Here is a 57,671-nt window from a genome sequence, read left to right on the forward strand (position 1 = left end):
GGAAAACGGCATACAGGTTTTTCTCGAGTCTTACAGCTACCGTACTGACAGTAAATTACAGTCCATCAGCACTAGCCTGACTGCCGGGGGACAGAGCAAAAGCTATCAGCACCAATATGGCTATGACGGTTTTGGCCGCCTGAATCGTGTCACCTATCCTAATGGTATTGACGCTTACTATCATTTCAATGGGCAGGGTTACCTCGAGAGCTTGAGCGATAATGCCGCAGGCAGTAATCCGTTGAAACGCTTCAATAATGTCAATGCCCGCGGTCAGGTAGAGATGGAGACTTATGGCAATGGCCTCGTAACCGATCGCACTTACAATGCGATGACAGGGCGATTGAATACGATCAAGACAGGTGGTGGAATTGTCCAGAACAATGTATACGCCTGGCGAAGTAACGGTACCCTGGAAAGTCGACTCACTAACAGCGCCTCGGGAGTACTGCAGAAGCGGGAGGAGTTTGGTTACGACAGCCTTAACCGACTCACCAGCGCCAGCCTGACCGCGGGCGGTACCCGGACGCTGAGTACCAGGTACGATGACCTGGGTAATGTCCGGGAGAAAACTTCCAGCCGTAGCGGTGATACCAATGTGACAGGGTACGAGTATGGGGAATTTGGCAACGCCGGTCCCAACGCCGTGAGTGGTGCTGCCATCAATGGCGTAGCCCACAGTCTGCATTATGACTTGAACGGGGCCATTACCCGCTACGATGCGGCGAGTGGTGAGGATAAATGGATCTCTTGGGATGCTCGCCAGTTACCCACTGAGGTTGTGGTTGGCGACAGCCAGTCGACCCTTTCGCCTACTGCCAGGGATCGCTTCCAGTACGGCCCCAATGGTCAGCGCTTTTATCGCGAATCCAGCTGGATGGAAGGCGGTGAGCTCAAGACAGAGAAGGCCTTTATAGTCGGGAACTACGAAGAGATCATCCCCCTATATGACGACAGCATCGATAGTATCCAGAAGTCGAGTTTCGATAGTAATGTGGTGCACGTGGCCTTGGTGACCGATATTGGAACCAGTGGTGAATACCAATACTTACACCGAGATCACCTGGGTTCTATTGAAAAGGTGACTGACCAGGCCGGTTCTGCTTATATTGAACTCAGCAAGAGCTTTGATCCCGATGGTAAAAGGCGTGCTGCTGACTGGTCGGGAGAGCTGAGCCAGCAGGAACTGACCGAGCTGCTGCAGTCTCAGGGATTGACCACTCGCAGGGGATTCACTGGTCATGAGCACCTCGATAGAACCGGGCTGATCCATATGAACGGGCGTATCTACGACCCGGCTTTGGGCAGATTCCTGAGCCCGGATCCTATAGTTCAGGAGCCGACCTACAGCCAGAGCTGGAATCGCTACAGTTATGTGTTTAACAGCCCAATGAGCCTTACCGATCCTTCGGGTTACAATGCAAATGACGTAAAGGATGAAACCATGCCGATAGACTGCGGCAGCTGTGAGCACGTCGAGGTGACCGGCAGTCGATTGCCGGGTGGCGGACTCGGACCCTTGAGTGGCCCCATGGGAGGCACCCCAGGCGGTTCCGGGGGCGGTTACGGCCCGCATCCCTTGAATGTCAATGGGTACCATGGACGGGTTGAGATAGGCGGAAACACGTACGATGTGTATGCTCAGCAGCTGGCAATGTCTCCATTCCAGCAGTTAATGGCTGATATTTCCGCGGGTTTAGCGACTCTTGTGCCGACAAGTGCTTTTGCTTCTACCGGTGGCTTTACAGGGTTAGGGCCGCTATATGGTGGAGGTCCCACCGGAAGTTCAGGAGGCGGAGGCACTGCAACCGCCAAGTCACAATCCGGGTCTGGTTCTACCAGCGTCCTAGACGTAGTTGCTGGGACAAATTATTTTGTCGGTGCTGGAGCACTAGCTGTTGAGTACACTCCTGGCACTATTCGAATGACTAAGGCAGGTCAGTTAAGCCCTGGTTATTATGCATCTGGTTGGCGAGGTGGCAGTCCAGCGAGAATTCGAACTTATAGCCTCAAGTCGATTGGAAGCGGAATTGGTCGAGGTACGATAGTGGCAGGTTTGGCCATGGATGTAGCAAGTGTGTCGATTTATGCAATTGATCCAGGTAGCCCTTACGCAACACACCCCGCAAAGGGAGCGTTAAACATAGGTATGGGTGGGGTTTCTTTTTATAATCCTTTTGCTGGCTTACTTTACTTTGGCGTTGACATAATCTATCCGGGCGGGTGGCCAGCTGCAATGGCCCGGCATGATCGAATTACGACTGCGAATCAGGTCATTTTAGGGGATGACTGGAACCCATATCGAATGAACGGTGGTTTAAGGTAGCATGAAGATTACTTCAATATATTTTTATTACTATTGTTATCTCAGACGTTTTTTTAAGAATGGTCCCTCAGGCTGGCTTTATGAAAGCAAAGCTATAATTACGCTATGTTTTTTGGAGGCGATTATTCTTATCGGGTTGACAGCTTATCTTTTTGCATCCCTTGATATTGGCGTTAACTTTTCATTTCATCCGGCTTTAGTGATTGTTCCTTCATCTTTTGCTCTCTATGGTATTAACCATTGGATATTGCTCAGTGGTAATCGATGGAAGCGCTACGATGAAGCGTTAAATATGGCGACAAGAAAGTTCCAGGAAAGAGGTAGAGCTCTGGCTATTTTGGCAACTATCTCTTTTCCGGCCGCATTCATTTTTGTTTTATGGCAAGTAGGGAGAATGAAGGGGACGTGGTAAGAGTAAAATGAAATGACAAAAAATAGAGCATAAATAAAAACGGACGCCCACAGACTAGGGATGTCGAGTTCACGAGCTTTCCTCAAGGCGAGAGTGACGCCGGTTAGAGCGCTAACTGGGGAGGGAGGCTCGAATTATGGCTTTACGCACCAAAGCGGCCTCTTCTGGTGCAGGAAGGCTGCATAGGCATTACGGGTAGCGCTGTCTCAGGTGGGAAGGGCCTATGTCGCGGGCAGTGAAAGGAAACGATCGCATTCTCGAATGCCATGAACCCAGCGCTTTCCGAGTCGATTACAGGCGCTGCGAACAGCGTCTGCTTAGCTCAACAGGCTTTTAAAACAGCTCTCGAAGTGCCGGCTGTAGATTACCATGGTTTCCCGAACTCCTCCGAAGTGGGGGTTGTGATTATTGCAGTACTTTTATGCTGGGCGGTGAAACACTGCAAGCTTGTTGCCGTCCAGGTCCCTGAAGTACGCACCGAAATAAAGGCCGTCAAGTCTTGGTCCTGGTGCGCCCTCATCAGTGGCGCCCAACGATATCGCTTTTGCGTAGACCGCGCTGACCGTTTCATCACTTTCCGCTGAAAAGGCAACCATTGTGCCATTCCCGTTTGTTGCGGGTTCGCCGTCAAAAGGCTTTGATATTGCTAGCTTGGCTTCGTGATTTTTGAAAGAGAAAAAAATCACCCTGTCAGTTTTCATTACTTTCGCGCCGCCCAGCAGGGGAAGCAACTGATCGTAAAACGCTTCTGCTTTTTCGAGGTTGTTTGTCCCGAGGGTGGTATGGGAGATCATGGATCTGCTCCGGTAGTTTTGATGTCACATTGACAGGGAGGGGCAAGTGCATAACGGCCCTGGAAGAAGCGAGTCAAAACAGCGTTAATGCCCGGATCGCGAAAGGGGCTTGGCCCAAGTGGGCAACTCAAGCTGCCGGCTTTTGCCCCAGGATTCGCGCCGGCAGCATCAGTACTGCTCGCAGGAAGGCAAATATTGCCTCGAAGGTGATGCCGACGAGGCGGAACGGCAATGACAGTAGCCAGATGAATGGCCATGCGACGAGTGCAAGCAGCGCCAGTGGCCAGCAGAGAATAAGAAGTAAGAGCCAGAGCAGGAAATTAAGCATTGTTCGTCCTTGGCGGCCGCATTGATGCAGCAAAATCGGCTGTTCTGAATTTTGGAAAAAACAGGACACCCAAAGGTTACAGGCATCGCAAGAGTAACCCGGGTCACAGGGACGTTATGACACGAAACCCGGTTTGCTCAATAGTTTCCCGGTAACCAATCGGTTCACCTGGAAACAATCAATGGGTCATTTTTTCTTAATGGTAAACCAATAACCCGGAATCCGGAACACCGCTCCTAAGGCTTGGCCCGGGGCGGTGACGACAGGGCTTTCAGGTTTTCCAGTACTTTTTCGGCCCTGGCGATATTGGTCAGCAATTCCGCATTGTCCGGGTCCAGGGCCCTGGCTTCGCGCCAGGTTTCCACGGCACGCTCGATCTTGCCCTCACTGTACAGGTCATTGCCCCGTTTGATCGCGGTTTTGACCCGGGCGTTCAGCTGCGCCTGGAGTTGTGATTGCAGGGACGGCAGTTGCGGTTCCTGCGGCGACTGTTGCTGCAGTTTGTTAAGGCGCTGCTGTGCACCCGGCAGGTCACCGGCTTCCAGGGCCTGCTGTAATTCCGCGACCAGGGCTTTGTTGTCCCTTTCCGGGGGGCGCCTGGTCGGTTGGCGTCTCGCCTGGCGCAGCTGGCGGTTGGCCCGGGCCAGGTCCTGGTCGATGTTTTCCCGCTGCGCCTTATCCTGCAGGAGGTCATGGCCGTACAGGCGCCGTGCCACCTTCAAGCCACGCTGGGCCTGGGTATAGTCCTCTCGCTGCAGGGCCAGTTGCGCATGCTCCTGTAGAGCCTGGGCCGACCCGCGGCACTGGCGGAGAAAGTTCTTCTGTTCCAGCCAGGTCATCACACCGGGGCCATTGAGCTGCCGCAGGCGCTCATAGGCCTCGGCGTCTTTCAGCAACTGTTCGCCACGGTGGATGGCCAGCTCCATCCGCAGGCGTTGCTCGTGCAGCTGGCGTCGCTCTGCAAATTCTTGCCGTGCGCTGACCAGTGCCTGGCTGCCTGGCAGTACCTCTGTAGCTGCCTGCAATACCTTCCCGGCGCCATGCCAGTTGTCCTGTTTCTCCAGGTGGCTCGCGGCGCGGATTGCGTTGCGCTCGAACTGCTGCAGGCTGCTTTGCAAACGCCTGATTTTTTGCTGCTGGGCTGGCGTCGCCGTAACCAGCTCCTGCAGTTGGCCGAGTTCGGCGGACTGCTGTTGGGCCTGCTGCAGTGTGTCGGTTGGCAAACCTTCCTGCGCCTGCTGCTGTGGCGGCAGCAGGCTACAGGCCGGCAGCAGCGGCATTAGCAAGAACCAAACAAGCGCTAGGCGGCGATCAAGCATGGCTGGCTGCCTTCCGGTCCTGTTTACGGGGCCGGCTCTTCAGTATTTTCTGCAGGTTAGCCTGCAGAAGATGCTGGTCGTTGTGATGGATATCCTGCACGGAATAGATTCCCACCGGGGCCGACTTGCCGCGGATCGGGATTGTCCGCTCGGACCGGGCGATAATGCGTGGCTCAAGCATGGTGAACAGTTGTTCCCGGATAATGATTTGGTCCGCCCGGGCCTCGCTGCACAGGCGGGAGGCCAGGTTGACGGCGTCGCCGACCACGGTGTATTCCATCCGCTCGTCGGAGCCCAGGTTGCCGGCCAGCATGGCACCGGAGTTGATGCCGATGCGGAAATGCACTTCGGGCCGGCCATCGGCGCGGCGCTGCTCGTTTAATTGTACCGCCAGTTGCTGGATCAACACCGCACAGCTGATGGCGTTGAAGGTGTGGTCGGTATCTTCCTCCAGCACCCCGAACGCCAGCATCGCACAGTCGCCAATAAACTTGTCGACCACGCCACCATACATCGAGCAGGCCCGGGAGATATACGAGAAGTATTCGTTCAGCAGCTCGGAAACCTGGCAAGGCTCCAGCTTTTCGGACATGGCGGTAAAGCCGGTAATATCGGCAAACAGCACCGTTGCCTCGATCGGCCGGTCCACCAGCCGGATTTCGTCCAGGTTGGCCAGTACCTTGTCGGCAACGTTCTTCGACACATAGCGGGAGAAGACCTGCTCGACCTGCGATTTTCTCAGCAGTCCGGCCGCCATATTGTTGAAGCCCTCGAACAGGTAGCCGATTTCGTCATTGCGCTGCTGCTCGATCCGGGTTCCAAAGTCGCCGCGGTCGATGGCCCGGGTGGCCTCCATCAGGTGGTGGATCGGCAGCGACAGGCGCCGGCTCAGCCAGTAGGCCAGCAGGGACGCCAGCAGGGTCATGGCCAGGGTGGCATAGATGATGGCATCGCGGGCCCGGGCTGCGGCCTGGTCCATCTGCGATGCCGACAGGGTCACCACCACCGAGCCGACCCGGACGTCCAGGTAGTTGGCCGGGGCGATAAAGCTGATCAACCGCTCCGGGGAGCCGTCGGCCGTGTCCCGGAACCAGGGCCGGGCTATGACCCCGGCGGCTGCGAAAGGCCCGGCGGCCTCGAGAGGGGAGCCGGTCAGGTCCGGCTGGATGCCGCTGGCCGACAGCAGCTCGCCGTCGCGTGCGTAAATACCCGCCCCCAGGATCTTCTCGTCCAGGCCAAGATTGGCGGTCAGCATGCGCAGGTTCAGGTCGTTCTCCGACAGAATCGGTTCTCCGGCCAGTTTGGCCAGCTGCAGCGCCATGGTGTTGCCGAACTCATGCAGTTGTGTGCGGATCAGGCGGTTCTGGTTATCGCTGATAAACAGGCCCAGGCCAGTCATCCCCAGTACCAGCAGCAGGGTCATGACCAGTGCCAGTTTGAGCGCAATCGGGATACGGCGGGGTAACAACCGGGCAAAATGTGCCTGTAGACCGTTGGCGGTGTGCCGCAATATGCCTTTGGCCTTGGTAATCAACGGGAGGGCTCTCCTTCTATTTATAGTTAGCCGTCACCTGCACCCGGGTGGTGAGAATATGTGAACTATACCAGTTCTTGGACGGCAGTATGTCTCACTCAGCAAATTGACCGATCGGTCACATCGGCGGAGCGACAGAAACATATGCGGGTAATGGGGTACAGAATACAGGCAATAACAGGGGGAAAAATGGTTGTGGGGGAGATGGGGCTCTTTTGCAGAGGCTATTAACGGTTTTTAACCTGTCTAACATGACTTTGCTGTGCTAGTGTCCGATGCAGTCCCAGGGACGACCCTGGGATGATCGTTAATCAGTGGGGACGGCCCCGTAATCAAATGGTGCCGTATGAACTGGTTGATCCTTATCCTCGCTGGTTTACTGGAAGTGGCCTGGGCAACAGGGCTCAAATACACCGAGGGCTTCACCAGGCCAATATCTTCCCTGCCAACGGTGGCCGCCATGGCTGCCAGCATCTGCCTCCTCAGTATCGCGATGCGCTCGCTACCCCTGGGATCCGCCTATGCAGTCTGGGTTGGAATCGGCATGGTGGGGGCGGTTGTCGTGGGTGTTGTGGTATTTCATGAGTCACTATCGGTGATCAAGGTAGTCAGCCTGTGCTTTCTCGTCGCTGGTGTTATCGGCCTTAAGTGGTCAAGCGGAGCTTAGTCACCCAGGGTTCGGGGCGCTCCCAGCTCGCCCCGACTTGATAGCTGGTATCGAGGATAGATGCGAAGGTTGGCAAATCGACGGGAGATAATGCTTTTCCCGTCGTATTAGCTTCCACCAGAAGGAAGAAGAAATGCGCTTTTTCCAACCCGTGACGTCGGCATAATGAGACGTCTTCGGGGTAAGGTTTGCCTCGGGTTACCGTTCTCAATGCTTACGGGCTGGCCCGAATTTTTATTTCCACCCGCTTTCCCGTGCTGCTTTGCCGTTAACGTCCCCTGAATTGTTGGTCCAGGTATGAAAGTGGCATGCGCTGGATACAGGACTGGTACGCCAGTATGCGCCTCTTTTGTGCGCTGCTTCTCAGGGGACGTACGGTCACTTTTTTGCTGTTTACTCTGTTTCACTTTCGTGACTAGAATCTTTCACTCAGCCATTTGGGTGATCCTCCATGGCTGTGATGTCAAAAATAATAAGTTTTAAAAATAATAAATTTATCCCAATAAAAATCAGCGACAACACGCCAAATCATCATCAAACGCCGGCATACCGCTGTATGTCCAGGGTATCGTATTGCCTTAGTCAATTTCTCGATTCGCCGGCCAGCCTCAAAGGTATGTAGTTCTCCTTTCAATTGATCGTTGACGTGTTGCCAAATCAAGTTCACAGAGAGAATGAGGTTCGGCGCATGATAAAGAGACTTACCCCCGTTTACCTCGGGATCATTTCCCTGTTTTTCCTCCAGCTGCCCCTGGTTGCCAACGCATCCAATTTACCCGCGGACAGGTACACGCTGACGCTTTCCCATAGTGGCAAATGTGTCAATGTGCCCGGCGGCAGCACTTCCAGTAACATCCAGCTGGAGCAGGCCGGCTGCTCGGGCTCGGCGGTGCAGAATTTCGATATCAGTTCGGTGGGCGACGGTTATTACCGGCTCGTCAACGTAAACAGCGGTAAGGCCATGCGGGTGCAGTCCGGCTCGAAATCGGACGGCGCGGCTGTGGTGCAGTATAGCTGGTACGACTATGGCTCCCAGCACTTCCTGCCGCAAAGAAACGGCAGCGGCTATATCCTGCGCAACCGCAACTCGGGCAAGTGCGTCGAGCTCTCGGGTGCATCGCAGGGTGACGGGGCGCGGCTGGTGCAGATGTCCTGTACCGGCTCACCGCAGCAGACCTTTGCCATCGACCCCACCATCGACGGCGAGCGCACCCTGGCACCCGGCAGGTATACGGCCAGGGCAGTGCACTCGGGCCTGTGCCTGGATGTTCCCTCGTCCAGTACCGCCAATGGCAGGCAGCTTCAGCAGTGGAGCTGCAATGGCACCGCCGCACAGCAGTTCGACTTTGTTTACGCCGGTGGCGGGCAGTACGAGATCATCAACGTCAACAGCGGCAAGTGTGTCGACATCTACTGGGGCCAGAGCGGCAATGGCACTCCAGTGCAGCAATACAGCTGCAACCAGGGCAATAACCAGCGCTTCCTGGTCGAGGGCACCGGTGACGGCGAGTTTTTTATCAAAAGCATTCTGTCGGGCAACAAGCCGATCGATGTCTCCGATGTCTCAATGAATGCTGGCGCCGACATCCATCTCTGGGACGAGCATGGTGGTGATAACCAGAAGTGGACGCTGGAGCCAGTGGTCTACGCGGCCGCGGTGCAGGACGGCATCTACAATATTGTCGCCCGTCACAGTGGCAAATGCCTGGATGTACCCGGGTCCAGCACATCCACGGGCACCCAGTTGCAGCAGTACTCCTGTAACGGTACCAGTGCGCAGACCTTCGAGTTGGTTCACCAGGCCGACGGCTACTACAAGATCCAGAACACCAACAGTGGCCTTTCACTGTCGGTGCGGGATTTTGCCGGCGCCGCCGGCGCGGCCATCGAGCAGGGCGAGGGCTTTGGCAGTGACAACCAGCTTTTCCGCTTTGTGCCCTACGATTCCGGCTACGTAATACGGCCCAAGTCCAGCTACCAGTGCCTGGATGTGAACAACAGCCCGTTCAGTTCCGGTTACCAGGAACTGGAGCAATACACCTGCAACTACGACAACAACCAGGTCTTTGAGCTACAGCCTCTATCAACCCCAGCCAGTTATGCGGCAGCGCAGGTTGCCAACAATGAAACCGTTGTCCTTTTGCACGGCTTTGCCGGCTGGGGCCGCAATGAATTGTTCGGTTTCAAGTACTGGGGCGGTGGCTGGAAGGGCAAGCGGGACCTGCAGGAAGTCCTGAAGTCCCAGGGGCACGACACCGTGACCCTGGCAGTGGGGCCGCTCAGTTCCAACTGGGACCGGGCGGTAGAGGCCTACTACCAGCTGAAGGGCGGCTGTGTGAACTATGGGGCAACCCATGCCGCGACCCACGGGCACAGCCAGTTTGGCCGCTGTTTCAGCGGGCTGCTGCCGGACTGGGATGCCTCCAGCAAGATCCACATCATTGCCCACAGCCAGGGCGGCCAGACGGCCCGTGTACTGCTCAAGCTGCTGCGGGACGGCTCGCCGGAGGAGAACTACGAATCCGGCAGTGTGTTCGAGGGCGGCAGGAACTGGGTGCACAGCATCACCACGGTTTCCACGCCCCACAACGGCACCACACTCACCGAGTTCTTCAACCCGCTGGATATTACCGAGCAGCTGGTGACCTCCATTTACCGCGCGGCGGGGCTGGTCAGTGGCGAGAACGTGATCTACGACCTGAAGCTGGACCAGTGGGCGCTGACACGGCAGTCCGGGGAGAGCTGGGATGACTACTTCCTGCGCGTGAAGGACCACCGCCTGTGGGAGGACTCGCTGGATACGTCCCTCTATGACCTGAGTGCGGAGGGTGCGCCCTATATCTATGGTGGCGCCATCACTTACCCGGATGTGTACTACTTCTCTTTCTCGAACCAGTCCACCTTCAAGGGACTGTTCACGAAAAAGCAGTACCCTGTTGCTTCCACCTTCCTGCCGTTTATGCCGCAGTCCCTGTTTATGGGGCAGTACAAGAACAGCAACCTGGGCGTGGATGCCAGCTGGTTCGCCAATGACAGCGTGGTGAACACCAACAGCATGGTGGCGCCGATGGGTGCCCCTTACCAGGACTACAACGGCTTGCCCGTACCCGGCGTATGGCAGCATATGGGCAAAAAGTCCGGCTGGGACCACCTGGATGTAACCGGGATGTTCACCCTGAAGGATATCAATCCGATGTACCTGGACCATGTGGAGATCCTGAAGTCCCTGGATTGAGGCGTAAACTTTTCGTAAGGAAGTGAGAGAGAAGGGGACCCCGGTAGCTGCGGGTCCCGAGTCAGGGCCAGCCCGGATAGCGGGCTGGCTTTTTATTGCCGGTTTGTGCAGTAGAGGCCCCGGAATGGCCGTCGGCCAGCCTGGCTTACCCGGTACTGATTTCGTAGCAGGGAATATATTCCTTGCCGGGCAGCTTCATCCGTTGCTGCTTCGCGAAGGATGCCAGCAAGGTATCCATACTGCGCATAAGCTCGGGGTCGCCGCGTAACTGGAAGGGCCCATTTTCCTGCACATTGCAGATACCCTCGTTTTTGACATTGCCGGAGACGATGCCGGAGAAGGCCCGGCGCAGGTTGGCGGCCAGCAGGTAGGGGGCCTGGTTGGAATGCAGTTCCAGGTTATGCATGTTCTCGTGCGTGGGGATAAATGGCCGTTGGAACTCGGTGGATACCTTCAGTTGCCAGTTGAAGTAGTAGGCATCCCCGGATGCCTTGCGGTACTCCTTGACCTGCTGGATACCGGCCGCCATTTGCCGTGCAACTTCCGCCGGGTCGTCGATGATGATCTGGTAGCGTGACCTGGCTTCCTCGCCCAGGGTAGAGGCAATAAACTGGTCGATGCGGATAAAGTAGTCCGCGGCACTGGCCGGGCCGGTGAAAATGACCGGGAAGGGTTGCTCCCGGTTCTCCTCGTGCAGGAGGATCCCCATCAGGTAGAGGATTTCCTCCGCGGTACCGGCCCCACCGGGGAAAACGACAATGCCATGGCCGGTGCGTACGAAAGCCTCCAGCCGCTTCTCGATATCCGGCATTATCACCAGCTGGTTGACGATCGGGTTGGGTGCCTCTGCCGCAATAATCCCCGGCTCGGTAATGCCGAGGTACTGTCCGTGCCGGTCGCGCTGCTTGGCATGCCCGATGGTGGCCCCTTTCATCGGGCCCTTCATTGCGCCGGGTCCGCAGCCAGTGCAGATATCGAGGTAGCGCAGGGCCATCTCGTAACCCACCTGCTTGGTGTAGTCGTATTCCTCCGATGAAATGGAGTGCCCACCCCAGCAGACCACCAGCCTCGGGGAGCGAGACCGGTCAAAGGTGCCGGCATTGCGCAGGATATGAAACACCGCGTCGGTGATACCCTGGGCAGAAACCAGGTCATAGCGGGGATCGCCGGTAATTTCACTGTTGACATAGATAATGTCGCGGAGCACGGAAAACAGGTGTTCGCTGATCCCGCGAATCATCTTGCCATCGACAAAGGCGATCCCCGGGGCGTTGCGGACATTGAGCTTGACACTGCGCTCGGTCGGGATAACCGAGATGTCGAAATCGGAGTACCTCTCGAGCAGTTCCTTGCCGTCGTCCATAAAGCCGCCGCTATTGAGAACGGCCAGGGAGCAGTTGCGGAAAATCTGGTACTGGGGGCCGCGGCTGTCGTCCGTAAGCTTGTTGATTTCATACTTGGACAGAATGTCGAACTGTCCTACGGGTGATACCTGTGCATCGACGAGATCGCTGGTCATGCATCCCTCAAGTGGCGCGGAAAACTTCAGAGTACAGGAATTGCTGTACGTGGGATATAGCATTGTAAGACAGGGTTTTGCTCCTGCCCCGTTCAACAACCTCGAATGCCCTGATCAGGAATGCTTCCAGGTGTAATCAGGTTCTGGCGTTGAATTTATTCTCCTTGGAGCGGATTTCCCTGACTGCCATTGAGTATATTCACTGACGGCCCTTTTCGCCTTAAAGGGCATGGCCACTCTGCCCCAGAATTGGCTTTCCACCAGTCCTGGCTTGATTACAGCTTTGGCACCCAGGGGCATACAGCGACCGACGCTAGACAATCCGTTCCATGATATCCCCGGCGAGTTCGCGGACGTCAATGTCGGGGTAGGTGAATTCGGCGTCAGAGAAGTCGAGCTGCAGGCCGTTTTCCTCGTCCCAGCTGGCGGGCTGGAAGATGGAGACTTCGAGGCCCGAGCCGAACGAGGCCAGCGTTTCATCCCAGCGCTCGCTCCACACTTCGCCGTAGAGTGCCACACTGGCGGCGACCTGGCCGTAGACGCCGACCCGGAAAGACGGCGTGAAGGATCCTTCCAGGTCGAGTTCCAGTGACAGTCCTGCCAGTGGTGTCCAGTCCAGAGCCAGGTCGGCACCGGCATCCACCTCGAAATCCAGCGCAGCAGTGATGCCTACTTCGCCAGTCAGGTCGGCAACCGCGGCCCCAACCCCCAGACCGCCGCCAATATCCAGTTCGATACCAGCATCCATGCCGAAGTTCAGGTGGCTCTCACCGTGAATCACGGCCGAATCCGGATCGCCGAGCGTGTATTCGATGTCAGCGTGGCTGTCGTCCAGGGTGGCGGGCCCGATCGTCGCATATCCGCGCAGGCCACCACCGATAAAGCCGAAAACACCGATCGAACCAACGACGGGAATGGTTACCCCGAAGATCGGGAACTCGACCCTGGGGAAAGTCACCAGGTCCCGGTCGCGCTCGATGGCCTCAAACAGGGTGATCGAGGGGGGCAGGGCGATGCCGCCGGACAGGACAATCTCGTCGTCGGGGGTGTAGCGGACGCCGACGGTGCCGGTGAGGTAGGGGCCGAACTCGATCGAGATAGAACCACCACCCCAGGCTTCGAAGGTATCGATCGGGTCACCTGACTGGTCGAACTCGCCCTCCTCGGTGACGGGATAGTTGCCGATGGCGAAGTCGAAGGTGCCGGTCGCATTGCCGATCGCCAGGTCGCCCTCGCCGCGCAGGATCAAACCGCCGTTATCGAAGGTCGCGTCCAGTGTGCCGGTCACCCCCGGGATGGCGAAATCGGCCGAGCCGGTGCCGCCCAGCGCCCAGGCGCTGGTTTCGGGGTCGTAGGTCACGTTCACCGTCACCGTTGCGTTCTCGACCGCTGGCCAGGCTGAGGTGTCCAGTGTGACCGTGCCACCGATCGAGATGCCTTCCTCTTCGCTGTAGCCGATCTCGATGGTGGCAGGCTCGGACTGGCCGGGCAGCTGCACGGTTGCCTCACCGTCGAAGAGGAAGTTCTGTTCCTCGTCGATGCCCACGTGGATCGTGCCGGACTGCAGGCCGGGGACAACGCCTTCGGTGATACCCAGCTCGCCATCGAAGCTCCATGCCTCGTCCTCGTAGCGGACGGTGATGAAGGCCGGGTCGACGAAATCAAAGTCGAAATCGAAGTTGCCCTCGATCGCGGTGCCTGTGGCAATCACGGTGCCACTGCCGATCTGGTCCAGTTCGAAGGCGGCGGCGCCGCGGAAGAGTAATCCCTCGTCGCCCATGGCGACCGCTATATTCGCCTCGGTGACCTGGAAGAAGCCAAAGTCCAGCTGGTCAGTGGGGATGTCGACATCCAGGCCGATCCCATATTCCGTGAGTCCGACGGTAGCCTGGAAGCCATCGAACATGGGGTGGGTCGAGGTCAGCGTCGCCGACAGCTCCATCGCCCAGGCGTCGCTCAACCCGGCTTCGCTCAGCTCGAGGGGGCTTGCACCTTTAAGTTCCGCATGCCTCGCCCGTGCGCCCATCAATGCCTCGCGAACCTCGCTGCGGTCGATGTAGGCTCCATAGCCGTAGCGGCGATCGAAACGCAGCGGGAGCCTGATATCGGCGCCTACGACAATCCTGTCGCCTTTAACTTTCTGTTTGGTATCGCGGTCGTAATAGGTACCGACGCCGCCCCGGACCCGGCCCGTGATTGCGCCGACCTCCTGATCCGGCTCGAGGGTCTCAGGATCAAGCCCCTGTTGGATCGTTGCCGATTCTATGCGGAAATTCTTGAAGAAATCGTCATCCTTGGCGCCCAGGGGCTGGCCGCGATAGGTTGGGTTCGCGAGATCCGAGACATCGACCCGCCGGTAGAACCCGCTCTCCTTGCCGAGAAACCAGAGCACCGTACTCGGTGCGCTTCCATCGCCCTTTGCGGCGAGTCCCAGTTCTTGCAACTCGTCGAGGGGCACCGCCTGAAGCAGCCGCCGCTGTCCGAACTTGATGTGCTTGGCGGCGATGATTTCGGCCACCGTCCAGGTGTCAACATCAGCGGCCACCTCGTCACCACCCGCGACGCGGTTGAAATGCAGGGCCTGTCCCCGCGGTGTGCGGGAGAAGCGCAGCACGTCGCGGTTTTCGTTACGGCCCTGGAAGAAATTGTCCTCTCGCGCACGGCGGAACAGGTCATTGATCTCTGCCAGGACCGTATTCCTGATCTGGGACCCGGAGGATGTATTTGCGGACCCTTCCAGGAGCCAGACGTTCTCGATCGAATCGGGGCCGTCCAGCTGGTGCTCGCGGTAGTGGTCGACGTGATAGAAGGTTGCCTTGCCCTTTTTATTCCAGTTTGGGATCAGCAATTCGTCCCGGGCCAGAAGCTGGGCCTTGGTTCCGGACAGTATCTGGTTCGTTGCGCGGACTTTCAGGTAGTAGACCGGATCACGGTCGCTCTCTGAAGCAGGGTTGGGGATAAAGGACTCGATGGCCGCTTCGATTTCATCCTTGTTTTCGCTGACATGTTGCGTCCACAGCCGGCGTTGCGCGGTATCGCGTTCTTCAGAGTGGGTTACGTATTCAAAGTCACGGCCCGAAATTAACTTGTCCGTCGTAATACCCCGCAGTGGGGATTTGCCCTTGATCTTGCCGTTGATCTTCGGCAACTCCAGCCTCGGCATGGTGAAAAGGCTTGGACTTTGGGCAAAGTCGAGGATAAAACCGCGATCGCTGCCTTCACCCTCCCAGGTTTCACTGACCTCGACATCACCGGGATCGTCGCGCTGGATAACATAACCCTCGCTCGCGGCCTGGGACTGCTGCAGGACGTGCATTAGTTCGTGGGCGAGTACACGCAGGTCCCGGGGGTCGCTCGCTGCGAAGCCGTCGCGAAAGAAAATATGACGGCGCAGCGCGAAGGCCCGGGCATCGATGGCGTTACCGACTTCGGCCGCTACCGGATCGTCGTGAATGCGGACACTGTCGAGCTTCCTGTGGAAGTGACGCTCCATCTGGTCGCGGGTTCCACTGGGGAGCGGGCGGCCGCCCTGGTCCACCCGGTCTACCAGTTTGCGGGAAAGGTCGGGTCCCAGTTCCGCCCGGCGGCCCGATGCCGAGAAGGGGCTGGGGGCAAGGTCTACCGGTTGGCTCCCGAAGCGCTTCGCCGCATGGCGCGCCTCGGATTCGAAGCTGGTGTTCCGGGGCTCGATATACACCGGCTGATGGGATTGCCGTTGGGCCGTCGCGGCGGCGTCGGCAGGCACCTCGGTGCGCCGGGACCGGGTGGCCTCGGGAGCATCGGCTGTCTGCTTCTTTGCCTGCGTCTGTTCCATCTCACCTGGGCTTCGCGAACATGAGCTTGACGCGCTGACCCTTTTTCAGGGGCTTGCCGGCGGCCGGGGTCTGCTTGCGCACCCGTGCCCCCCTGCGCCTGGCTGCGTCCTCATCAAATTCAGGTTCCCCGATACCCTCTGCCTTGAGCAGCTTGAGCGCCTGTGCCCGGGTTTTCCCGGTGATGTCGGGCATGATGGGAGGTTTCTCCGCATCCTCTTTCGGTGGTTCGGGTGCTGCAGAGACTACGATGGTCGCGCTGTTCCCGGTTTTCTCGCCAGCCGCGGGGCTCTGGTCAATAACCACCTTCTCAGGCCCGTCGTGGGGCCTGGTAACGGTTTCGATTTTTTCGATCCCGGCGCGGCGCAGGATAGTATGGGCATCCTTGTGCCTCTTGCCGATCACGTCCGGCATCGAGAGGCCGTTACCTTCTTCCGCCTGCTTGACCGAGATGACCAGTGTTACCCCCGCATCGCCGACGGCTTCGCCCGCTTTGGGGGCATGTTCGAGGACGACCGCGGTGGGCCCGTCACTGGGTTTCTCATGGATTGTCGGGGCATCGATGTAGTCCGGCACGAGAATTTCGAGGGCTTCCTTGCGGGTCCGGCCCACGAGGTCGGGCATCAGCCGGGCGGCAATGCCCATGCAAAGCTTGATTTCAGTGTTCTCGCCGACGGCGGCACCCGCTTCCGGGCTCTGCTCGACCACGCGGCCCGCATTTTTACGGTCCACTACCTGGTCGAACTGCACTGCGGAATATTGCAGGTCGGTGAGAGCTTTGCGGGCTTCCTCTTCGGTCCGCCCGATCAGGTCGGGCATGGCCTGTTCCGGTTCGGGACCCAGGGAGATGCCGAGAAGCACAAGGCCGCCCGGTGCCAGGGTACGACCGGGATCGGGCGCCTGGGTGATGACCGTCTCCGCAGGCGCATTGTCCGAGCGGCTCTCGTCGTAGCTGATGCGGAAGTCGCCAAGCTCGCCCAGCATCGCCTTTGCATCTTTGGTGGTCTTGCCGATAAGGTCGGGCATTACCACGTCCTCAGACGGCTGGTCCGGCCTGGGTTCCACTTTGCCGCAGCGACCGGTGGTGAAATCGCGCTTTACCATCAGCCCCGGGGTCAGTTCCAGTGGGCGACCGTCGAGTACGGCGAGCTGCCCCTGGGCGTCCCGGATCTCGATCCGCGCCGACTCCCCCGTCGCTTCGGCCACGATGGCAAAGTAGCCGAGCCTGTCGATCGGCGAGGTAGCGATGATGCAGCCGCTGGAATCGATCAGGTCTGCCTCGCCGCCGCCGGTCGGTGACTCGACATGGCCGAAGACACGCGCTTCCTCAGTGTCGGATCGGGTGGAGAGCCGCTTCATGGTCGCGTGGGCATCATCCAATTCCTCTGTTGCGCTTTCTGCAGTGCCCTGGGCCTGCGCCAGTGAAATTGATCGCCAGACCAGTGTGTCGGTGTATCCCGGGTCTCTCGCGAATCCGCCCCAGCGGGCAGCCCGGGCCGTCGCCTCCTGCGCGGCCTCTCTGCGTGCCTTGTGCCGGATACGCGCCCGTTCGAAGGCTTCTTCCAGGTCGGCCCCTGTTCGGTCCAGAATGTTGTCGCTGAACGCTTTCGCCATGGCGGCGCCTCGCTTTTATCAGGATTGGATGTTGCCCGGCCCGGACGGCACAGCGGGGGTTATCCGCATCTGTGTCATCTGGTGACTGGCATGGTTCAGGAAAGTGGTGTTGTCACGCCCGGCGGTCAGCGCCGCCCCAAGGACGCCTTCTTGCGGCCGGGATTCGATCCGGTTTGAGACGCACTGGATCGAGAGCAGGCCTGTCGCCAGCAGGTGCAGGAATGCATTGGTGTCGCTGTGCATCGACTTCAGGGTGTTGTCGCTGATCTGCACGTCATAGGGCGAGACGACGGTTACCATTGCGGCGGCGGTATCGTTGCGCGTGAAGCTCTCCGTGCGGATATGATTGTTCTGGAACTGGATCATATCCCGGTCCCGGTAAGCCGAAACCTTCATCATTGCGGAGACGAAGACCTGCAGGAGGTAGTTCGACCCGAATTCCCCGAACTCGATCTGGAAGATGCGGAACAGGGCCATCACCCAGACCAGTGACTCTATCTGTGGGAACCCGGAATTAACCACGGATACCGCGCTCGCCAGCCGGGGCCGGTCCGGGTTGGTCCGCGGGGCGAGGGTGGTCAGGTGATTGTCAGCGATATGGAAGGAGCCGGCCCCGCGCACGTCCAGGCTCATGCCGAAATTGACCGTGACCTGGTTGTTCTGGATACGCAGGGCCTCTGTCCGCGGCAGGGAAAGCAGCTTCGCGATGTCCACGGCCTTTGCGGAGAATTTCCGGTTCTTCACCATCTCCGCCTCTTTTTTTCTGGAGACATGGTGCTCCTTGCCGGCATCGGCGCCGCCGGCATCGGCGACTTTATCGGTCAGGTCGCCAAGTTCGCCGTCCGTGAAATCGCGGATGATGCCGCCGGTGACGGGTGGTCCCCAGACCGGCGCGGCGCCGTCGATAAGGATACCGCCCGACACACCCAGGATATTACGGTTTCCCGAGCGCTCGATGCGGCCGACTGCACTGATCTGGTTGTCGTGAATGTGGCCGGTCTGCACTTCGGAGATGTAGATGCCGGCGGACGGGCTGCGGTGATCGGTGCCGATCCCCTGGATGATGTTTGAGCCGATTTTCGCACCGCGTACGACCTGCAGCGCTATGCCGCCAAAACCGATTTCCTGCAGGTCATCGTCGTCGAGGGTCGTGGCGACAGCCACCCGGGCGCAGTTGCTGATATGGTTTCGCTCGACGGCCAACTGCTCGACGATACACTCGCCGGCGGTGGAGCGGAGTGAGAGATTCCATGACGGGATCGAGATGCCCGAGCCGCCCATGCCGGTAATCTCGTTGTCGATGATATGGACATGGCTTACCGCACCCGCCGGTACGTAGAGTGTCCAGTCGTCATCCTCGTCCTCAGGCTCGGGTATTGTCAGTGTCGGGTCGATGCCAAGGCAGCCCTGCAGGGCGACCTGGGCGATATTGATGGGGTTTTCCACGAAGCTGAAGGTCGCATTCGAGATCACGTCCTGCGCCGCCCCAATGGTCGCGGAAACCGCATCGCTTTGCTCGAGCAGGTAGCTGCCTTCCACATCTGCCTTGCGACTGTTTCGCGTCCAGACAGCCTGCTGATCGACGGCTTTCATCATGCCGTCCCCCAACTCGGCGACCAGGTTCGCCTCGCCGTAATTGACGCCCACCACCTGGATGAGATTCAGGTGGCAGAGTGTAATTCCGTGGCCGAGTCCACCCTGGATGACGTTGCCCGCAATCCGGACGCCCCGGCTCCCCGAGGCGACCTGCAGGCCGCCGAGCGACATCAGTGTCAGGCGGGAGGAGTCGCAGCGGAAACTGTTATCGGAAATATCGAGATCCTCGCCGCCGACGAACGCGAGCGGGCGCAGTTCGGCGTATTGTTCTGCCGGGATGATCTCCGTTTCCTCAGTCGCGAGGAAATTGCAGTTTTGCACCCGGGTTGCGGTGCCGTCGACCAGCGAGATGGCGGAGCCGCGGCCATTCGTATCGATTCGCTCCAGCGTCAGCTGGTGGGTACGTGCGGCCGCCACTGCAAGGCTGTTGCCATCATCAATGGTCAGATCCCTGATCCTGACGCCCGCACAATCCTCGATGGTCAGCACGGGCCCGCCGCCCTGACCCTGTGCCAGGCGGGTCTGGCCCCGGCAGCCCTCGATGGTGATGTTGGCGCGATTCCGGAGTGTGACACCGCCCGTGTGGGTGCCGGGGAGGAGGCAGATACGCCCGCCCTCATGGGGCAGTGCGGCAATGGCGTCCTCGAGCCGGTCGACGTCGCCGAAGCTTGTCACGCCGTTGCCAACCGTCACGGTGCAGCAGCCCTGGAGTTTCCACAGCGGCCGGATTTTGCGACGGCAGTCGTGGAGATGTCCCACCACTTCCCCGCCGTCCAGCTGCCAGTGGATCAGCGCGATCAGGTCGGCGGCGCGACGGGTGTCACCCGGTGGCTGGCCGCCCGGTTCGAGCATCCGCTGCGGGAATACCGTGTCGTTGGCGTTGACGCGTACGCTGAAGGTCCACTGGTCGCCCGGACAGCCCGGCTCGATGAAGTCGAGTCTTACTCCGGTCGTGGCGAGAGGCACATCCACATCGGTGGCCGTGGAGGTCTGCATGGCAACGGCCGGCGGCTCCCAGAAGCGCACGAACAGGAATGTGCCGTCGCCCTGCGCGTCGTACCAGTCGCGCAGGTCGCCGTCCACCGGCGTGGCGAGTTCCAGGGTCTCGTCGCCAGGGGAATAGCCCTCCTGGATGGCGTGGAACCGGCCGAGGGGCGCGGCGGTGACTTCCCCGTTCGGCAGTCGGCTGTCCCAGGCCAGAAGCTCGGCAATCTGGCCCGAGACCGGGAAGCGCGAGCTGTCGTCAAAGGGAGTCACGATCCGCAGGGTGGCGTCGTCGTCGAGCGTCGCCCGGTAGAGCTCGCCGCCGTTACGGTAGGCCCAGACGAAGCGGTCCGGCGCGGTCAGCATCACCTTGATCGTGTGGTTCAGTCGTCCGAAATAGCCCAGGGCCTGCTCGGGCGCGCAGGGGTTGTCGGACTGTTCCACTGTGCCCAGGTGGACCCGCAACCGCCCACGGGGGCGGAAAGCTGGCGAGGGCATCTCGACCTCGGCACAGGCGCCAGCCAGCAGGTCCATGACTTCCGGGCGCGCCTCGGCGCACGTGGACGGGACGCCGGGCAGGATGCGGACCTTGGGCGAGTTGCGGACGCGTGTGGCCGGGTCGCTGCGCATCGCCACCTCGTCCAGCTCGCTGTCCTCTACGACCGTGACTGCCAGTGTCCGGTTGTCGATTACCACCGCATCGAAACGTTCGCCACCTGCCGCTGTTATTTCGTCTGCTTCCGGCCAGCCGAGCGTCATGTTGGGCTCGAGCGGGGCGGACAGGCCATGTGGTTGGGCGATAAATGGATAGCTCTCGGGATTTCTCAGGAGGTCGCCGTCCAGCATGTAGTGACCGGCGGCGAGGTCGAAATCGACCATGCCGCCCGTGTTCCTGAGCCCGTCGGCACGCCAGCCGTTGTCGGCGCTGCCCGCGGGCGCGATCCAGGCCCGGTCCCGGGCCTCGTCTCGCTCGCGATGCGCGTCGAAGGCGGCGTTGAGGTCTGCGTCGGTAATCGCACCGCCGCCCTCCCAATAGACGCCGCCGTAACCCTGGCGGGCGTCGTGTTCCCTGGTGATACGACGTTTCATGTACGCCCCCCCGTTTCCTCGTAAATCTGTGCATTTTGCCCAACGGGCAGAAAGGTACTGACAACCCGTGCCAGGTCGTTCCGGCGCTGGTGCCAGAACCTCGAATTGCCCACGCCGATCTCGGTCCGGTTCTCGCCACCGTGAAGCAGGCCAGAATCGGCAAGGTCCGAAAGCGCCGCGAAATCCGGGTCGCCGAACCGGGTCGAACGCAGCGATGCCGGAGGTATCGTGCGCCTGTACTCGACGCATTCGAAACGGCGGGGCAGGGTGGACGGGTCGATGCCGGCGACCCCCTCGTAGCCGGCTACCGCACTGAAACGCAGGCAGGACTGCTGGCGGTTTGTGATGTAAAGCGGCCCGTTGAACAGGGTGTTGGTGGCGAAGGCCAGGTTCGCGTGGCAGGCGCCAAGGACGGTGGAATTCACCAGGTGCAGCCGGGCGAGCTCGGTTGAGATCGCCGGGCGATCCGGGTCGTTCGACTGCACAATGGAATCCGATATGCGGATTTCACCGGCGTTCAGCAGTGATGGGTCGGTCCGGGTTTCGACGATGGGGCCGGTGATTGACCGCTCGATCCGCAACAGCCGCACCGAGCCCTCGATCTCGAGTGCCACGGCGGGGATGGCCCGGGCGGTGCCGGGGTCGAGTCGTGCCTGTTCGCCGCCCGGGTCGAGCGAGACATGGCGAAGAGTGACCGTTTCGAAGTGCCCGTCGAGGACCAGCCGGGCATGGGCGGGCGGGGCCGGCTCATGCGCCCCGCCCACAGCGGTTTCGACAGGGGCATCGCCGAGCAGGCCCAGCCAGAGCCCGTCGATGACCAGGTGATTGTCCTGTCCGCCGGTCCCGACGATGGTGAAGTCGCGCTCCGGGTCATCGGTGCGTGAGATGACATAGGGGCGTGTGCGATCGGCAGCCTCGAGGCGTAACTCGCCGGTAACGTTGAAGCGTCGGTTGGCCGGCCACTCCCACAGGTAGCGCCGGTTATCGCGGAAGGGCTGCAGCCCGGCGCCGGGCGGTGTGAACGGCACTTCGTCATTGGCATCGTTGAAGGTGGGCCCGAGGTCGATGTCGCTTTCGCGCGGAAAGGTCCCGGCCCCGACACGGTGGACGAGGCCGAGATGGTGGAACAGCGGGTGGAACACTTCCGGCGGCGCGGCGTCATCGTCCGGTGCCTCGGCAAGCTGGACACAGCCACTGGCTACGTCGATGAGCAGGGCGGCGTCTTCTGGCCATTGTGTCCCGGGCATCCAGCGCGAGAGATTGGCGGCCACAATTTCGTAAGGATCGAGCTGCCGGGTGTCGGCGAACGGGCCAATGTCGAGTCGCACATCAGCCTCGAGCTGGCGCGCCTTGGCGCAACCGGGAACCTGGCACTCGCGCAATAGTGACTCGCGGAAGTTTGCGTACAGCGAGGCCGACAACTGGTCGGCGAGGATCCGCTGGAAGGCCTGTCGGGTCCGGAATGCGACACCGATCCACGGTGTCAGGGCAGACGTCAGGCCCGGGGAGGCGATGGTATCGAGGGCATCGCTGCTGATTTCGAATTGCGCGTCGTTGAACCGCGCACAGCGCATTGGAACCGGGAACTCCTCGGGGCCGACGGGCCAACTTCCGGCGCGGTGGTCGAAGGTCGCACTGTGGAAGAGCTGCGTGGCCCGGCCCGAGGGGTCCAGGGTAAGGCGTGTTTCGTCCAGCCAGAATGGTGTTGCCATGTCGACCCGCCAGCTCTCGTTCGCGAACAGGTTGAAGTGGATCGTGGCGTAGTCGTAGGAGGCCGCGCGTCCCTCGCGCGGGCCAAAGTCCGGTAGCCGCGCGAATTCGTCAAACGCGGGAAGCGCGGCGTCGTCCACCCGCGGCCCGGTCAGTTCGGGCAGGCCGCCGACCGGGCCCCCCGAGAGTGGTGCCGAGCGGAGGTAGGCCATGTCCAGCTCGTGGGGCGGTCGCGCCAGCCAGCGCTCGATCTCGCGGACATAACCCTCGGTTCCGACGATATCGGTGATGAGCATGTCCAGCAGGTAGCGGGTGGTTTTCCGTCGCTGGTAGTTCATGAAATTGGCTGCGACGGTCCGGTTCGCCCGGCTGTTCTGCGCCGATAGCGTCTCGGCACCGACCAGGTCGCCCAGGTACTTCACTGCCCAGTCGTCGGCCAGCTCGATCGAGGAGGCGGTCCAGACCCGGTCGATCTCACGCCGCATCTCCGCGAGCCGCTCGGACATGGCACGGACCAGGGTTTCCAGGGTGCCGTTGTCCAGGTCGTTGGTCCAGTAGAGTTCGGGAATCCAGGAGTGAAGCTTGCGGTAGTAGTATTCCTCGAAACCGTCGAGCGCGCGGCCATTGATCGGGTTGCTCATCGCACCACCTCCAGGTCCAGCGTCGCATCGAGGAATTCGTCCGGAGCCTGCGCGATCGTGGAGGTACTTTCGCTGCCATCAAGGCTCAGCCGTTCGACGCGAATGATGCCGTCAATTCCGTTGAGCGGGGCCAGCAAATCGGTGCGGCTCCAGGTGTGGCCGATCCTGGCGCGGCGTGGGGCCAGAAGGCCGGTAAACTCGTGGAAGTAGATGTCTCGTACACGGCGTTCAACATCGGCCGCGCGGGCCCCGGGCGCCAGGCGCAGCGTGAGGGCAATGCTGTGCGGCGCGGGCCGCGCGCTGGCCACGTTCACCAGGCTGCCCTCCGGCGCATGGCCGACGAGGAAATCGCGAAGCTCGCCCGCCAGTGCCGGGTCGAAGCCGCCATCGAAGACCGCGGTCACCTCGACCCCGGCCCGTTTGCGTACAGCATTCCAGTAGGGCCGCGCGCTGGCGGCCAGGGCGCCGAAGTTGCGCGAGAGTACCGCGTAATCCTTGGCCGAGACGCAGCGATCGTTGGCCGAGATCCGTGCGGGCAGGATAAAGCGCAGGTCCTCGGTATCGTCACCCTTCAGGCCGCCGAGAGCCGGGAACGGGTTGAAGACTTTCTGTACCCCCTCGACCTTTCCGGCCAGCGCATTGATGGTGAAGGCATCCGGGTTGTCGCCGGTTGTCCCGTATCGATAGCGTGCAGCCACGTTCTTGTCGCCGGGATTGGCAACGCCGCCGAGGATGACATGGGCCTGTCCATCGGCCTCGACCCGCAGGGTGTAGACCCTGTCGTCGGCAGCGATCCCGAACAGGTGTGGTACGTAGCGCCATGGCACGCTGTCAACGTAAACCTCGATGGCGGGCTCGGGGTCCGAGAGGTCGCTGCGCAGGAATGTCAGTGGCTTCTTTCCGAGCCGGAATGTCTGGTAACGCCGGCCACTGGCGCTGCCGAGGGTTTCAACCACGGTCTTGCCCTGGTCCACCATGGCGAAATTACCGTGGATCCTGAGCGGTGCCTTCAATACGATCGCTGGGTTGGAGATCGAGGCCAGTTCCAGTGCCGCGCGGCGATTGTGCGGGTTGACGTTGAGGCTGGCGGTGATTTTGACGCTGCGGTGCTCCGCATCGACCACGACAAAATCGCCCTGGTGGTCGAGATCGTCGCCCAGGTATTTCTCTTCAACGTCGATATGTCCTGCGAAATCGGCCAGTGCCAGATGTGTCTTTGGCGCGCCGATCAGGTGCCCGCCGCGTCGGGCACCGTGGAATATTACGTGCGCGTGGCCGTTGGTAACGTAGGTGTCCAGCGAAATCCGCGTGACGGGCGATAGCACCGGTGCGGTCTCGCTCTCTATCAACACCCGGTTGATCACATTCACCCCGGTGATGCGGCCGTACCTGAGCGCGCCGCTTTCGCCATCGATGGCAGCGATTTCCTGGTTCACCTGGAAGCCCGGCTGCACACCCTGGAGCTCCAGCTGGTAACTGGAAATACCCCGGCCTTCGCTCTGGTTGACGAAACTCTTTAATTCGATATCGCTGAGGTCCCTGCCCGTGAGGACTGACAGCGAGCGGTCGAGCTGAAGCTCGGCATAGCTTTCGCCGGAGGGGAACTTGTCATTGCCGATCTCCTCGAGGATCGCAGCCTTGCGGATGGTACCGCTCCTGAACAGCACCGGCTCGTCCACGCGAAGGTTGCGGAAGGCACCACCGATGGCGACAAAGTCAGCGTCGAAGGTGGTCTCGCGCGGTGGTATCGCCGTCATCGCGTTCAGCGCGGGGTCGATGGGCGCATCGCCTGTCGTCTCGAAGGCGAGGGCGGGATGCCTGTCGTTGCCCTCGGACGTTACACCCCGTCCGCCGGTCAGGACGAGGGGCGCGCGGGCATCTGAGATCACAGCGATGCGCGCCATCGCCGCAAGGTTCGGCCTTGGCTGGTAACCGGTCAGGGCCGCCAGCTGGCGAAGTGAATCCTCCTGTGTCGCGGTTGCGAGGTGCTGTTCCAGCGTCCAGAGATGGTTGTAGAACGACAGGTTGTCGAGCAGTGTCGCCAGCCATTCGAGGACCATCCGGCCAATGTCATCCTCGAGGCTGGTTTGCCAGTGCGCGAAGTTGGCGCGGGTCGAGAGTGCCTGGAATACCTCGATACGGTGGTCGGCGAAAAGTTTCGGCAGCGGTCGTCCGTCGGCATCGAGAAGCGCCGGGAAGCGGGGTGGGCAGAGGCAGTGGAGGCCGTCGGTCGCAACGCTCATGGGGCGGTCTCCTGTGGCAGTTGGCTGTCAAAGATCTCGAGGCGGCCCAGGTCAGGGCGCATCGGGTCGTGCTTGAGGACGGGAATCTGGTCCGGTGCACTTTCGAGGAAACTCTCCGTGAAGTCCCTGAAGTCTCCCTCGCCGCGCCAGCGGTAGCGGATGCGGAGGATACGGGTCACGCCCTTCTGCCCCGCGATCCGGGTTTCGAGGGCGGCGCGGTGGAGGCGACTGCCAAAAGTGAGGTTGGCCGGGTGGAACAGTGCTTCAGGATCGTCGGCGGCAAGGGTTGCAACGATGGCTTCGACAACGTGGCCCCAGGGCACACGCGGATCGTGGCAGAGAACTATTTGCAGATCGAGCGGACGGAGTGCGGTGTTGGCGAGGTATGCCGGCCGCCCGACAAGGCGGATCTCTTCCAGGAAGCGGGTGACCTCGGCCCTGATGTCGTCGTCGAGGGCAATGCTGTCTTTCGGGTCCGTGGCCAGGAAGGTGCCGGTCCAGGTGCCGAGCCAGTACGATCGGGCGGCAACCGCGTCGATGTCATCCCGGGCCGAGACCAGCGCCTCGTAATCGCTGTCGCGGACGGCCCGCAGTTGCATTGCCTTCGTCGCATGCGGCACGGTCAGCCTGGCGAGGGCCAGTGGCTCGGGCGGCTGGGCGTTGTCGAAAGCCAGCGGGTTCGAGGCCGACAGGATCGCAGCTGGCATCGGCAGGCTGTCCGGTGCCTCGTTGGCAGGATCGGCGAGTAGCCGCATGCGGTCGGGCGGCAGGTTGGCATGTGCTGCCCATGCTGTCCGGTAACGCAGCCGGAAGAAGGCGCCGTCTGCCGGTGCCAGGCCGAAGCCGTTTGCGCCGAAGCGCAGGCACCAGCCCGGGTCGCCAATATAATCCCGATGCTCACGGCGCTGCCCGTTGTCGAGCCAGGTGAAGACAGGTCCCCAATGGCCGGCTTCCACGGTCGCTGCCTCGTCAGCCGGGCCCTCCGCCAGCAGGTCGGCGACCACCCGCCAGTGCTCCTGCAACGCGCCCTCGGCATTGGTCCGCGCCAGTGCGACATCGGGACTGTAGCGGCGGTCCCATGGCATGTCGCCCGCGGCAGGGCGCCATGACAGCCCATCGGTCACGGTCCGCACCATCGGGAAACGGTAGACCACCGGACGTCTTGCCCCGCTCCCGGACAGCGGACCTTCGCGTTCAATTGCGGTGGGGAGCGCCTGATCGTTGTCACCGATACTAAAGCGCTCTTCGTGCGTCAGGCCGGACACGACCGGCACGATATTGGCGCTGACGAATGCCCGTTCCAGTTTCAGGTCAAAGGGCAGTGCATCCTCGGCGCGCCAGTGCAGTCGTGTGACATCCATACCGACCAGTGCATCCTCGACCAGCCCGGGGTCCTCGTCGAGCGTCACAATGATCCGGTGGAGAGGCTCGGACTGGTCGACCGGCCGGGTTTCTATCAGGATCCTGGTACCGGGGCCGACCTGTGGGTGGACCAGGTCGGTGCCCGTTACGGTCAGCTCGCGCGCGCCCCTGGCGATCCAGGGGCAGGTCTCGTCCGGGATGTGGACCGGGATATCGGTCCAGCGGGCACTGGTCGGATAGCCGGTGCCGGCAAGGATGTCGTCGAAGCTGGCCCCGACCTCGAAAGGAATCACCATATCGCTGTCGCCAAATCCGGCGAGGGCGGTTCCCGCGATAACGGTTTCGTCGAAAGGGGGAAGACCGGTTGGCCTGGAGGTTCCCTCGTAATGGCGCAGCACCACATAACCCTGTGCCGGAAGCTCGGGGCGCAGGCTGTAACCGAGGATACGCGTGATCTGCTGGAAGGAGCGTCGCTCTGTAAGGTGCTCGAACTGGGTTTGCAATCGGTAGCCGTCCTGCAGGAAAGCCATTTCGTCGCCGATCGCGGCGATCAGGTCGCCCAGCATTCGCGCCTGGTCGGGCACGATGTTCATCTGCCACTGGGGATAGCGTTCCCGTGAGAATGCCGCGAAGGTGTCGAGGTAGCTCTGGAAGTCGCGGGCGAGGTAATCCACCGGATAGTCGGAGCCGGGACGGTCGCCGGGTACGCCGTGGCAGGCGCAATCGAACACGGTGGGACAGGCCTGCTTGAACGAAAAGTCCGCGGCCGAGCTGAAAGGATCCAGGCGCGCCCCGGTAAGGTCAGCCAGGCGCAGGCGCTGCATCTCGAAACTGGCGCCCGAGTCGAAGGTTACCGCCAGCACGTTGCGCGTCCTGCCCTGGGCATCCGTATGCGCCTCGAAATTCTGGGCCTCGACGATTCGTGGTTCCCTGGAGCTGGTGCCCAGGCATTCGATATCCAGTTCGTTCGCCGCGAAACCGAGATCGGGCTCTAGCGGGTCGATCACGAAGTAGATATAGATTTTCGCGTGATTGACTCCGTCGACGGCAATGAAGTCGATGCCCGTCTGGTCGAACGAGGGCTCCTGCTCAGCGAGGAGTATATGGCGTCCGAGCCCACTCATTGCGCCATGGTCCGCTTCAGGACATCCGTCGTTCCCGTGGCGAGGATGACGTAGCTGACCTCGATCTCGAAACGGGTGGGTTCAGGCTGGCGGATCTCGATCCCCTCGACACGGACAACCTTGTCCAGCCAGCGCGCCATCGCGCGACGGATCTGCGCCTTGACGAGATCGGCAACCTCCTCGTTGATCGATGCGAACAGCAGTTGTGGGATGGGGGTGCCCATTTCGGGCCGGTTGATACGCTCACCCGGCGCCGTCATCAGCGTCTGCAGCACCAGGTCCTGAACGTAGCGCTCATAGTCGAGAGTCTTGGTAAACCGACCGCGGTCCTCGTCCAGGGCCAGCGGGTAGGCCAGCGCGTGGATCGGGTCAGAAGGTGATGAGAACATGCTGGTTTCCTGGCAGGATCTGAAGTGGACCGGAGGAAGCGGGCACGGGGGTGTAACCGACCCCCACCGACTGCGTATTGACAAGAGGTATGCCACTGGCGGTGACGCGGCTTCCGGCGACGGTCCAGGTACCGGTAACAGTCAGTGCGGGCGAGGTGCCGGGAAAAGCCGGCACGTCGGCCTGTACCGAAAGCGGCATATTCGTCGAGGTTGCGCGCAGGTTTACCGGTACGAAGGCTGCTGCACGTCCCTGCGCGGAATCGACAACGTGTGCGGCTACGGTTAGGGTGGGGTTGCTCATGGTGGCCTCCTTACACGACTTTCAGCGCGGCGTTCTTGACGTCGAAGGCAGCGGCGTCGAGGACAACCTTGTTGCCCTGGGCCTCCTGGGTGACGACGTTTGCTTTCAGCGTGATCTCGCCACCTTTTATCGTGATCGAGCCGCCATTCTTCTTGATTTCGATCTTGATCTCATCCGCGGAGTCGTCGACCTCGATACGGAGTGACCCGGTCTCGAAATGCACCCGGGCAGGGTCATAATCCTGCGCATCGAGTTCACCTTCCTGCCACAGGAACCCGCAATACACGAGGCGGTCAATCCTGCCACCGAGGAACTCCACCCATACCCTGGTTCCCTCCGGTGGCAGCGCAAAAAATCCGATGCCGTCCCCTGCGTAGGGCACGCAAGGGTCAGCCCAGACACCTTTTGAGTCTGTGATGTTGTCTACCCTGATACGCAGGCGGCCGCGACATTTCGGATCATCCCTGTCGATGATTTCGCCGAGGTACTTGCCGTAGAGACGGCCGGTGCTTGGCCGGTAGAGTTCGTCGATTGTGGGACCGCGGTTCGGAATGTCGCTCATACCATTTCTCCAGTTGCACCGGGCACCCCGGTCTCGTCGGCTGCACCGTATTCCCTGCCGTCGCTCTCCAGGACGGCATCCATCCAGTGTCCATCGATGCGGATCACGTGCGTCGCGTCGCTGATACGAAAGAGCCTGTTCGCCACGGCCTCCGGTACTCCCTCCAGCGTCGCCAGTTCGTTGGGGATGCAGAGCTTCTTGAGCATCGCCAGGGTTGTCGAGAGTTTTACCTTGCGGTCAAAGGCGCGCTCTTGCTCGAGTGCCTCATTGACCTGCTCGCCGTCCCCCCCCGGCTGGACAGCCCGGGGCACGAAATGAATGCCGGGGGTGTCGTCGTCGGGAGGCGGTTCCAGTGGGTTTGTCGGTGGTGAGGGAACACCGGGTGTGGTCTGGCTGCCTGATTGTTCGGGCATGGTCTGGACGTTGCTGCCTTCAGACATTACTTCGAAGCTGGTCACATTGGGGCAGGAGGCGCGATTGACATTCACCTTGAAACTGATTGGCCCGGTATCCTCCCCTCCGAGAACCGGCAGCGCCTGGGCGGCAGCGGCAACACCGCCGGTTGATGGCGCACCGCCCTCTTCAAAATAGGGGGAGCGGGCCCAGTGGATCTTTGGTGTCACAGTCACGCTGGGCTCGCTGTCGTCAAGCGGGTTGAGGTCACCCAGCCCGGGTGTCGCCTCGGGCACGCGGGCGTAGCTGACCCAGAAGTTGTGACCGAAGGCAATGGCCTGCGTCCGCAGGAAATCGAGGTTGTTGCTGTTCTGCCCAAGTGGGTTTTCTTCCTCGTCGAGCTCGTTGTTCTCCGGCGCGTCGACGTGGTGCTCGGCGAAGTCCTGCTCGATCAGGTGTTTCATGACCGCGTCAACCTGGCCGGACCAGGCGCCGGTATAGCTCCGTGCCGCCATGATTGTGCGGATGTCCTGGCCGCGATAGAGAATGGTCGAGCCGACGCCACCCTGGGTCTGATGCTCCTCCACTTCGCTGACCTTGCCCTGGAACAGCACGTGCCACTCGCCCCGGTCCCGCGGCCGGACAAGAACCGCGACCTTGCGACCCGGGGCGAGCAGCCGGTGGCGCACGCCCTGCCGGTCGGGCAGGTCGTGCATGAGGATACTGAAGCTCGTCGGGTCATTGAGTTTGTGCTCGGAGCGGATCTCCAGCACACACTGGCGCTGTTCCCGGGTCCACGGGGTTCCCCCGCTGCCGCTGACGATCTGGATAGTCGAAAGCATCTCAATCCTCGTCCGTCGGGATGCGGATCCGCGCCTGGGCGAGAACAGCATCAGGCAGCAGGCGCCCGTTATGCGCTGTGATCTCCCAGAACGCTTCGGCGCGCTTGAGATAGAACCAGGCGAGATGATCCAGCCGTTGGGGGTCCTTCGTGATATGCGTGCCGCGGTTCCGTCTCGCCGGGATAACGGCAGGCTTGACCGCCAGCACCTCGCGCCCGCGCGGGTCAGTGGTCTTGAAGGGCTGTGAGTGCTTTGTATAACGGCTATCGGGGGAGAACTTGGCCATCGTTTCCTCATTCAGATTGGCGCGATGAGTCGCCAGAGTGGCGACAGGTCGGCGAGGTTGGCGACCGCCAGCAAATCACTTTGCGCGCGGGTGTATTCATAGGCGGCGATTGCGATTTCGGCGGCATCGCTGTTGCTGCAGCGGAAGTAGTCGGGCGTCAGCACTTTCAGCTCCATTGCCACCGTCGCCCGGATCGGGTAGTAGAGCGCATCGTGTTGATGCTCGGTAACTGTGAAACTCTCGATCTGGACCGGCAGGATTATCCGTGCACCCAGCCAGAGAATGACCGGAGCCACCTCGGGCGGGGTGTAATCCGATGAGCCGGTGTTTGTGAGGTCGGCCACCGACTGCAAAAGATCCCCGACCAGGCCCTTGGTAGGCTCTATCATCTTGCGCAGCGCCGCCAGGCGCGCTTCAACGCTGAACGAGTTCGGTGGGACCAGTGAGCCCTTCGCGGCATAGGGATCGATCTTGATCTCGAAGCCGGTGAACTTCTGCGGTACCTCAATCGGCTGCACCGGTGCGCCGGGGCTGGGGGCGCCTTCCTCCGCCTCGGCCTTCCAGGGAGTGAAGTTACGGGTCAAGGTCTCGGGGTTGATGTCGAACTGCACAACGTTGGGAATGTTGCCGGCAATCCCGGCGATGCCGGATTTCGGGTTGAGCTGGATCAGTGCGCCCTTGACGGACTTTACCGGGGGGGCAGTCAGGGTCATGACGGGACCTCCGAGATCTCCGGGTTGCCGTAGGAGAGCACACGGCCCAGTTCACGCTTTCCGGGCAGGCGGCCGTTCTGCCGCGCCTCGGCCAGCGTCGCGCGCCGCAGCGCATTAATGGTCAGCACGTCCTTTCCACTGGCGGCTCCCTGTGCGTAAGCGTTTAGCACGACGGCCTTGATGCGCGCGCCGGAGAAACTGAATGCGGGACCCAGGACCTCTGAAAATGCCAGAACGTCCTCTGCCGGTTCGAAAGGTGACAGGGCGAGGCGCCACAGTTTTGTGCGCTCGGACTCGCCCGGCGGCTGGAAGTCGAGCGTATGGCGGATACGGCGCAGCATGGCCTCATCGATTTCCTGGGGCCGGTTGGTGGCGAAGATCACCGTACCCTCGTAGGCGTTCTCGATCAGCTGCAGGAAGTAGGCGGTGTTCTGGTTGTCGGCCCGCGCGATCTCGTTGCGAGTGTCCGTCCGCTTCGAGACGACAGCATCAAACTCGTCGATAAACAGAATCGCGCCGGACTGGCTCGCGGCCCGGAACATTTTGCGCAGGTTCTTGTTTGTCTCGCCGCGCCATTTACTGACAAGGCTCGCCACGTCCACGCGGAAGAGCGGCCTGCCCGCTGCGCCAGCCAGAACCCGGGCGCTCAGCGTCTTGCCAGTGCCGGGGGGGCCCTGCAGCAGGATCGAGAGCGCCCGTTCCTGAACATAGACCCGGGCGACCTCGGGCCTGTTCATCAATTCGTGCTGGGTCTGTATCTGGGCCACCAGGTCCTCGAGCTGTTCCCGCATGGGCGGATCCAGGACAAGATCGTCGAAGCCCACGTCGGTCGACAGTTCGATTGCCCAGGCGTGGAGGGCGCGCGTACTTCGTCTTACGGCGCGACGTGCGAAGAGGTCGATATCGGACGACGGCGCAGTCTCAATCAAGCGGGCATCCACGCCGCGAATGGCGGCCACACGACGAAGCTTGTTCTCAGGTGCATCGGGAAAGCGCTCGCGCAGCCGCGCGCGCAGGGCATCACGGCGGGGGGCGGGAATCTCGAAGCTGAGGTACCGGTGCGTCCTGGAAGTTCGGGCTGGCTGGCTTTCTACATTCGGAATGAACTGGAGCCGCGCGGAGGGCGAGATGCCCGGCTCGAGGAGCTGGGGTTCGGGGGCCTGCCAGCAGAGCGCCGCGTTCTGGACAGTGATGAAACGGTGGATACGCAGAACCTGGTCGGGAGTGAACGGTTCCTCCTGTGCCTGCACGACCCACAGGCTGGTGTTCAACATGGATGCCACTCCTGCGGCAACCCGGGTGAAGTCAGTCTCGGGGCTGCCTGTCAGTTCGCAAACGATACAGTGCGCCTTGCTGCCCTCGACCCGGATGGCCTGTGCCATGTTTTGCAGGACCTTTTCATCAGCAGCCTGTCCCTCCTCGACGCGCGTCAGTAATTGCTGGAGTGCCTGTTCCAGGCCCGGCCTGCCGGCCAGCCATTCGATCACTGCGAGGTCGATGTCAAAAGCCATCGGGGCCCCGGGTCCCATATCGCGGGCACGGACGAGCTGCCAGAGATTCAGGGCGCTGTCCGAGGTGTAGATTGGTATCCGGCCCAGCCCGAAGGCCTCCCTGACGAGCGCTTCATGGATATAGGGGAATGCGGACCTTTCGCGAATGGCTGCCTCGAGAGTGGGGTCGATATGTTGTGCAATAAGGCAGGTCAGCAGGTCACACTCGGGTTGTGTCAGGCCCAGCATCTGGACAAGCTTTGCAAAGCGCGAATTTTCCGGGTCGCTGAGCCGGGCGCGCAGCATCGCCACCTGCTCGCCGTCGTGGCGACCGGTCAGCTTTTTTTCAGTGAGTTCGACGATGGCATCAATGTCGATGGCATAGAGTTCGGCGAAGCTGCGCATCTAGGTACCCCCCACCCAGAACGGCTGGCTGACGGCGTTGCGGATCCAGAGCTGGACATAGGCCAGGGCATTCTCGTCAGCGTCGTCGGACAGCACATAGTCGATTCGCCTTGGTCCGGCAATGGCGGCGTCTCCCGCCTGGAGGCCGGCCGCAGAATCGCGCACGTGATAGACCGCACCACCGATGGCCAGCCGCAGGAGACTGGCATGGTTATCCGCGGGCGCCATCGTCTCCAGGTCGAAGTTACCATCGAGGTCGAGCCGGAAGCGCCGACCGGAGACGAGGTCGGCCTGCGCGATGTGGGGATTCAGTGTGAAAGGCAGGCGGTTGGACGGGATCTCGAAGGGCACCGGTTCGCCGCCCTGCATCATGGTCTCGCTGGTCAGGACACGAATCTGCGCATCGCCTGGCTCAAGTGAGAGTGGTTGCATCACGCCGGCGACCGGACGGGCGACCACTGCACCGGTGGTTACCAGAACTTCACCGCGCTCGTCATCGATTGCCCAGCCGTTCGCGGCGTTAGCCTCGAAGTCGACGCGGAAGGTTTCCATGGTATCGCCCACGGGCACTGTGAGTTCGATATCCACGAACTGGTCAATGGAAGTGCCGCGGAGCACGAGAACGCGGTCTTCCGGTCCTGCGCCCGGGAACAGCTCGGCCGGTGTGCGGTTGAATTGTCGCTGTGAAGTTCCGCCCGCTCCGGGAATGGTTGCGGTGATTGTGCTCGAGATACGCTGCAGGCGCGGCCCCATGTTGGGCAGCGTCGCGTCACCGACAGTCAGGATCGGCCCGGAAAGTTCCTGCGGCATCTCCGGCTGTAGCCGTACGTTCTTGACCCTGAAATATAGGCTCGGTCGAACCGCACCGCCGTCATAGGCGGGCCAGACATTGAGCGCCTCGCTGCCGGTTTTGACGACGACTTCGATCTCGAAGTGGTTGCCCGCCCCGACGAGGGCGTCGTCGAAGACCGGGACCGTCCCGATCGAGACGTCCTCGTCCAGTTCAGAATGGTCCAGCAGTGTCGCCAGGGCATGACCCAGGAGATCCTGCTCGGACAGGTGCGGAAGCACTCCGGTCGCCTGGTAGACAGTGAGGTGGTAATGAAGTGTCACTGGCTTGGAGAAGAACACCGGGCGGGACGGACTGGCAGCAGGTTCCTCCGCGGCGTCGGGCTTTCCCTCGGGATGCAAGTGATACAGGAAGATGTTGACCAGGTTGGTTGTGGGCGACACGTCCAGCGGTGAAACCGAACTTGTATTGACGGTAAGTACGCCCCCCATACGCCGCTCGATATTGGCCGCGAGCAGGGTCTCCAGGGTTGATGTGACCTGGGAAAGCTGGGTGACTGCCATCTAGCGCTCTTCCTTCTTCCAGGCCGCGGCGAATCGAATCGGGCCGATTCTCGAGGCCTCGGCTGCAGTTCGGGGTGCAGGCCTGGCTGGCTGTTCGGCGCGGCTCTCGTTCGTGTGGTGATGGTGGATCTCGGTAACGACTTCCCGTGTCACCTCGCGCACGGGTTCGATGTCGGTGGGAATCGGGTTGTCACGCACCTCGGGCTCGAAATCGCTGGGAGATACAAGGGGCTGCTGGGGTTCGAACTCGCCGTGCAGCCGGGCAAGGGCCCGGGCCAGCTCTGTCTCGATCGCAGCCAGTGCAGGACCGGGATCCTGCTCCACAGGCTCGGTGGGTTCGGGTGCCGGATGCCCTTCCGCTGGTGCACGAGATTCAGTCTCTTCCGGCTCCGGCTCGAAAACCATGTTGTTGTCGACATTTTCGAAGTGTTCGTGGATATGCGTGGTTGAGTGGTCGACATGCTCTCGAACATAAATATCGGGGTCCGTACCCTGTATCGGCTCCTCGATGCCGGAGTCGGGTGCCGGGGAAATATCGACAGGTCGCTCTATGACCCGAGTTTCGTGTGCGACAATTTGCTCGTTCGGTTCGAGCGGTTGGGCCTGTGTTGGCTGTGCGGGGGACTCCCGCTCGGGCGGGGATCGGTGAACGGTCTCCCGAAAATCATCGGGTTCGGGAAGCTCGGGATGGGCGAGCGGCAGGTTCACGTCGTCGGGTCCGGTAGCAGCCCCGACATCCGAAAATGGCAGGTCTGGAGTGGCAGCTTCGGTGATCGGGTCCGTCCATGGAGCATCCGTGCCTGTTATAGGCTCAGCAGGGCGATAACTTTCCAGTATGTCTTCGAAGTAACCTGACATTGCTCTATCGCCCTCAGCGGCTACTACGTGCGCGACCGCGCTGCACTTGGATAGTGTCGACCAGCGCAACTCGTGTCTGGCGTGGCAGGTCGAGGATGTCCGCGGCGGACCAGTGATAGCAGGAAGCCAGCACATGAATGTCGGCCAGGAGCCTGTGCAACCAGGTGCGAAGTCGTGAGGCAAGGTGGTTTCGCAGGACGAAGCGCTTACGCACGATTTCCCCGCAGCGCGGGCAGGGGGACTCGATGTCGTCCGCCAGGATCGGGCAGGCCCTGGCAACTTCCGCCTCGAACTCAGTTATTTTCTCCGGGTGAAGGTCTGTGTCACCTTGCCAGAGCCGGCGAGCCAGGACGCGCTGGTCCCGTTTTACTGATTTCAGGATCGACTGCGTGGGGAGCACATACGGTGCGCCGTCAAAGGTTCTCTCCCTGTCCGGTTTCACCGCGTCGCGGATACTGGACAGCCAGGTGCCGAGATAGAACGCCACGGAGAATTTCTTGCTGCAATCCGGACAGTCCACGTTCTGGTCGATGGTGGTGCCAAATGTACCTGCATAGACATGTGCCAGCATCAACTCGTAGTCGACCAGCGGAAGCTCTGGCAGGTCATCCGGTAACAAACGGTCATCGCCCTGGACAAGCGCTTTCGGCATCAGCTGGTCAGGATTCGCGCCCAGCCGAAACAGCGCCTGCTCGTCCAGAGGGCGGCAAAGGTAGCTTCGTCGTTTCCCGACACCATAAATGACCTTCCCCCCTATCATCTGCGCCACATAGCCTCCCGTGATCAGGGTTCCAGGTATTTCGTCAGGCTGTATTCATATTGCAGCGAGAAGGTCAGGAATGTGTTTGCCTCGGCGTTGGAGTCCAGCGCGTCCCAGGCGATCGAAGTCGGCAGGCAGGAAAACAGCTCATGCTGGATGCGTGGGCGCATCTGGCTGTCCTTGACGTGGATCATCAGGTTTTTCTTCATCCCATCAACCGAGATTGCACCGGCGCTAACGGGGCTGTGTACCTGTTCGAACCAGTTGAGCAACGCGACGTCGAGCACCTGTGCCTGCTTGATCTCACAGGCCTCATAGGTCACCGCACCAGGGCTGTAGACCGAGTAAAGCTGGGTGCCGTCCTTGGAGGGGTTCGCCGCTACACTCGACTTGATGGCACCGATGGCGGTGACAGCGGCAACTGACTGCCCTTCGAGAAACAGCTCGAAATAGGCGTTGGTCAGCGGGGTCGGACGAACCGTGACAGGCGTAATGGGCATGGTCGCCCTCCTTAAAATGAGGGTTGCTCAAACTTGTGCTGAACATGAAGGTGAATAAACTCAGCTGGGAACAAGGGTGCGAAGAAAACCCAGACGTTCATGATGCCGAGCGCGATATCTGTAGGGGACGTGGTGGTCTCATCACAACGCACGTTATAGGCTTCATCGACAGTCGCGCCGCGAAACGCTTTTTTCTCATAGAGTCCGTGCATGAAGGCGCGGCACATCATCTCGATATTCGCCCAGGTAACCCGGTTATTGGGTTTGAAAACAAATTCCTGCAGCGCTGCCTGAAGAGAGTTCTTGATAAAGTCCGTGGTCATCCGGACGGGAATGTAGGCGAAGTCCCGGTTCGAGAAAGCATCATCACCCGCCAGCGTGCGAACGCCCCAGCTGACGTTGCCGGTCGACTTCGCACGCAGTGCATTGATTCCACGCGGATTGATAACGCCGTTGTCGGCGTCCGACATCGGGTACTCGAGGCCTGTAACCCCGACGAGCGGTGCAGAGAGGCCTGCGGCGGCGTTCCACACACCGAGCCGCCCGATGGTCGAGGCGATCACGCCCGCCATGGTGCCGGAAGGATCAATGTGCACCTGGGTGCGCCCGTAGGGCGTCCTGACCCGCGGCCAGAAGACACAGGTTACCTCGGGGATCACGCCGCTCTTGAAGTCGATAAGCTGGGCTTTTGCGGTGACCTCGTCGACCGTCGACCAGGCGTTCTCGTCACTTCTCGGGTCCATGATGAGAAGGGCGTTCTGTTCACGGCAAAATGCGCTGGCTGCGCCCCAGATTCCGCCGCGCTGGTCATCGCTCTGTTCATGACCGCGAGGCAGAATCAACATATTGAAGATATCGACTTCACGTGAAACCCGCTGGAACACGGCCTGGTAATCCGCGAGGACCGGCGCCTGGCCGTCGCTACCCATAGTCGCGCCACCGGCCTGTCCGAGGCTGAACGCCGCGCGAATTGCCGCGGCTGAATCCAGGTAGGCAATTGCGCCTCCGGTATCAAAGCTTCCCGCTTCTGAGGGCGCTAACATGCCGTCGTTGCGGACGGCCCGGACCCGGTAACCGATACGGCTGAACGTCCAGGTATTGCCTAGCGGGTCGGCAGCATTCAATGTTGCCACCAGGCTATCGAGATTGTTGGCAAAATTCGCCAGCGAGAGTGGTGTGTCGCTGTCCCCGTCCCCGTCGTCCATCGGGCTGGTCGCGCTGGGGATACCCCAGGTCAGCCCCGTGAGGCTGCCGTCTGTGGTGCCATCCCCGAAATCAACCGGCCACGGCTCCGCCCCGACACTGAGCGGTGCCTCGAGCGGTGAAATGTCGTCCGCCGAAGCGAAAGGGCGCGTCGTAACACCGGTCATCACGGGTCGGTATTGGGAGTAAAGGCCAACCTCCAATCCGCCCTGCAGGCTGCCGAGCGCGAGGGTTCCTGTACCGTCGTTATGCCCCGCAGGAAGGATGCGGATCGAACGGGTCCCATCTGTGCTGTCCACTGCGATGCGCAGCGCGGAGGAACCGTGCCCGCTGTCGTGAGCAGTCACGTGTACATGGGCCGAGAGACCACGGGCTCCCAGCGAGGTGTTGATTGCCTCCTGGATAGAGGCCAGGGTGATTGGCTGGGTCAGCGTTACCGGTACCTGCTCACGCCCGTCAATCTCGACGATGATCCCCAGGTCGTTGCCGATGCCGGACAGGAAAGTACTGAGATCGGCAAAGTAAAAGCCGGACTGGCTGTAGACCAGGTCCTCATTATTAATCGTGAGGTCCGGCGGGGCGTGCTCGGTGGTCACACGGACCAGCCGGGAATTTCCATTCACTACGCGCTGGACGAAGTTGGGCGCCTGCGGGTCCATGGAAAGGTTGGTGAAGGCTTCGCTTTCAGCCCGCCCCAGGCGGCCCTGGTCGTCCACCGTCTCCCGCCAGAGCGTCAGGTTGAAGGTCAGTTCCGGGTCGGGTGTGTCGTAGTCGACTTCGACCCGGATCGCATCGCCGAGAACCCCGGCATCAACCGCGTCAACGCGGAGCACCTCGCTGCCGGGGCCGGCGAATTCGCTCTCGATCACATGATGTGCAGCAACGGCATTATTGGCAGTGCGGACGACTACCGCATCGCCCAAGCCAGCAGTAAAGGCCTGGCGTATCTGAATGCCGAGCTCGCCGTAAGCCAGGTTATCGCCGAACTGCGCGACGTACTGCTCGAAACTGCGAATCGCAACAGGTGTATTAATGGGACCCTTCCGTGCCATGCCGATAGCAAGCAGTCGGCTCGAAATTGCGCCGCGGGCTACAGACTGGCCAGAGGGATGCTCGAAGGTGCGAACACCGGGGGACAACATTATCGACATTATATCCACCTTGGGTTGGCGGGAATCAAAAATGAACCTATCAGTGGGAAATTGTTCCTGTCTATGGTTGAAATTGATGTTGGCGCTTAATCCTCTTACGTCTTATTACATGGAGCACTGGGTATCATTCTGGTGGTGGAGGGTTTCACTTTCGTGAGTGGCCGGTGCCATGCCTGCTTGCAGGTGATGTGTACCAGTTGTGTGGATTAAAATTGCAGGGAATGTTCTTCAGGGGATTTTCTACGGCTGTGAATTGCAAAATATTTTCGGTTAACAAGGTTTCTTTTTCCTGCATTTCTGAAAGTCCGTGTAATTAACCTTGCCGGGCCAATCATCAAAACTGGTTTTTATGGGGCCTGTAGATACGTATTGCGACCCGTGAGAATATGGATAGTGGTGGTTGCAGCAATATGCCCCGTGGCTACAGGCATTAAACCGTATGCCCTGCATGGTGTGTCGGTAACGCCTGTGGGTGGTGGCCGCGGGTTCAATAGGAAAGCAGGATGTGGTTGTAGGAAAGGATTAAAACCGGGAATGCCAGCAGTACCTTGTTACCGTTTTCAAGGCGAAGCCTTGCTTGTAGGGGTAGTCAATAATATTTAGCTAAGTGCGGTTTGGGGGAGAGGCATTTGCTGTTCTTTTCTATCCTGGACATTTTATATTTATGGGTCGCCTGCTTCCCGGGGTGGTGAATTCTCAGGCTCAACAGGGCTTTCCGGAAAGGCGGCACCGAGTCGGCTCTCTTGTTTTTTTCTGTTTGAGTATCTTTCTGCTGCCAGAGACTATCTGGATCTGTGAGGTTGTCTGAAGGTGATTTACTGTCGTTAATGGTTGTCTCCCTATTATGTTGATTTGTCAGAAGTCCATTAATTGATAATAGGGAGGTAAGAGTGCTTTGGATAATAATGCCGTGATAGTGTGGTCGATAAAGACCGGAGGGGACAGGAATCACTGCCTGCCGTGACACTGCAGGGGCAGTAGTGCTGTAATAGCCGAGCGGGGAGAGCTGCAAGGCGCTTCTGGCAAGGTGATGGGTGATCGGTGGGGCTCACTACCGTTGATGCCTTAAAGCAGGTGCCTAGTGCCATCCCGGCTGCCTTACTGTCTGCCCTCGCTCAGTTCCCCTCGATACTAACAGGGGAGTTTTGTACAAACGTTTTATTCTGGCAGCAAAACCATCCTTACAAAGCGGCGGGCCCTGTCTTGTCCGAAGAGCTTTCTCGTGGAGGACGAAACCCGCTGGTGACCACTGGCTGGTGCAAGCGTGTATGCTGCGTGACTGTTGTACTTGCGCGGGGCGAGCTGCCGCTCCCTGGCGCAGAACGCGTGGTATGCCCCGGGTGCCCTGTAGTTTTTCTCCTGGTAGCAAGCGTTCCTGCACTCTACCCGCCCTTGGCTATACTTTTCGCTTTCCTCCATTCGAGTACATGTGAAAATAAAGGGAAGGCAATTATGGAAGCGATACTCGGGATCCTGATCCTTATTGCTGATATTTACGCAATCATCAAAATCCTCCAGAGCCCGGCAGGCGCGCTCAAGAAGATTATATGGGTATTGTTGGTGCTGATTTTGCCGGTGATCGGCCTGATCATCTGGTATTTCGCCGGCCCGGGCGGGAAGGGCGGGTAGATAGCGCCTGGCCAGGTATGGCTTCGGAGCAGTCGTGGTAAGCGTTCAGGCTTCCGGCGCCTGCCCCGGCAGTGACGCATCTTTCCACTGTTCCGGAGATTCGTTTTCAGCCAGTATGCCACAGGTGACCGCCAGGCCCTGGTACGCTGTCCGGGAGAAATAGAATAGCCAAAAAACGATGCCGGCAAACTTGGCGCCGTCCTCCAGCAGGTACGGGTCCGGTAGCCAGTCAAAGGAGTTCTTGTCGATAAATACCGACAGGAAAAAGAATCCCAGGGCGATCGCGAATGGGACGAAATCAGTCTCCAGAATGGTTGTACGGAACTTTGCCAGGTAAGCCAGCATCATCAGTGCGTAGGCGATTAGTACATATCGCTCGCGCATATGGAGGAAGTGTGGGGCTATGTCCTCATGAAACAGGAACAGGTCATCCAGCATCACCAGCGAGGTAATCAGACCGGAGGTGAGCAGGAACAGGCAAATCGCTCTTCTGCCGATTTTCATACCCAGTAAAAGGGCGGAAAACAGGCAGATGGTTGCCGAGGCACTCCATAGCACAATACCGATATTGGAGAGTATGCCCACATAGAAGTGCCCCTGCAGGACTGCGGCGGGGTCCCGGGTGAATGTGCCGACGGGGATGCCGGTTGACTCTGAAGCCGCGGATAACGCTATAAGCAGCGCCAGGGTAATGGCCCCCAGTGACAGCAACCAGAATCTCAGTATTTGTAACTGCTGTAAGGCCCGGGTAATCAGCTGTGCGTGGGTATGGCGGGACTTTAACTGCGCTGGCATGGTACTGCCCGTTGATCCTTTCCGTGGCAATGAGGCCGGCTGCCGGTGACACTGCCGGATAAAGCATTATCCTGCCACGGCGCCTGAATACCTCGACTTCTCCTTCCTGCACCCGATCCCTGGGTGGCAGATTAATAAAAGTGTAGACCCGTTATTACCAATGGTTTCCTTTCTGCCCGATGCCGCTGCCAGCGGATATCCGGCGAAGTACACTGGCGCGGGCTGCAGCTCTACTGGTGCTTGCCGCTCGCCCGCCCGGATTCCGGCCCTGCCCGTCGCTGTTTAACCCGTGCCCGGCCTGTGGCTGTATTTGTGCGGCATTTCTGGTTTACACGCAGATCAGGGATTCCCCTATAGAGCTTCGCAGAAGCCCCAACTTACCATCCTGAAGGGCAGCGCCAGCCTGAAATTTGGGCCAGGCCGTTGCGTCCTGACAACAAGTAAAAGATAAGGATGGAGAACCAGTATGTTCCCAACTAACCCCCGCCGTCGTCGATGGCAGGCGTGGCTGTCGGCATCCCTGGCGTTCGCCATGCTGTCGGGCCAGCCCGCTATGGCGGACGATGGCATGATTGACGCGGATCCAGCACCGGAGGCAGTACAACCGGTCACCAGTGGAGACCGCCTGGTGCGCTTTGTGGAGTTGAACAGCAAGCCGCTGTCCGAAGCGCAGGTGAACCCCAGCCGCGAGGCAGCCTACCTGCGTAAGCTGGCGGTCGAGCAGGACGAGTTCCGCGCACAGGCCCGCGCCGCAGGCATCGAGTTCACCGAACGCCGGAACTTCGATGTGCTGTTCAACGGCCTGTCGATCGAGATTGATCCCGAAGACCTGGCCGCGCTGGAGGCACTGGACACTGTCTCTGCCAGTCACCCGATCTATTCGGTGATGGGGGGCCAGTCACCGGTGCCCGCAGAAGCGCCGGAGGGCACCACCCGAGACAACGTGACCGTTACCAACCTGACCGGTGTGCCCGAGGCCCACTCTGCCGGGATTACCGGTGAGGGTGTAGTGGTGGGCGTGATCGACAGCGGTATCGACTACAACCACCCGGCATTCGGCGGCCCGGGCTTCCCGAATGACAAGGTGATCGGCGGCTATGACTTTGCCGACGACGACGCGGATCCCTTTGACGACCGTTACGCCTCCGTTGAGATGCACGGTACCCATGTGGCCGGTATCGTGGCGGGCAAGGACGACATCATGGTCGGGGTTGCACCGGATGCGAAGCTGCGGGTCTACCGCATTTTCGGTACCGAGAATCCCGGCGCGACAGAGGATGTGTTGCTTGCTGCGATGGAGCAGGCGGTGGAAGACGGTTGCGACGTGGTGAATATGAGCTGGGGCAGTAACCGCTATGAAGTGCTGCAGAACGGCGTGATCTCCCGGGCCACAGACCGCATGCTAAGGCGCGGTACCGTACCGGTGGTGGCGATCGGCAATAACCTGGCCGGACCCTTCCTGCCCGGTAGCCCGGCAATTGCCAAGAGCGCGATTGCGGTGGCAGCGGCCTATAACAGCAAAGCCACCGAAATGGCATTCAAGACCTCCAATGGCGAAATCATGCCTTTCCGTGCCATGTACCTGGGCCAGCCGGTTCCCGGCAAGGGCACGTTCGAGGTCGTGGATGCAGGCACCGCCAACTGCGCGGCCCTCCCGGAGGATGTCTCCTACGAGGGCAAGATCGTCCTGCTCAAGCGCGGCCACTGGAGCTGCCGCCCATATATGGCGGTCAACCTCTACGCCGAGGCGGGTGCGGAAGCGGCCATCTGGTGGCAGGATTCCTGGGACCCGGATCGCTTCGCTTCGCAATTCAGCAGCACCATTGAGCGACTGGATATCCCCACCGTGGCAGTGCGTACCGGTGATGGTAGCGAGCTGGCCTCCATGAGCCCGGGGGCCAGTGTCAGCTGGGGTCACTTCTTCGAGGACCCGGCCACATTCCCGGGCAAGACCACCTTCTTCAGTGCCTGGGGCCCGAGCCATGAGCTCGACATGAAGCCGGATGTGATGGCCCCGGGTGGGTACATCTTCTCCGCTATCCCCGGCTATGCCGGTTATTACGGGTTGATGGACGGTACCTCCATGGCAGCGCCGCATGTGGCCGGTATCGCAGCACTGATGCGCTCTGCTAATCCCAGCCTGAAAGCCCATGAGGTCCGCGATATCCTGCTCAGCACTTCAGAGCCGGCCGACTTCACGGTTGATCCGGACCTGGGCCTGCACCCGGTGGCACAGCAGGGCGCGGGCATGGTGAATGCCATTGCTGCCCTGGGAGCCCGCACCAAGGCGGAGCCGGCAAAGCTTTCCCTGGGCGAGTTCGAGGGCAGGCGCCTGTCCCGTGACATAACGGTGGAAAACAAGAGTGATACTGATATCAGCTATCGTGTGTCACATCGCTCTGCACTGACCGTTAACCCGCCGATGACATTCCGCTGGGTTCCCAGCACATCGGCGGCTACGGTCGAGTTTTCCAGTGACAGTGTCGTGGTACCCGCCTCTGGTGAGGCAAAACTTTCGGTGAGCTTCAGCCAGCCGGTTGATGTTGCCGAGGGTAGTATCCTCTCCGGCTGGATCGAGCTCACTCCCGAAAATGGTGGTGGGATCCTGCGGGTACCCTACCTGGGCATCAAGGGCGATTTCCAGGCCCTGCCGGCGATCAACCCGACCTTCACTGATATTAACCAGGGGCTCGACAACCCGTCGCTTCGCCCGGGTAACGTACCCAATTGCGACCTGCCGCCTTACGCACGCCCGCGCTGCTGCAGCGATTCCACACCGGGAGCCTGCGGCTGGTCGATTGGCAAGAGCACCTCAGTAACCCTGGATTTCAGCAACGACAGTATTTATGACGATGTTGCCTTTACCATGCTGTCGCAGGGCTTCCCGATGCTGCGCAAATACCGTGCACGGGTGATCGACACAAGCGGTCGCACGGTGGCCTGGGCCAAGGACCGCTATACCGGCCTCCGGCCGGCAGAGCTGTTCGAGCACTGGGTGCGCAACAGTGGTACCGGCACCGGCATTGATTTCGCACAGTGGGATGGTGTGCTGGAGGACGGTTCGCCCGCACCTGAGGGTACTTACTACATCCGCCTGGAATTCGACAAGCTGGGTGGGGATGGTGTCAGCTATCCGGGCTTCGAGACCTGGACATCACCGCCGATTACCGTAGTGCGCTAGGTACCTGGCCCACAGGCCCCGGGGCCAAATAAAGTGGGGCCGTGCCCGCCTGTTATCGAGTGCGGTTCGGGCTGGCGTAAACCCCCGGTTTTCCCAACGGCCAATGCGGTTATTGGGCGAGCCCGGTCAATGGGCGATTGGCATCACCGGCCATCGCCCATTTTTTTGTAATCCACTGGAGTGTCCTGCAGCTGTTATCCAGACCGGAAGCGCCCATACCCCCTTGCTGAAGGCGGGGAGCAAACCTGCAAGACATGGGAATGCCTGGCCCTGACGGGCTTCCCGGCACGGAATGGCATTGCGCAGCTGTTACTCGCATCACCCGGGGATACCTTTACGGTGTCGATCGCAGCCCGGTCTGTGCTGCCTGCTTCCCTTCCCGGGCAGGCTTTTCCGGGGATCGTGATTTTGCCCGCCTCAGGACTCGCTTCTTCCACCAGAGGTAGGCCCCTGTTCCGAACAGCAGGCCCGGGACCAGTCCGGCCAGCAACACCAGCCAGCGGCCGGCCAGGCCGAGGGCATCGCCATTATGCAGCGGGAACTGCCAGCGCAGGATTTTGTTGCCGAGCGGTATCGTGGTGACATTCTCGACCATCAACACCTCCCCACTGTACTGGTCCACGCGTGCGAAGCTGGCACCATAGTTTTGCCATACCTCACCGGCAGCGCGGACGGAAACCCCGTAGCTGTCCGTCGCATCCCGTGGCAGGTAAATACGTTTCAGGACACCGCCGGGAAATTCCTCCTGTGCGATTGCTGCGGCGCGGTCCGGGGAAATCGGCTGGCCGCGGTCTGTGTGTGAGCCGGGCAGGGCAGCCAGGGGCTCGGTGGGGAACACGGCACTTACCACGGCCCGCACCTGCTGTGGGAACACCAGCGTGACGCCGGAGAAGCTGGTGACCAGCAACAGCGGCAGGAAATAGATGCCGAATACCCGGTGCACGTCGAAGTAAAAACGAAAGCGATTGCCGCTGCGGGAGATGCTGAACGCCTTTCCCCAGCGCCGGCCGCCGGTGCGGCTCTTTTTCGGCCACCAGAGCACGGCACCAGTGATACAGAACACCATCAGTAACAGCCCCATCAACCCGACCACGGTCTTGCCTTGCTTGCCGGACAGCAGGGTGTAGTGCAGCCGATAGAGCCAGGTCATGGTGTAACCGGGGGTGCCCCAGCCCCGCACGGCAAGCACCTCGGCATCGAAGGGGGATACGCTGACCTCGATGGGCCCCGGCGCGCCCTCTGCACCCGGGAAGCGCACGACATAGGGACTGCCGGATTGTCGCGGGGTCATCAGGCGCTTGGGGGCGGGATTACCGGGCACAGCGGCGCGGGCCGCGGCGAGAATATCCGCGTAGCTGGCCGGCGCCTCACTGGGCCTGAATGTGACGGTGTGTGGCGCCAGCTGTTCATCGAGCGCATGGTCGAACACCAGCAGGCTGCCGGTGAGGCCGATCAGTGACAGCAGCAGGCCCAGGACCAGGCCGGCGTACTTGTGCAGGGTGAACAGGGCTTTGCGCATGGTGAACTCGGTTGTCCCGCCGCGCCGGTCCTGGCCGGCGCGGCGGGTTTACGGGAGTTGGATCAGAATACCCGGGAGTAAGACAGGGTTACGCTGCGCCCCATGCCCTTGAAGTTGCGGATATCGTTGCCCGCGGTCTGGGAGTAGTAGGTAAAGTAGTCTTCGTTGGTCAGGTTCTGGATCCCCAGTGCGAATTCGCCGGAGAGCGCCTGCAGCTGCGCACTGGCATCGATGGTTGCGTAGCCGTCAAACTCGGTGGTGACGTCGCCGTCGGCGTTCTCAAAATCCCGGTCCATCAGCCAGTTGGCCTGCAGGCGGGTAGAGAGGTTGTCGGTCCAGTTCCGGGCCCAGCTCAGGTTGATGCGGTTGGGCGCGATGTTGCGGCCGTCCAGGTCGGTATCCACACTGCCGTCCTGGTCCGAATCGTAGCGGCCCTCGGTGTAGGCATAGCGCAGCTCCAGGGTATCGCTGCCGCTCACGAACCACTGGCCGCGGGCTTCCACGCCGTCGATCTCGGTCTGCTCGCGCTTGACGCTGTATACGCCGTCCGCGCCCAGGGCCAGGCGCTGGCCGATATCGGAGTCCGACGTATAGTAGGCCAGCTGGGCGGCGAAGCGCTCGCTGCTGAAGTCCAGGCCCAGCTCGCGGTTCTGGGTCAGGATCGGCTGCAGGTCGAGGAAGCTCTCGACGCTCTGGTCCGGCTGGTTGATGCCGCGCAGCACCCGGCCCACGTCGGGCATGGAGAAGCCCTCGGAATAATTCGCGTACGCGCGCAGGGCGTCGTTGATCTCGAAAGTGGCGCCGATGTTACCCAGCGTCTCGCTGAACTCCGGCGAGCCGCCCTCTACCTGCTGGCTGCCGTAGGAGAAGAGGGTGGTGAAGTCTTCGACCTCCAATTTGGAGCGCTCGTGGCGGATGCCCGCGGTAACGGTCAGCCGCTCGATGCCAGTGAATTCGCCCTGAACGTAGGGGGCGATATTGCGGTACTGGGTCGGCGGTACCCAGGCACGGCCGGTCTGCACCAGCTGCTGCCAGGTCTCGTCTTCAAACATGTCCACGCCGTAGGCGAGGCTCACCGGTGCGCCGGCCACCCGGTCTTTCAGCAGGGTCAGCTTGAGGCCCCGCTTCTCGGAGTTGTTCTGCGACTGGTCGAAAACCTCATCACCGTAAGCCGGATCCTGGAAGGTACCGAAGGTGCCGCCGCCGTAGGTGCCGGCAAAGTCCTGGGAGAATACCTGGGCACGCAGCCTGTGGCCGAAGATCTCCTCGTTGCTGTACTGCAGGTTGACGGTGGTGACGTCGTTGGAAGGCGCGTCGCCCGGCACCTGGCCCTCGACTGCGGTAGTGGGAATGCCGGCACTGATGTCGCCATCGACGCTGACCCAGTTGTTGTCACCCTCGATCTTGTAGTGGTTGGCGGTCAGCTGCAGGCGCTGGTCGTCCCAGCTGTAACCGGTCTTGATAAAGGCATTGATGGACTGGCTGTCCATGGTGTCGCCCTGGGTGTTGTCAAAGCCGACGATATCGCCATTGGCGTCGTAGCTGATGCCGGTGTCGCGGTAGCTGAGGCTGGCCAGCAGGTCCACGTCATCCACCTTGCCCGACAGGCTGTAGTTGCCGCCGTAGCCTGCGGTCTCGCCCAGGTCTTCCGGCTGCAGGGTGGATTCCACGCGCAGGCTTTGCTGGAACTCGTCGCTGGGAGTGCGGGTGACCAGGTTGATGATGCCACCGGATGCGCCCATGCCATGGATGGCATTGGCGCCGTGGATGACTTCCACGCGCTCCAGCATCAGCGGGTCGATGGTGTGTCCATCGCGCCCGCCGTTGCGCAGCGGGTTGGACTGGGGCACGCCATCGATCAGGTACAGCGGCTTGCGCCCGCGCAGGCTCTCACCGGAGCTGGTCATTTTCTGCCGGCTGGGGGAAAAGCTCGGGATCAGGTTGCCCAGCACGGTGGACAGGTCACTGGTGGCAGCCAGCTCGCGGGTCAGTTCGGCCTCGTCGATCAGGGTGACGGTATTGGGGATACTGCTCAGCGGTTTCTCGGTACGGCTGGCGGTAACCACTACTTCCTCATCGATTCGGGCGCCGTCTCCAGCGGCATAGGTGGCAGAGCTGGCAGCGGCAATGGCCAGGGCGAGCGTGGTATTCAGGTGGCGCATTTTCGGTTCCTTGATGCGTCGAAAGGTCGGGGATTTACGCGTTGTGGAATGGCCGGTGCAATAAAAGTGGCCGTTCTGTTGTACTGTGGCAGCAATAGTAAAGAAAGTGAGAATCAATATCAATAAGGTCTGGTGTGGGCAGGGCCCGGAGGAGCCAGCCGGTGTGAGGTCGGGGAGTGGGGGTGAGGACCATTCGCTGGATGGGGCGCACCCGGCCCTTTGCTGGTCATCTTGCGGTGGAGAGATCAGGCAGTGGCGGGTTTCGGTCTCCGGGTTGGGAGGAGGCCGTGAGACTGGAAACGGCACCGCAGGCAGGCCGGTGCTTCCAGCCGGTCGGCTGGTGTCTTTAGTATCGATGCTCAGGCTATTGCGGCAGGGCTATAGCCAGCCGTGCGATTCAGGCCGTTGCAGTGGTTGAACCGAAGTGCTTTTTTACCAGTGCTGCCGCCTCCGACCAGTCCACCTCGTCAAGGGATTCTATGCCAGAGGCCAGGGTGTCCAGGATCTGCTGGTTGATTACCCCGCGGCGCTGGGCCTCGGCGTAGGGAATGCGCTGGAACATGACCATGCCATAGCGCGGGGTAAACTGTTCCGGCCAGCGCTTCTGCAGTTCGAAGCCAATCGCCTTCTTGAGCAGGAACTGCGGGTCGTTTACTGAATCCCGCATCTCCACGTAATTTTCCAGCGCCATGTCTGCAATGGCCGCGCCATTGGGTGCGCGCAGGCGGTCATATTCACTGAACACCTGCTTCCAGTCGGCGTAATGTTGCTCTATACACTGGTCCAGTACCACGCAATCCTCAAAGCCACAGTTCATGCCCTGGCCATGGAAGGGGACGATCGCATGGGCGGCATCGCCGATAAGGATCGCCTTGTCGCCAATATGCCAGGGTTTGCAGCGCACGGTCCCCAGCTTCCCGGTGGGATTGGCAAAGAAGTCATCCACCAGTCCAGGCATCAGCGCATCCACATCCGGGAAGTACTCTTCAAAGAACTGGAACACGTCCTCCTGCGTCTGCAGGGCCGCAAAGCTGGCTTCGCCTTTATTGGGCAGGAACAGGGTCACCGTGAAGCTGCCATCCATATTCGGCAGTGCGATCAGCATAAAGCCGCCGCGGGGCCAGATATGCAACGCGTGCTTTTCAATCTGGAAGCCACCATCGGCTCCGGCGGGGATCTCCAGTTCCTTGTAGCTGTGGTCCAGGGGCTCCAGGCTGTCGCTGCCATCCTGGGCAGCCACCAGCGCCTGCCGGACTTTTGAGCCAGCACCATCCGCCCCGATCAGCCTCGAGAAGGTTACTTCGACAGGAGAGCCGCTTTCATCGTCAATAAACACAGCGCAGTTGTTGTCGAAGTCAACGGAATCCAGCCTGTGTGAGAAGTGGATCCTGACATGCCCGGTGTCCTCCGCTGCGTCCAGTAGCAGGTGGTTCAGGTCCCCCCGGGAAATCGAGTAGATGACTTCTTCCTCGGTCTGCCCGTAAGGCTGGAAGTTCTGCTCGCCCCTGGGGTCATGGATCATACGGCCGCGCATCGGGATCATCATTTGCCGGACCCTGTCCATCAGCCCGAGTTGCTCCAGCGGGTAGATACCGCGATTGGCAAGTGCCAGGTTGATGGAACGGCCGGCAGAGATGTCGTGCCGGCGCAGGTCCACACGGCTTTCATAGACTTCCACATCAAAGCCCCGGCGGCCCAGGAAGCAGGCGGCCATGGCACCCACCAGGCCGGCGCCAGCGATGACGATTTTTTCTTTGCTGGTTTCGCGCATTGCCATCACTCGTTACAGGCGGATTTCAGGATTTGTACAAAGCGGTAAATGTCCGTAAAGCTGTTGTACAGCGGGACCGGGGCGATACGGATTACATTCGGCTCCCGCCAGTCTGCGGTAATGCCCGCCGCTTCCAGCCGCCCGAACAGTTCGCGGCCAGTCAGGTGTTTCGCGTCGCAACACAGCGACAGCTGGCAACCGCGTTCGTCCGGGCTTTCCGGCGTGATAACGCGGATAAACTCTGACACTTCGGCATCCAGGAGGTAGCGCAGGTAGCCGGTCAATTTCTCTGATTTCTTGCGCAGGGGCTGGATGCCACCGGCCTGCCGGAAAACATCGAAAGAGGCGCGGATCGCCGCAAGGGAGAGGATAGGGGGATTGGAAAGCTGCCAGCCCTCGGCGGTTGGCATCGGGACAAAACGGTTTTCCATCCTGAAGCGCGTATCCTTGTCATGGCCCCACCAGCCGGCAAAACGGTCCAGGCTGGTGTCGCGCGCGTGGTGGCGGTGTACGAAGCAGCCGGCCACCGATCCGGGCCCCGAGTTCAGGTACTTGTAGGTACACCAGCAGGCGAAGTCCACATTCCATTCATGCAACTGGAGCGGGATATTGCCTACCGCGTGGGCCAGGTCAAAACCCACTTTGATACCCCGCGCCTGTGCCGCACGGGTAATGCCCGCTAAGTCCAGTACCTGCCCGGTGTAGTACTGCACCCCCGGCAGCAGCATCAGTGCGATGGTGTCTCCCTGCTCCGCGATCAGTGCCTCGATATCCTCCTGGCGGAGCAGGTCCTCGTTCTCCCGGGGCCTGAGCAGCACCAGGCCGTCCCTGGGATCTATACCGTGATGGCGCAGCTGGCTCTCTACCGCGTAGTGATCCGAGGGAAACGCGTGATCCTCGATCACGATCTTGTAACGCGTCTCACTCGGTCGGTAAAAAGTCACCATCATCAGGTGCAGGTTTACCGTGAGGGAGTTCATCATTACCACTTCGTCGGTGTTTGCACCGACGAGGTCCGCGGCGGTTTCTGTCAGGAACTCGTGGTAGGGCATCCAGGGGTGTTCGCAGTCAAAGTGTCCCTTGACGCCGAGGCTAGCCCACTTGTCCAGTTCCCGAACGACATAGTCGCGAGCCAGCTTTGGCTGCAGGCCAAGGGAGTTGCCACACAGGTAGATTTCCTCGGTGCCATCGCCGGTACGCGGAATCGAAAACTGTTCGCGGAACTTTGCCAGTGGATCGTCGCTGTCCAGTTGGTGGGCGAACTCCAGACCCGATTCATAATGCATGGGTATTCCTCGTTATTCTTCTTCCAGCGGAACCAGTATCGGCCGGCTGGGTGCGGCATCGGTGCGAAAAGCAGGTACCTGCAGGTTCAGGCCGTAATAACCGTCCGGCAGTGCGTCTGGCACAAATATCATTTCAGTGATGGTACGCATGGCATGGGCAGTGTCATCCATCTTTGTGATGCCGCGGGGGACATGCCAGAACTGCCGGTGGTTCGCCAGCTGCCCCTCGTCATACATCTTGTCAACGCTGGGGAAGTCCACCAGCAGGTGATCAAAATTTTGACTGATCCATTCCATGGCCTCCAGGCTCAGGAACACCGGTGGGCAATCCTCCCCATATTCCAGCGCGCACTTTTCGGGGCTGTTTGGCTGCGTCCGGATCACCAGTGCCGGGCAATCGCCGAGCCGCTCCGGAAAGCCGGTGTTATCCAGGGCCTCCAGTAGGGCGTGTCGCGTCACGACACTGTCGGTCGCTTCCGGGTTGGGCCAGTAGCCTTCGTTGCTTTCGGCAAGCTGGACGGGCTGCACTGACAGCAATACAGCGTTTTGCAGGATCGGAAGTGGCAGTTCACCCACAGCCACCTCATCGTCGACAATATGGGAGATGGATTCCGTATGCGTGCCGTTGCAGTGTGGTGTCAGCTGCAGGGTGCGCACGTTGCAGCTGCCCCCGCGGGAGGTATCCCCGACAAAACCGCCGCCCTCCACGGTCGTTACTGTTGCGGTAGGTACCCCGAAGTGGTTGGGCTGTGGGCCGGAAAAATCAAGCGGGATAGCAATGCTGCTGGCCCGCTCATGACACAGGCGGTACCGGACGCGGCCCAGTTCGAGAAAGGTAGCCATAATCAGCTCTCCATAAAGCGGGACTTTTCCAGCCCCAGCCATTCAAGTGCCGTGCCGTGCAGCAATTTGGCCTGCACGTCCTCGCTGTATCCCATCGATCGAATCAGGGCGCCCGGCTCCAGTTCGCCGAGCGGGAAGGGGTAGTCGCTCCCCATGGCGATACGGTCCGGCCCCGCAAGTTCCAGCAGGTAGTTCATCATCTGCGGGTCGTGCACGAGGGAATCGAAATAGATCCGGTCCAGGTAATTGCGTGGGTTAACCGGGTTGTCGACGGCACACAGGTCCGGGCGGACATTGAACCCGTGCTCGATACGGCCAATAGTGGCGGGGAAGGAGCCACCGCCATGGGCAAAGGCCACCTTCAGGCGGGGATATTTCTCGAAAACACCGCCGAAAATCATTGAGCAGACTGCCCGCGATGTCTCCGCTGGCATACCCACCAGCCATGGCAGCCAATAGCGGGGCATTGTCTCGCGTCCCATCATCTCCCATGGGTGCACGAAAATTGATGCGTTCAGTTCCTGCGCTGCCTCCCATACCGGATAGAGTTCCGGTGCGTCCAGGTTCCAGCCGTCCACGTTGGAGCCAATCTGGATGCCGGCCATCCCGAGCTCCCTGACGCAGCGTTCAAGCTCCCCAACGGCCAGGTCCGGCGCCTGCATGGGTACGGTGCCGAGCCCCACAAAGCGCCGGGGATGCGCGTCGACTACGCCGGCAATGTGGTCATTCAGCATGCGTGACAGGTCGAGGGTATGCTCGGGCTTTGCCCAGTAACTGAACATCACCGGCACCGTCGACAGTACCTGGACATGGACTCCGTGGTTATCGCATTCCTGCATGCGAACAGTGGCGTCCCAGCAGTTGCTCTCCACCTCGCGGAAGAATGTGTCTTCCTTCATCATGCGCGCGCAGCCGCACTTGTGGTGGTCCAGGTGAATAAAGCCCCCGTAACCATAGCGCTCTTTCAGGTTGGGCCAGTCCTTGGGCAGGATATGGGTATGGATATCAATTGTCAGCATCATGCCCCCGGGACTTCCATCACATGTCCGCAAGCGTTGCATGTGCGGTTCTGCTCTGAGGAGAAGAAGCGATCGAATACCGGCGGGAAGTCCTCCTCGATATTCTTCAGGTGGAAATATTCTTCATACAGCAGGTTGTCGCAGTGGTCACAGTACCACTGCAGGCCGTCCTTCTCGTGCGGCAGGCGGGTGCGCTCGATAACGAGCCCCACGGTATTCTCGAAACGCTGTGGTGAGTGGGGAATAAGCGGAGGGAGGAGGAATATTTCGCCTTCCCTGATCGGCACATCGACAACCCTGCCATCCTGCACGGTCTTGAGCAGCATGTCGCCCTCGACCTGGTAGAAGAATTCCGGCCCTTCATCCACGTGGTAGTCCTTGCGTGAATTGGGCCCGCCGACCACCATGATGAAGAATCCGTTTTCCTCGAAGACCAGTTTGTTACACACCGGCGGCTTCAGGAACTGGCGGTAGTCCTCGATCCACTGCTTGAAGTTGACGGGCGGCATCATGTTTTTCATTATTCTGTGGCCTCACAAAGCGGTGTTTACGGGTGGTTGTGGTTTTAGTCGATCTCCATCCCCTGGTCGACTGTAGCGATACACTTCAATTCGATTGCAATCGGGGTTGGCAGAGACAGGACCTCGACCGTGGTCCGACACGGCTGGTTATCCCTGAAGTATTCCGCATAGATTTCATTGTAGGTGTTGAAATCGTCCTTCATGTTGGTAAGGAATACGGTGACGTCGACAAGCCGGTCCCAGCTGGAACCTGCATCCTCCAGGATTGCGCGGACATTGGAAAACACGGAGTGGCACTGCTCGGCAATGTCATAGGCGGCTATGTTCCCCGCCCCGTCGAGTGTCACCCCGGGGATTTCCGGGCTGTCTTTCTTGCGCGGGCCGACGCCGGACAGGAATAACAGGTTGCCCACCTGGCGTGCATGTGGGTAAAGGCCGACGGGTGCCGGGGCCCGGGAGGAGTGTTTCGCTGCGTTCATGGTTATCTCAGCTTCATTCATAATTGATACAGACGTTCTTTGGCTCGGTGAAGAAGCGCAGGGCTTCCAGTCCGCCCTCACGGCCGACGCCGGAATTTTTCATGCCGCCGAACGGTGTGCGCAGATCGCGCTGTAACCAGCAGTTGATCCAGACGATGCCGAACTCCAGTTCCCTGGCAATGCGGTGGCTGCGGCGCAGGTTTTCGGACCAGACCGTTGCGGCGAGGCCATAGTCGGTGCCATTAGCCAGCCGGACGGCATCTTCTTCCGTGTCGAAGGGCTGGAGTGTCGCGACCGGGCCGAATATTTCCTGCTGGTTGGTCTCACAGTCCAGCGGCAAGCCCTCGATAAGCGTGGGTGCCACGAAGTAGCCCTGTGCGCAGCGCCCCTCCGGCATGACGCGTTCACCTCCGCACAGGATCCTGCCGCCTTCCGCGCGGGCTTTGTCGATCGCGCCGATAACCTTATTCATGTGTGCCTGGGATACCAGTGCCCCCTGGTCGACATCGCCCCGGGGATCGCCGACGCGCATAGCTGACACCTGCTCGAGCAGGCGCTGGCGGAATTCGCCGTAGATACTGCGTTCCACGTAGATGCGCGAACCACACAGGCAGATCTGGCCCTGGTTGGCAAAGGCTGCGCGGGCAACGCCGGCCACGGTCTTGTCGAGGTCGCAATCTGCAAATACCAGGCTCGGGTTCTTGCCGCCCAGTTCCAGCGACAGTTTCTTGAACTTCGGCGCCGCCTGGGCCGCGATATGCGCGCCGGTCGCGGACCCCCCGGTGAAGGAAATGGCTTTCACCCGGGGGTGTACCACCAGCGCATTGCCGATCTCGTTCCCCAACCCATGTACGATATTCAACACACCGGCTGGCAGGCTCGCCTCGATGCACAATTGCGATAGCAGGAATGCTGTTTTCGGGGTGACCTCCGACGGCTTGGCAATCACACAGTTGCCGGCCGCCAGTGCTGGTGCAATCTTCCAGGTAAAGAGGTATAGCGGCAGGTTCCAGGGTGAGATACAACCGACAATCCCGACCGGGTCGCGCAGGGTGTAATTGATTGCAGTCTCCCCCATGGCGTGGGATTCGGACGCAAACTGGGTAATCGCATGGGCGAAAAAACGGAAGTTACTGGCCGCACGGGGAATATCCACGGAGCGCGCCAGGCTGACTGGTTTGCCGTTGTCCTCCGACTCTGCAGTAGCGAGCAGTTCCAGGTTTTGTTCAATCAGGTCGGCGATGCGCTCCATCAGCGCCGCGCGCTGCTCGGGTGGGGTCGCCTGCCAGCCCGCCTGTGCCTTGTCCGCGGCGGCTACTGCGGCGTCCAGGTCAAGCTCGCCGGAGCGTGGAATCCGGCCAACTACCTGTCCGGTAGCGGGCTCGATATTGTCAAGGTAATCCCCTTCCCGGGGAGGCACCAGCTGGCCATCGATATAGTTTTCGAGGGTTTCCATTACAGGCACCCGGTTCGGCCGCCGTCCACCGGCAGGTTGACGCCATTGATATAACCAGCAGCCGGGGAGGCCAGGAAGGCGACAGCCGCGCCGAACTCGTGCGCTTCCCCGAAGCGGCCCATGGGGATGGTGGTCTTCTCCCGCTCCGCCATTTCCGCTTCGCTGACACCGGCTTTTTTCGCCTTGTTGGTGATAATCGCTTCAAGGCGTACGGTATTGGTTGCGCCCGGCAACACGTTATTGACCGTGATATTGAACTGGCCCAGCTCATTGGCCAGGGTCTTGGCCCAGTTGGCAACCGCGCCGCGCACGGTGTTGGACACACCAAGGCCATTCAGCGGGGCTTTCACCGAAGTGGAAATCACATTGATCACACGACCATAGCCAGCCGCTTTCATGCCGGGCAGGAGTGTCTGTACCAGGTTGTGGTTATTGACCAGGTGGAGGTTGAAGGCATCGATAAATTCCGCTGCATCGGCAGCATTGGCCGGACCGGGTGCCGGGCCACCGGTGTTGTTCACCAGGATTTCAAAATTCCCCGTTTCGGCGATATGTTTCTCGATTGCCGATTTGACCGCCTGCGGGTTGGTAAAGTCGGCCACCAGTACGTGATGCTGCTGGCCCTTCGAGGTATCGAGCTCCTTTATTACCGCCTGCAGCTTCTCTGCATTTCGAGAGAACAGCGTAACCGATGCGCCAAGCTGTGCGAGTTCGATTGCACTGGCCTTTCCCAGCCCCTGGCTGGAACCGCAGACAAGGGCGCGTTTTTCTGAGAGATCGAGATTCATGGCAGTCGACTTCTTTTATCTGGTTTTATTTTGGAACTGGGACAGTGTGACCGTGGGGGACAGCGCTTCCAGGGGTAGGCACAGCTCCAGCAGGGCGGGCTGGTCTGCCGCGCGTGCTGCCTCGAAAGCGGGATAGAATTCCTCTGTGCAGGTGATGGTGGCGCTGTGAAATCCGTAAGCGCTGGCCAGCGCTGTGAAGTCCGGGTTGACCAGGTCTGTCGCCATCACCCGGCCAGGATAGTTCTTTTCCTGGTGTGTGCGGATGGTGCCATAGCTACCGTTGTTGATGACCAGCACGATAATATTGGCGCTGTACTGTCTCGCGGTGGCCAGTTCCTGGATTGTCATTTGCAGGCAACCGTCACCGGCGAAGCAGAGCACATCCCTCTGGGGATGGCGCAGCTTGGCGGCAATGGCTGCGGGCAGCCCGTACCCCATGGAACCACTGATCGGCGCCAGCTGCGTGTGTGCGCGTCGATAACGAAAGTACCGGTGTACCCAGATGGAATAGTTGCCGGCGCCATTACAGATAATGGTATCCGCGGGCAACTGTTCACGCAGGTAGGAGACTATCTCTCCATACTGCAGGTCGCCGGGCAGGGTACCTGGATTCGACCAGGCCTCGTACTCCACGCGGGCACTTTCCAGCCGCGCACGGCGTCGCTCCAGTCGTTCGGGATCGGTCCGGATCATCGCCAATCCTTCTG

41 protein-coding genes (2 of these 41 running past the window's edge) are annotated in these 57,671 nt (G+C 60.6%); 6 read left to right on the forward strand and 35 right to left on the reverse strand.

The features are described from left to right. Window positions 1–2,326: the 3' end of an RHS repeat-associated core domain-containing protein gene (locus LVE68_RS17810; protein WP_232941813.1), read on the forward strand. The gene continues 4,361 nt to the left of window position 1, outside the view; 2,326 of the gene's 6,687 nt are visible here — the last part of the coding sequence; its start codon lies off the left edge, out of view; the stop codon is at window positions 2,324–2,326. Between the two features lies 1 nt (window position 2,327). Continuing rightward, window positions 2,328–2,738 carry a hypothetical protein gene (locus LVE68_RS17815; RefSeq protein WP_232941815.1) on the forward strand — a complete coding sequence of 137 codons (411 nt, stop codon included), beginning with the start codon at window positions 2,328–2,330 and terminating at the stop codon, window positions 2,736–2,738. Window positions 2,739–3,157: 419 nt separating this feature from the next. Here LVE68_RS17815 and LVE68_RS17820 read toward each other — a convergent pair whose 3' ends face one another. The 4 genes from LVE68_RS17820 to LVE68_RS17835 form a co-directional block, all read right to left on the reverse strand. Next, on the reverse strand, window positions 3,158–3,532 hold the full coding sequence (locus tag LVE68_RS17820; protein WP_232941817.1) for a VOC family protein: 375 nt from the start codon (window positions 3,530–3,532) through the stop codon (window positions 3,158–3,160). Between the two features lie 127 nt (window positions 3,533–3,659). Continuing rightward, window positions 3,660–3,860, reverse strand: a complete 201-nt coding sequence (locus tag LVE68_RS17825) for a hypothetical protein (RefSeq protein ID WP_232941819.1) — start codon at window positions 3,858–3,860, stop codon at window positions 3,660–3,662. Window positions 3,861–4,096: 236 nt separating this feature from the next. After that, the gene (locus LVE68_RS17830) at window positions 4,097–5,140 is read right to left on the reverse strand and encodes a tetratricopeptide repeat protein (RefSeq protein WP_232941821.1); all 1,044 of its coding nucleotides are present in this window, start codon (window positions 5,138–5,140) and stop codon (window positions 4,097–4,099) included. Between the two features lie 31 nt (window positions 5,141–5,171). Then, window positions 5,172–6,713, reverse strand: a complete 1,542-nt coding sequence (locus tag LVE68_RS17835; protein WP_232941823.1) for an adenylate/guanylate cyclase domain-containing protein — start codon at window positions 6,711–6,713, stop codon at window positions 5,172–5,174. A 346-nt stretch (window positions 6,714–7,059) separates the two neighbouring features. Here LVE68_RS17835 and sugE point away from each other — a divergent pair, with 346 nt between their 5' ends. Both sugE and LVE68_RS17845 read left to right on the forward strand, forming a co-directional pair. After that, on the forward strand, window positions 7,060–7,380 hold the full coding sequence (gene sugE, locus LVE68_RS17840) for a quaternary ammonium compound efflux SMR transporter SugE (RefSeq protein ID WP_232941825.1): 321 nt from the start codon (window positions 7,060–7,062) through the stop codon (window positions 7,378–7,380). A gap of 688 nt (window positions 7,381–8,068) precedes the next feature. Beyond that, window positions 8,069–10,615, forward strand: coding sequence for a lipase-like domain-containing protein (locus LVE68_RS17845; RefSeq protein WP_232941827.1), 2,547 nt, complete (start codon window positions 8,069–8,071; stop codon window positions 10,613–10,615). 145 nt (window positions 10,616–10,760) lie between these two features. Here the strand turns inward: LVE68_RS17845 and ppnN are convergent, their stop codons facing one another. The 19 genes from ppnN to LVE68_RS17940 all read right to left on the reverse strand — a co-directional run bounded on the left by ppnN (window position 10,761) and on the right by LVE68_RS17940 (window position 39,515). Continuing rightward, window positions 10,761–12,134, reverse strand: coding sequence for a nucleotide 5'-monophosphate nucleosidase PpnN (gene ppnN / locus LVE68_RS17850; protein ID WP_232941829.1), 1,374 nt, complete (start codon window positions 12,132–12,134; stop codon window positions 10,761–10,763). 313 nt (window positions 12,135–12,447) lie between these two features. Continuing rightward, complete coding sequence (locus tag LVE68_RS17855) at window positions 12,448–15,948, reverse strand: eCIS core domain-containing protein (protein WP_232941831.1); 3,501 nt, start codon at window positions 15,946–15,948, stop codon at window positions 12,448–12,450. A gap of 1 nt (window position 15,949) precedes the next feature. Further along, window positions 15,950–17,560, reverse strand: coding sequence for a PASTA domain-containing protein (locus tag LVE68_RS17860; RefSeq protein WP_232941833.1), 1,611 nt, complete (start codon window positions 17,558–17,560; stop codon window positions 15,950–15,952). An 18-nt stretch (window positions 17,561–17,578) separates the two neighbouring features. Then, on the reverse strand, window positions 17,579–21,229 hold the full coding sequence (locus LVE68_RS17865; RefSeq protein ID WP_232941835.1) for a right-handed parallel beta-helix repeat-containing protein: 3,651 nt from the start codon (window positions 21,227–21,229) through the stop codon (window positions 17,579–17,581). Beyond that, a complete protein-coding gene (locus tag LVE68_RS17870) occupies window positions 21,226–23,580 on the reverse strand; it encodes a hypothetical protein (RefSeq protein ID WP_232941837.1) in 2,355 nt (784 codons plus the stop codon). The genes LVE68_RS17865 and LVE68_RS17870 overlap by 4 nt, the downstream gene beginning before the upstream one ends. After that, entirely contained in the window at window positions 23,577–25,823 is a 2,247-nt protein-coding gene (locus LVE68_RS17875; protein ID WP_232941839.1) for a hypothetical protein, read from the reverse strand. The genes LVE68_RS17870 and LVE68_RS17875 overlap by 4 nt, the downstream gene beginning before the upstream one ends. Beyond that, window positions 25,820–28,309, reverse strand: coding sequence for a hypothetical protein (locus tag LVE68_RS17880; RefSeq protein ID WP_232941841.1), 2,490 nt, complete (start codon window positions 28,307–28,309; stop codon window positions 25,820–25,822). Before LVE68_RS17880 ends, LVE68_RS17875 begins: the two co-directional genes overlap by 4 nt. Next, window positions 28,306–28,698 (reverse strand): GPW/gp25 family protein, encoded by a 393-nt coding sequence (locus LVE68_RS17885; RefSeq protein ID WP_232941843.1) that lies wholly within the window; start codon window positions 28,696–28,698, stop codon window positions 28,306–28,308. Before LVE68_RS17885 ends, LVE68_RS17880 begins: the two co-directional genes overlap by 4 nt. Further along, window positions 28,679–28,999, reverse strand: a complete 321-nt coding sequence (locus LVE68_RS17890) for a hypothetical protein (RefSeq protein WP_232941845.1) — start codon at window positions 28,997–28,999, stop codon at window positions 28,679–28,681. The genes LVE68_RS17885 and LVE68_RS17890 overlap by 20 nt, the downstream gene beginning before the upstream one ends. 10 nt (window positions 29,000–29,009) lie before the next feature. After that, entirely contained in the window at window positions 29,010–29,561 is a 552-nt protein-coding gene (locus LVE68_RS17895; protein ID WP_232941847.1) for a phage baseplate assembly protein V, read from the reverse strand. Beyond that, entirely contained in the window at window positions 29,558–30,796 is a 1,239-nt protein-coding gene (locus LVE68_RS17900; protein WP_232941849.1) for a hypothetical protein, read from the reverse strand. Before LVE68_RS17900 ends, LVE68_RS17895 begins: the two co-directional genes overlap by 4 nt. A gap of 1 nt (window position 30,797) precedes the next feature. After that, the gene (locus LVE68_RS17905; RefSeq protein ID WP_232941851.1) at window positions 30,798–31,082 is read right to left on the reverse strand and encodes a hypothetical protein; all 285 of its coding nucleotides are present in this window, start codon (window positions 31,080–31,082) and stop codon (window positions 30,798–30,800) included. A gap of 11 nt (window positions 31,083–31,093) precedes the next feature. Beyond that, window positions 31,094–31,795, reverse strand: a complete 702-nt coding sequence (locus LVE68_RS17910) for a hypothetical protein (RefSeq protein WP_232941853.1) — start codon at window positions 31,793–31,795, stop codon at window positions 31,094–31,096. Continuing rightward, window positions 31,792–33,690 carry an ATP-binding protein gene (locus LVE68_RS17915; protein ID WP_232941855.1) on the reverse strand — a complete coding sequence of 633 codons (1,899 nt, stop codon included), beginning with the start codon at window positions 33,688–33,690 and terminating at the stop codon, window positions 31,792–31,794. Before LVE68_RS17915 ends, LVE68_RS17910 begins: the two co-directional genes overlap by 4 nt. Continuing rightward, window positions 33,691–35,043 carry a Pvc16 family protein gene (locus LVE68_RS17920; RefSeq protein WP_232941856.1) on the reverse strand — a complete coding sequence of 451 codons (1,353 nt, stop codon included), beginning with the start codon at window positions 35,041–35,043 and terminating at the stop codon, window positions 33,691–33,693. Continuing rightward, window positions 35,044–35,901, reverse strand: a complete 858-nt coding sequence (locus LVE68_RS17925) for a hypothetical protein (RefSeq protein WP_232941858.1) — start codon at window positions 35,899–35,901, stop codon at window positions 35,044–35,046. A gap of 13 nt (window positions 35,902–35,914) precedes the next feature. Then, the gene (locus LVE68_RS17930) at window positions 35,915–36,670 is read right to left on the reverse strand and encodes a hypothetical protein (protein ID WP_232941860.1); all 756 of its coding nucleotides are present in this window, start codon (window positions 36,668–36,670) and stop codon (window positions 35,915–35,917) included. A 14-nt stretch (window positions 36,671–36,684) separates the two neighbouring features. Beyond that, window positions 36,685–37,161 carry a phage tail protein gene (locus tag LVE68_RS17935; protein WP_232941862.1) on the reverse strand — a complete coding sequence of 159 codons (477 nt, stop codon included), beginning with the start codon at window positions 37,159–37,161 and terminating at the stop codon, window positions 36,685–36,687. 11 nt (window positions 37,162–37,172) lie between these two features. Further along, window positions 37,173–39,515, reverse strand: a complete 2,343-nt coding sequence (locus tag LVE68_RS17940) for a phage tail sheath family protein (RefSeq protein ID WP_232941864.1) — start codon at window positions 39,513–39,515, stop codon at window positions 37,173–37,175. A 1,452-nt stretch (window positions 39,516–40,967) separates the two neighbouring features. Here LVE68_RS17940 and LVE68_RS17945 point away from each other — a divergent pair. Continuing rightward, the gene (locus LVE68_RS17945; RefSeq protein ID WP_232941866.1) at window positions 40,968–41,144 is read left to right on the forward strand and encodes a PLD nuclease N-terminal domain-containing protein; all 177 of its coding nucleotides are present in this window, start codon (window positions 40,968–40,970) and stop codon (window positions 41,142–41,144) included. 45 nt (window positions 41,145–41,189) lie between these two features. On the opposite strand, the gene LVE68_RS17950 is transcribed toward LVE68_RS17945, so the two are convergent. Beyond that, the gene (locus LVE68_RS17950; protein ID WP_232941868.1) at window positions 41,190–41,939 is read right to left on the reverse strand and encodes a hypothetical protein; all 750 of its coding nucleotides are present in this window, start codon (window positions 41,937–41,939) and stop codon (window positions 41,190–41,192) included. Window positions 41,940–42,405: 466 nt separating this feature from the next. On the opposite strand from LVE68_RS17950, the gene LVE68_RS17955 reads away from it, so the two are divergent. Then, window positions 42,406–45,120, forward strand: a complete 2,715-nt coding sequence (locus LVE68_RS17955) for a S8 family serine peptidase (RefSeq protein WP_232941870.1) — start codon at window positions 42,406–42,408, stop codon at window positions 45,118–45,120. Window positions 45,121–45,454: 334 nt separating this feature from the next. Here the strand turns inward: LVE68_RS17955 and LVE68_RS17960 are convergent, their stop codons facing one another. From LVE68_RS17960 to LVE68_RS18010, 11 genes are all read right to left on the reverse strand, one after another. Then, the gene (locus LVE68_RS17960) at window positions 45,455–46,639 is read right to left on the reverse strand and encodes a PepSY-associated TM helix domain-containing protein (protein ID WP_232941872.1); all 1,185 of its coding nucleotides are present in this window, start codon (window positions 46,637–46,639) and stop codon (window positions 45,455–45,457) included. 62 nt (window positions 46,640–46,701) lie between these two features. Then, window positions 46,702–48,801 (reverse strand): TonB-dependent receptor, encoded by a 2,100-nt coding sequence (locus LVE68_RS17965; RefSeq protein ID WP_232941874.1) that lies wholly within the window; start codon window positions 48,799–48,801, stop codon window positions 46,702–46,704. A gap of 397 nt (window positions 48,802–49,198) precedes the next feature. Next, window positions 49,199–50,572 (reverse strand): FAD-dependent oxidoreductase, encoded by a 1,374-nt coding sequence (locus tag LVE68_RS17970; RefSeq protein WP_232941876.1) that lies wholly within the window; start codon window positions 50,570–50,572, stop codon window positions 49,199–49,201. Between the two features lie 5 nt (window positions 50,573–50,577). Next, the gene (kynU, locus tag LVE68_RS17975; protein ID WP_232941878.1) at window positions 50,578–51,858 is read right to left on the reverse strand and encodes a kynureninase; all 1,281 of its coding nucleotides are present in this window, start codon (window positions 51,856–51,858) and stop codon (window positions 50,578–50,580) included. A gap of 12 nt (window positions 51,859–51,870) precedes the next feature. Continuing rightward, a complete protein-coding gene (locus LVE68_RS17980; RefSeq protein ID WP_232941880.1) occupies window positions 51,871–52,701 on the reverse strand; it encodes a cyclase family protein in 831 nt (276 codons plus the stop codon). 2 nt (window positions 52,702–52,703) lie between these two features. Continuing rightward, window positions 52,704–53,723: an amidohydrolase family protein gene (locus LVE68_RS17985; RefSeq protein WP_232941882.1), complete on the reverse strand. Its 1,020-nt coding sequence runs from the start codon at window positions 53,721–53,723 to the stop codon at window positions 52,704–52,706. Further along, a complete protein-coding gene (locus LVE68_RS17990) occupies window positions 53,720–54,241 on the reverse strand; it encodes a 3-hydroxyanthranilate 3,4-dioxygenase (protein ID WP_232941884.1) in 522 nt (173 codons plus the stop codon). The genes LVE68_RS17985 and LVE68_RS17990 overlap by 4 nt, the downstream gene beginning before the upstream one ends. Before the next feature lie 44 nt (window positions 54,242–54,285). Continuing rightward, complete coding sequence (locus LVE68_RS17995; RefSeq protein ID WP_232941886.1) at window positions 54,286–54,720, reverse strand: RidA family protein; 435 nt, start codon at window positions 54,718–54,720, stop codon at window positions 54,286–54,288. 13 nt (window positions 54,721–54,733) lie between these two features. Next, window positions 54,734–56,176 carry an aldehyde dehydrogenase gene (locus LVE68_RS18000; protein WP_232941888.1) on the reverse strand — a complete coding sequence of 481 codons (1,443 nt, stop codon included), beginning with the start codon at window positions 56,174–56,176 and terminating at the stop codon, window positions 54,734–54,736. Next, window positions 56,176–56,964: an SDR family oxidoreductase gene (locus LVE68_RS18005; RefSeq protein WP_232941890.1), complete on the reverse strand. Its 789-nt coding sequence runs from the start codon at window positions 56,962–56,964 to the stop codon at window positions 56,176–56,178. Before LVE68_RS18005 ends, LVE68_RS18000 begins: the two co-directional genes overlap by 1 nt. Window positions 56,965–56,979: 15 nt before the next feature. Continuing rightward, a protein-coding gene (locus tag LVE68_RS18010; protein WP_232941892.1) for a thiamine pyrophosphate-binding protein crosses the window boundary here: on the reverse strand, window positions 56,980–57,671 show its 3' end. Its footprint extends 994 nt past the window's final position; only the last 692 of its 1,686 coding nucleotides appear in the window; its start codon lies beyond the right edge, outside the window — the gene reads right to left on this strand; its stop codon occupies window positions 56,980–56,982.

It is taken from the genome of Microbulbifer sp. YPW16 (genome assembly GCF_021290385.1).
GTDB lineage: Bacteria > Pseudomonadota > Gammaproteobacteria > Pseudomonadales > Cellvibrionaceae > Microbulbifer > Microbulbifer zhoushanensis.

Bases quoted from the DNA above. Each gene is read 5' to 3' on its own strand.
- ppnN (WP_232941829.1), bottom strand. From the start codon at position 12,134: ATGACCAGCGATCTCGTCGATGCACAGGTATCACCCGTAGGACAGTTC.
- LVE68_RS17860 (WP_232941833.1), bottom strand. From the start codon at position 17,560: ATGGCGAAAGCGTTCAGCGACAACATTCTGGACCGAACAGGGGCCGAC.
- LVE68_RS17955 (WP_232941870.1), top strand. From the start codon at position 42,406: ATGTTCCCAACTAACCCCCGCCGTCGTCGATGGCAGGCGTGGCTGTCG.
- LVE68_RS17925 (WP_232941858.1), bottom strand. From the start codon at position 35,901: ATGTCAGGTTACTTCGAAGACATACTGGAAAGTTATCGCCCTGCTGAG.
- LVE68_RS17830 (WP_232941821.1), bottom strand. From the start codon at position 5,140: ATGCCGCTGCTGCCGGCCTGTAGCCTGCTGCCGCCACAGCAGCAGGCG.
- LVE68_RS17870 (WP_232941837.1), bottom strand. From the start codon at position 23,580: ATGAGCAACCCGATCAATGGCCGCGCGCTCGACGGTTTCGAGGAATAC.
- LVE68_RS17895 (WP_232941847.1), bottom strand. From the start codon at position 29,561: ATGAGCGACATTCCGAACCGCGGTCCCACAATCGACGAACTCTACCGG.
- LVE68_RS17845 (WP_232941827.1), top strand. From the start codon at position 8,069: ATGATAAAGAGACTTACCCCCGTTTACCTCGGGATCATTTCCCTGTTT.
- sugE (WP_232941825.1), top strand. From the start codon at position 7,060: ATGAACTGGTTGATCCTTATCCTCGCTGGTTTACTGGAAGTGGCCTGG.
- LVE68_RS17890 (WP_232941845.1), bottom strand. From the start codon at position 28,999: ATGAGCAACCCCACCCTAACCGTAGCCGCACACGTTGTCGATTCCGCG.
- LVE68_RS17990 (WP_232941884.1), bottom strand. From the start codon at position 54,241: ATGAAAAACATGATGCCGCCCGTCAACTTCAAGCAGTGGATCGAGGAC.
- LVE68_RS17905 (WP_232941851.1), bottom strand. From the start codon at position 31,082: ATGGCCAAGTTCTCCCCCGATAGCCGTTATACAAAGCACTCACAGCCC.
- LVE68_RS17865 (WP_232941835.1), bottom strand. From the start codon at position 21,229: ATGAAACGTCGTATCACCAGGGAACACGACGCCCGCCAGGGTTACGGC.
- LVE68_RS17915 (WP_232941855.1), bottom strand. From the start codon at position 33,690: ATGCGCAGCTTCGCCGAACTCTATGCCATCGACATTGATGCCATCGTC.
- LVE68_RS17820 (WP_232941817.1), bottom strand. From the start codon at position 3,532: ATGATCTCCCATACCACCCTCGGGACAAACAACCTCGAAAAAGCAGAA.
- LVE68_RS17950 (WP_232941868.1), bottom strand. From the start codon at position 41,939: ATGCCAGCGCAGTTAAAGTCCCGCCATACCCACGCACAGCTGATTACC.
- LVE68_RS17995 (WP_232941886.1), bottom strand. From the start codon at position 54,720: ATGAACGCAGCGAAACACTCCTCCCGGGCCCCGGCACCCGTCGGCCTT.
- LVE68_RS17970 (WP_232941876.1), bottom strand. From the start codon at position 50,572: ATGCGCGAAACCAGCAAAGAAAAAATCGTCATCGCTGGCGCCGGCCTG.
- LVE68_RS17910 (WP_232941853.1), bottom strand. From the start codon at position 31,795: ATGACCCTGACTGCCCCCCCGGTAAAGTCCGTCAAGGGCGCACTGATC.
- LVE68_RS18005 (WP_232941890.1), bottom strand. From the start codon at position 56,964: ATGAATCTCGATCTCTCAGAAAAACGCGCCCTTGTCTGCGGTTCCAGC.
- LVE68_RS18000 (WP_232941888.1), bottom strand. From the start codon at position 56,176: ATGGAAACCCTCGAAAACTATATCGATGGCCAGCTGGTGCCTCCCCGG.
- LVE68_RS17875 (WP_232941839.1), bottom strand. From the start codon at position 25,823: ATGAGCGTTGCGACCGACGGCCTCCACTGCCTCTGCCCACCCCGCTTC.
- LVE68_RS17885 (WP_232941843.1), bottom strand. From the start codon at position 28,698: ATGTTCTCATCACCTTCTGACCCGATCCACGCGCTGGCCTACCCGCTG.
- LVE68_RS17825 (WP_232941819.1), bottom strand. From the start codon at position 3,860: ATGCTTAATTTCCTGCTCTGGCTCTTACTTCTTATTCTCTGCTGGCCA.
- LVE68_RS17980 (WP_232941880.1), bottom strand. From the start codon at position 52,701: ATGGCTACCTTTCTCGAACTGGGCCGCGTCCGGTACCGCCTGTGTCAT.
- LVE68_RS17880 (WP_232941841.1), bottom strand. From the start codon at position 28,309: ATGAGTGGGCTCGGACGCCATATACTCCTCGCTGAGCAGGAGCCCTCG.
- LVE68_RS17815 (WP_232941815.1), top strand. From the start codon at position 2,328: ATGAAGATTACTTCAATATATTTTTATTACTATTGTTATCTCAGACGT.
- LVE68_RS17900 (WP_232941849.1), bottom strand. From the start codon at position 30,796: ATGCTTTCGACTATCCAGATCGTCAGCGGCAGCGGGGGAACCCCGTGG.
- LVE68_RS17935 (WP_232941862.1), bottom strand. From the start codon at position 37,161: ATGCCCATTACGCCTGTCACGGTTCGTCCGACCCCGCTGACCAACGCC.
- LVE68_RS17920 (WP_232941856.1), bottom strand. From the start codon at position 35,043: ATGGCAGTCACCCAGCTTTCCCAGGTCACATCAACCCTGGAGACCCTG.
- LVE68_RS17985 (WP_232941882.1), bottom strand. From the start codon at position 53,723: ATGATGCTGACAATTGATATCCATACCCATATCCTGCCCAAGGACTGG.
- LVE68_RS17855 (WP_232941831.1), bottom strand. From the start codon at position 15,948: ATGGAACAGACGCAGGCAAAGAAGCAGACAGCCGATGCTCCCGAGGCC.
- LVE68_RS17965 (WP_232941874.1), bottom strand. From the start codon at position 48,801: ATGCGCCACCTGAATACCACGCTCGCCCTGGCCATTGCCGCTGCCAGC.
- LVE68_RS17960 (WP_232941872.1), bottom strand. From the start codon at position 46,639: ATGCGCAAAGCCCTGTTCACCCTGCACAAGTACGCCGGCCTGGTCCTG.
- LVE68_RS17940 (WP_232941864.1), bottom strand. From the start codon at position 39,515: ATGTCGATAATGTTGTCCCCCGGTGTTCGCACCTTCGAGCATCCCTCT.
- LVE68_RS17945 (WP_232941866.1), top strand. From the start codon at position 40,968: ATGGAAGCGATACTCGGGATCCTGATCCTTATTGCTGATATTTACGCA.
- kynU (WP_232941878.1), bottom strand. From the start codon at position 51,858: ATGCATTATGAATCGGGTCTGGAGTTCGCCCACCAACTGGACAGCGAC.